Origin of the sequence: Fusobacterium sp. SYSU M8D902, assembly GCF_040199715.1 — a bacterium.
In the GTDB taxonomy this organism is placed as follows: Bacteria; Fusobacteriota; Fusobacteriia; order Fusobacteriales; family Fusobacteriaceae; genus Fusobacterium_A.
Map to the genome: position 1 here is coordinate 1 of NZ_JBEFNA010000014.1, position 53831 is coordinate 53831.

Here is a 53831-nt window from a genome sequence, read left to right on the forward strand (position 1 = left end):
ACGGTCGATGGTTCGAATCCATTTCTAGGCACCATCTGTTTATTACACTCTTTCGGATGAAGGAGTGTTTTTTTATTCTCACTCCCTTCCCTTCAAATTTTGAATCATAATAGCTACAAATATCAAAAGACACCCTATTCCTACTTGTTTTGTCATTTTTTCATTTAAGTAATATATAGCAAATACAGATCCAAAAGCAGATTGTAAAGTTAAAATCAATGCTGTTCTTGTTGAAGATATATATTTTTGAACTATATTCTGTATAGCAAAAGGAATCACTGTACTCACTATAACTAAATAACCCAAAGTCCATTTTATATCTGGCAGAATAGATAGATTATATCCCTCTGTCACCCCAGTTAAAACTATAAAGAGAATAGCAGTTACTATGAATTGAAGAATTGTTAATGCTATAGGATCTGAGTCACCACTATATTTCTCTATAGCTACCATATGAGTTGCAAAAAAGAAAGAGCAACACACAGCTACTAAATCCCAAATATTAAAGTCCACACCTTTTTCAATTGTTAAAAAACCTAGTCCAACAGTAGCTATTATTGCACTGCCTATTGTATATCTATCCAATTTTTTCTTATTTATTATCCAAGATAGAAACGGAACAATAAGTACATATGAAGCAATTATAAAGGAAAACTTTGAAGCTGTTGTAAATCTTATACTAATTATCATAAAATAAAAAGCTAAAAACATAAAAATTCCTATTATTCCCCCTCTTTTAAGATCTACTTTTTTCATATTTTTTACTTTTCCAAAATATAACAAACTCAAAAGTATAGCTGAAAAACTGAATCTAAACATCATTAAAGAGTACGGTTTTACTACTCCCAAAGTATCTTTTATCACTGCAAATGTCGTTCCCCACACCAATGCTACTACCACTAAAATTATTGAAGCTACCATTCCATTTCTTTTATTTTTTCCCATTTTTCTACCCCTAACAATATTTTATTTTAACCTCTCTCTATTATACTCTTCAAACTTAGTTTTATCAATCTTCTTCAAAAAAATAAAAAAGGAAAATCCTAAGCATACATCTTAAAATTTTCCTTTTCCTAAATTATGCTAATGAGTAAAAACAGTCTAAATACTCTTTTATTAGCTCTTTCTTTTCATCTCTAGGAACATAGATTGCAAAGATCTCTTTTTCATCCTCTCCATAGAATTTTATAGAACAACTTTTTCTACCAAACATAATATCTTCCACTAAGAATATCTCTTTTATCTTATCTACACTTAAATGTCCACCTATTGATGAATCATTGTCATGAAAATTTAGAAATCCATGAGCATAGAACCCTTTTGGAAATTTATCCTTTATCTCTAAAACAAAGTTAGGTGTTACTACTAGTAAGAAAACCTTATCCCAACCTCTTAAAATTTCAAATAACTCTTCTCTCTTTTCTACTGGATACTTTCTAACACTTGGTGAGTTTCTATAAATATCAACTAGAGATACATTTAACTCTTGTGCTATCTTTCCTAACGAAATTTTTTCATCCTTTGCTAATAACTCTGCTATTTTCTCTCTCATTATCTTTCTCCTTTTATTTGTGATTATCTATGAGTTTTTTTATCTCCAGTAATCTGTGTTGCCACTCCATTTTTTAGTAGATATGCCTGTCCAAATCCCTTTACATATCTTCCATCAACTACATTTAATTTTACTAAATGGAAGTCCTCCATTTTTCTTACTATTTTAAATGTCTCTCCAACACTTTTTTCAAATAGATCCATTATCTCTTCAAATCTCTCATCTCTCGGTAAGAATTCTGCTGTTACATTGAATCTAGCTCTCTTACGTGCAATTACTGAAAGAGCTTCTTTCTCCTCTTGTAAAAACATAATCTCAAATTTTTGCTCATTCTCTGTTAAATTTGTATAGTGATCTCCTATTTCACTAATATATATATAGTGTTCTCCATCTATCTTTAGATGTGGTGCATATGTAACATCCACCTCTCCATCTTTTGATACTGTTCCTAATATTACAGATTTAAAGCTATTTACAAACTCTTCTGTCTCTTTTATTATCTCTGTTGAATCAAATTTTATTTCTCTCATCATATTTTTCACTTCTCCATTTATTTGTATTACTAAATTATTGACATTGAAATTATATTATACCTTACTAAAAAAGTCAAGTTTTATTTTAAAAAAAGAGAAAACATTACTTTATTTCTAAAAGCAAGGTTTTCTCTTCTAATCTCAATTATTCTCCTATTTTTTTAGGTTTTATCCATTCAGAACTTTTTCCCATATTGTAGTTCTTTATAAATTCCTCTTTAAACTCTGTAAATCTATCCTCTAAAATCGCTTTTCTTGCATCTTTCATCAATTTTAATAGGAAATATAGGTTATGGTATGTTGCAAGTCTCTGCCCTAAAATCTCCTCTGCTTTAAATAGATGTCTTATGTATCCTCTCTTGTAGTTTCTACATACATAACAATCACAATCCTCATCTAAAGGTCTATCATCTTCAGAGTACATAGCATTTTTTATTACCAATCTTCCATATTTTGTAAATACAGTACCATGTCTTCCTATTCTAGTTGGCTGTACACAATCCATCATATCTATTCCTGACTCTACAGCCTCTAACATATCAAGTGGCTCTCCTACTCCCATCAAGTATCTAGGCTTATCCTCTGGACACTTCTCTACAATGTAATCCAATATTCTATACATATCCTCTCTTGGTTCTCCTACAGCTAAACCACCAATAGCATATCCTGAAAAATGTTCGTCCATTTCACTTAATTCATTTAAGCTCTTATCTCTTAAATCCTCATATATTCCCCCTTGAACAATTGCAAATAGCCCTTGCTCATCTGGTCTTCTATGAGCTTCTATACATCTTTTTGCCCATCTTGTAGTTCTTTCAATAGAGGGTATTATATACTCTCTTGAAGATAGTCCTGGTGGGCACTCATCAAATAGCATAACTATATCTGATCCTAAGTTATTTTGAATATTTATTGATTTTTCAGGAGTAAGAAAGTGTTTAGAACCATCTAGATGTGAACTAAATTTTACTCCCTCTTCTGTTATTTTTCTCAAAGCACCTAAACTAAATACTTGGAATCCTCCACTGTCAGTTAATATTGGTTTATTCCAATTCATAAATTTATGTAATCCACCAAATTTAGCTACAAGCTCATCACTTGGTCTCAAATACAAATGATAAGTGTTTCCAAGAATTATCTGTGATCCTATTGCTTCTAGCTCCTCTGGTGTCATAGCTTTTACTGTTGCTTGTGTTCCAACAGGCATAAATACAGGTGTCTCTATTTCACCATGAGGTGTAGTTATCTTCCCTGCTCTAGCCTTTCCTACTTTTTTTTGTAACTCATAAGTTACAGGTAATTTTTTTGTCATATTTTCTCCTATCTACTTCTACATTCTATCAACTGAGATTACATCTTTTATCTTTAAAAGATTACTCAATAAATATTTATACTCACTCTTATTTGATATCTCTATTGTTATTTGGAAATTCATATACTTTTCTCCATTTTTATGGATCTCATTACTATTTATTGTGACTAAATGTATCTTATGATTTGCTATTAGAGTTATTATATTCATTAAAATATTAGTTTTATCATAAACTAATACATTGAATGTAAACTTATACTTATTATCTTTTTGCTCTACTATTCTACTATCCCATTGAACATCTATCTCTCTTGTTGGATCTTGAGCAACCATATTTTGAAAGTTTTTACAATCTCTTCTATGTACAGTTATACCTGTCAATTTTGTAACATAACCACCGATCTCATCTCCAGGAAGTGGGGTACAACATCTAGCAAATCTTATTAAAGTATTATTAACTCCATCTATTACTATTCCATAATCATTTTTACTTGATGACGTTTTCTCTTTTTTCTTCTCCATCAACTCATCAATATCTATATTCTCTATCTGTCTATCTTTTTCTAATTTTTTTCTCAACTTATCAATAATAATATCAATTTTACTTCTTCTCTCACCTACGTGATAATAGAATTCATCTAATGAATATATATTATTTTTTTCCATATGTTTTTTGATTATAGGATCTTCTTCCATCTCTTTTAATGATATACCTAATTTTCCTAACTCTCTCTCTAAATTTTCCCTACCATTTTTTATCGTTTGATCCCTTACCAAATCTTTTAACACTTTTTTTATCTTACTTTTAGCTCCATGGGTAACTACTATATCCAACCAATCCTTACTTGGTCCTTTTGAGTTTTTAGAGGTTATAATCTCTACTCTATCTCCATTTTGTAGTTTATAATCCAACGTTACTATCTTACCATTTACTTTAGCTCCCACACATTTACAACCTATCTGAGTATGAACTGCAAATGCAAAATCTAATGGTGTAGCTCCATGAGGTAGCTCTGTTATATCCCCTTTTGGTGAAAATACGAAAACTGTCTCATTCATTATATCTTTAGTTACACTATCTATAAACTCCTGAGCTGTTTCAGCCTCATTTTGCAACTCTAGGATATTTCTTAACCAACCATACACCTGATCACTCTTAGTAACCTTTGTATGCTCTTTATAGCTCCAGTGAGCTGCTATACCCTCTTCTGCTACTTTATCCATCTCTTCTGTTCTAATCTGTATCTCTATAAATTTTCCTTGTGGTCCAACTATTGTTGTGTGTATAGATTGATAGTTATTAGATTTTGGAACTGCTATATAATCCTTAAAACGTCCTGGAACAGGTCTAAAATGACTGTGTATAACTCCCAAAGTATTATAACACTCACTCTCTGTATCAACTATTATTCTTACTCCCATCAAGTCATATATGTCATCAAACTCTTTATGTTTCTCATACATTTTTTTATATATACTATAAAAATGTTTAAATCTTCCCTTTACACTCCCTTTTATTCCAGTCTCATGTAATAAGGTTACTATTTTCTCAATAAACTCCTGTATATACTCTTCTCTCTCTTTTTTCTTAGAGTCGATTAATGACTTTATATTCATATATTCAGCTGGTTTCAAATATCTCAGAGCTAGGTCCTCTAATTCCCATTTTATCTTTGCTATTCCAAGTCTATGAGCTAGTGGAGCATATATATCCAAAGTTTCTTGAGATATAGATATCTGTTTCTCTGGCTTCATGTACTTCATAGTTCTCATATTGTGTAATCTATCAGCTAATTTTATTATTATAACTCTCAGATTTTGAGCCATAGCCAAAATCATCTTTCTTATATTCTCATCTTGCTTCTTTGTACCATTGGGAAGAGTTTTTAATTTAGTTACTCCATCTACTAAAGTGGCTACTGTATCACCAAAATTATATTTGATATCTGCCAATGTTATTAGAGTATCTTCAACTATATCATGCAATATTCCTGCTACTATTGTATCTGTATCCATCTTCATATCAATTAAAATCTTAGTAACTTCAACAGGGTGCATTATATAATCTTCTCCAGATTTTCTATACTGTCCCTCATGGCTCTCCTCAGCAAAGAAAAAAGCAAGCTTTATCTTTTCTACATCTACTTTTAAATCGTTCTTCTCTATCTCTTTCAGAATCTCTTCCCAATAATTCATAAGCGTCCTCTTTTCATATAAAATTTATAAAAAAATCTAAAATAACCCCAAAATAATTAAGAGTTATTTTAGACCTTTTACCTATTATCTCATCATAATATTAATATTTCATTAATGTTAAAACAGGATAATCTTTTAATTTCTCTCTTCCTTTAAGTTCTTCCAACTCAATTAGAAAAGCAAGTCCTGCAACAACTCCTCCTAACTCCTCTACCAATTTAACAGCAGCTTCCATAGTTCCTCCTGTAGCTAATAAATCATCTACGATCAGTACTCTTTGTCCCTTTTGTATTGCATCTTTATGCATGCATAAAGTATTTGAACCATATTCTAAATCATATGAATACTCAATAACCTCTCTTGGTAATTTCTTAGGTTTTCTTACTGGTACAAATCCAATTCCCATAGCATATGATACTGGACAACCAAATATAAACCCTCTAGCTTCTGGTCCAACTATTAAATCTACTTTTTGCTCCTTAGCAAATTTTACAATCTCATCAGTAGCAAATTTAAATGCTTCTCCATTGTTCATAAGAGGTGTTATATCTCTAAATATTATTCCTTCCTTTGGAAAATTCTCTACTTTTGCAACATATTCTTTTAAATTCATTCGCTTCACTCCAATTCTTTTAATTTAATTTACCCTCTAAATTCTTATAGTTCTCTTGAAATATATCTTTATTTCCAAGTAACTTAAGGGTATCTTTCGATTTTTTCTTATCTCCCATTTTCAAATATATCATAGATAACTGTGTTAAAACTTCGTCATCATTTCCATTTTTTACCAAGTATTCCAGTAGTATCTTCTCACTCTCTTTTGGCATCTTAAAGTTTTCATTCAACACCCTAGAATACCCAAGTATAAACTCTTTATCTTTATTTAAATATGGATAAATATTTTTTAGAAAATAAAATAACTCTCTTTTCTCATCTGCTTTTTTTAGAACATCAATATAGATAAGTGCTACTTCAGTATCATAACTCTCTAAAGAGAGATCTTTTAAGAGATTATAACTTTTTCTATAATCCCCCTCTCTGTATGCTATTAATCCTTTTATTTTTTTATAATAATCATCTCTTGGATTATAGCTAGAACCCATCATATTGATACTTTTAACATATTTTCCATCTTCAAAATATAAAGTTACTAAATTTTTTATCAATCCTTCATCTTTAGGTTGTAATTTAAGGGCTTTTAACCAATACTCTTCAGCTTTCTGATAGTTTCCAAACTTATAATAAGTATATCCCATCTCTTTTAGAAGAATAGCATTATTAGGATTGATCTTATAAGATTTTTGATACTCTTCCATTCCCTTCTGGTACTTTCCCTGTTGAGAGTAATTTACTCCCTTCAATAAAGAGTATTCAGCTTCCTTACTCTTTTTCAAACTACTACAACTGATAAAAGCTACTGATATTAACAATAAAAATAAAATATTAGTCAAGTTTCTCTTCAATTTCTGTGATCTCCTTTTTAGGAGGAAGTATCACCCCTCCTGATATTATTAATTTTACTGCATCATCTATCTTAATATCCAATATTTTTACATCTTTTTGTGGAACTATTATAAACATTCCAGAAGTAGGATTTGGTGATGTAGGTATAAAAATATTATATAGTTTCTCTTCACTTTGAACAGCTTCACTTACTATGTAATTATCCTCTGAAGTTAAAAAACCTATGCTGTATATACCCTTTCTAGGATACTCTATCATTACAACTTTTTCATATGTTTTTTCTCTATCTGACATAGTAATATCAATAATTTGGCTAATTGTTGTATATACCTGTTTTATTAGTGGTATTTTTATAAATACCTCTTTTAAACTCTCTATTATTTTAGCAAAAAACATAATTTTTAATATAAATCCAACTAAACATGTACCTAATATCATAGTGATCAATGATATTAAATACACTAACATTTGGAAATAATAATCCATATTTCTATCTTCTACAACTCTTTGAAGTAGCCCCTTTATAATTATTGTTACAAAAGAGTGCCCCAAAAGATTCATCATTATTCCAACTATCCAGTTAAAAATATATACAGTTAAAATAATTGGTAATAAAGCTATTAACCCTGCATAAAAATATGATTTTATTTTTTTAATCATCAGTTTTTTCTCCTGCATTTACCTCTATTAAAACTTTAGCTACTCTCATCTTCTCAACTTCCAAGACTTTTAGCCTCACACCTGAAATAGTGATCTCATCATTTACAACAGCTACTCTTCCCAATTCTGTTATGATTAAACCACCTAAGCTCTCATAGTCCTCTGATTCAGGTAATTTTATATTCAACTCTTTGTCCAGAGTCTCAATGTCCAACATTCCATCAACTTCATAAGTATTCTCATCTATTTTATGAATAAACTCGTCCTCTTCATGGTCAAATTCATCACGAATCTCTCCAGTGATCTCCTCTATTAAATCCTCTATTGTTACCAATCCCACTATTCCACCATACTCATCTAGAATAAGTGCTATATGGACCTTCATTTTTCTAAAATCTTGTAATATCTCTGTTATTGATTTTGTTTCAGGAACAAAATAACCAGGTCTTACAAAATTCTTGATAGGGACATTTGTCTCACCTTTTTTTACTATACTCAATACATCTTTTACATAGAAAACACCGATTATATTATCAATTGTCTCCTCATAAACTGGTATTCTAGAAAATCCATTCTCAATTATCTCATCCCATACTTCATCTAGAGTTTCATCCCCTTCAAAAGCTAACATTGAAGTTCTAGGGGTCATTACCTCTTTAGCAGTTGTTTCACTAAAACCTACTATGGAATGGATCATCTCCTTTTCCTCTTCCTCTATTATTCCTTCAGCCTCTCCTACATTCACAAGAGATTTTATATCTTCAGCTGTTACCATAATAGCTTGATCTTTTAAATCTATTCCCATCAATCTTGCTAAAAATTTTGAAATAAACATCAAAATCTTTATTACAGGCTTTAAAACTAAAGCCAATAGGTATATGATCCTTATAACTACACCTGCTATTTGAACTGAGTAATTCTTTGCTATAATCTTAGGAGTTATCTCTCCAAAAATTAATAGTATTACTGTCATTCCTACTGTTGCTATAGCAACTGAGGAACTAGATGTCCCTCCCATTATATTTATAGTTACAACAGTAGCTATTGAAGATGCTAGTATATTTACCACGTTATTTCCAACGAGAAGCCCTGTAAGCATCTCATTTGGATTTTTTAACCACTTTTTTAAAAGTTCAACTTTTTTTCCCTCTTTATTGTCTTCAAATTTCTCTAAATTAGTACTCCTGAAAGATGTAAGTGCCGTTTCTGATGCTGAAAAAAATCCAGACAATAGGATCAATACAATTAATAGTACTATATTTTGGTATGTGTCCAACTTTTTTTTACACTCTCCTTATTTACATTAAATTTAATAACTACTCTATTACGAATAATTTATCTCCTTTTTTTACTATCTGCCCATCTTCTACTAAAATTTTAACAACTTTACATTTTTTAGATGCTTTTACTTCATTCATTAATTTCATAGCTTCTATGATACAAAGTGTTTCTCCACTTGCCACTGTATCCCCCTCTTCAATAAAAGCTGGATTACCAGGAGCTGATGATCTATAAAAAGTCCCCACCATTGGTGCTGTGATAAACTCTTTCTCTTGAGTATCTACTACCTCTTCCTCTTCTGCTTCCTCTACCACAGCTGTATTTTGTTGAACTATTGCTGTCTGTACTGGACGAGTTTCAACTTGTACTAGTTTCTCTTTTTTCAAAACTAATTTTACCCCTTCACTCTCTAAAGCAATCTCATTCAAATTGTACTTATCTATATTATCAGCCAACTCTTTTATCGTTTTAACATCTATCTTCATCTTTTCCTCCAAAACTTTCTAGTTACTTCCTATTATTCTTAGATCTTTTACACCATCTACTTCAGATATCTTTTCCAACATACCCTCTATCTTTCTCAGTGTATTTTCAGTAGTCTGTATTGATATTGTTGATTTAGCTATTCCGTCCACTGCTATATTTTGCACAATTGTCAATACATTCATATCTTCATCTGCTATGATATTTAGTATACTTGCTAGTATTCCTGGTTTATCTACTAAAGACATATGTATACTGAATACCTTCTCTTTTCCACTCTCAAAGAAAGGTTTTATATAATCTTTGTACTTATAATAAGTACTTCTACTAATTCCAACCTTCTTTATTGCTTCATACTTTGATATCTTTGTATTTTGCACTAAATCATTTACCTTTATTACACTTTGAATAGAGTTTGGAAGTATTCTTTTATCTACAATATAATACTCTCTCTTTTCGTTTTTCTCCATCTTTTCTCCTTCTTATTTTTTATATGTGGTTAATTTTTTTAAAAACTCTTAAAGTATTTTGGAATAACATAGCAACTGTCATTGGTCCTACTCCTCCAGGTACAGGTGTTATATGTGAACATTTCTCACTAGCACTTACAAAATCTACATCTCCACATAGACCTTCCTCTGTTCTATTTATTCCAACATCAATTACAACAGCTCCATCTTTTAGCATATCACCAGTTAAAAACTTTGCTTTTCCTATTGCTATTATAACAATATCAGCTTGTTTTGTCTTCTCTTGAAGATCTTTAGTTTTACTATTGCAGATAGTTACAGTAGCTCCTCTATTTATTAATAGACTAGCCATTGGTTTTCCTACTATGTTACTTCTTCCTATCATCACTACATCTTTTCCCTCCAAAGAGATTGAGTAGTTATCTAGAATCTCCATTATCCCTGCTGGAGTACAAGAGATTATAGCGTCTTCATCATTTAGCATTAGAAGTCCTAAATTTTCAGGTTTGAATCCATCTACATCCTTTTCTAAAGCAATCTTATCTATAATCTTTTTCTCATCTATATGTTTAGGTAGAGGAAGTTGTACTAAGATACCATTTACCCTCTCATCTTTATTTAGATTTTCTATTACCTCTAACAACTCAACTTCACTGATATCATCAGATAAAAAATGAGCAAAGCTTTCAAATCCTAGCTCTTTACAACCCTTTATCTTTGAGTTTACATATATTTTTGAGGCTGGATTATCTCCTACCAATACTATTGCTAAACCTGGAACTCTATTTGTAGCTTCCTTCAACTTGATTACATCTTCTCTAATTTTGTCCTTTATTTTTGTAGCTAACTCTTTTCCATCTAACTTTATCATTCTTCTACCTTTCTATTTCAAAATATTGCCTATTTTTAGCATTCCGCCATTTATAATATCAGCTCCACTTAATAACTTCTTATTCTCTGGTTTTACCTGTGTTAAAATAACACTTCCATTTCCAACTTTTACTACAAATCCCTTTCCTTTTTTGATGTCTACAACCTCTCCACACACTCCATTTTCATATGTTTCAAAGTTCTCCTTCACCTCATAAATTTTAAAGATTTTCTCTTCACAAGTTGTAAATGCTGTTGGGAAAGGATTCATTCCTCTTACAAAATTGAATATCTCTCTTTCACTTCTAGACCAATCTATTCTACAATCCTCTTTTGAGAAAGGTCTTACAAAAGTTGCCTCTGAATGATTTTGCACTGTTCTTGGTGCTTCCTCTTTCTCTATCAATTTAACTGCCTCAAGTAGTCCTTTAGCTCCAAGATCTTTCAATCTATCATGTAGAGTTAAGAAAGTATCTTCATCTGTTATCTCAGTTTTTACTGTAAGTATAACATCACCTGCATCTAGCTCCTCAGCTATATACATGATACTCACTCCACTCTCTTTCTCTCCATGTATAATTGCTGCATTAATTGGAGCAGCTCCTCTGTATTTAGGTAATAATGAAGAGTGTACATTTATAACTCCATATTTTGGCATATCAATTATCTCTTTTGGTAATATTTTACCATAAGCCACAACTACAATTAAATCTGGATTTAACTCTCTTATCAAATCCTGAGTCTCCTTACTCTTTAATGTTGTTGGTTGAAATACAGGGATATTGTGCTCTAATGCATACTCTTTAACTGGAGTAAACTTGATCTTTTTCCCTCTCATATTTGGCTTATCTACTTTTGTAAATGCTCCTACTATATCATACTCAGAATTTAGTATCTCAAAAGATGGGACTGCAAATTCTGGTGTTCCCATAAATAATATTCTCATCTATTTTTCCTTTCTATCCTTACTTATCTTCTCTACTAATTCAATAAAAGACTCTATATCTTTAAACTCTTTATATACTGAAACAAATCTAACATAGGCTACTTCATCTATTTTTAATAGCTTTTCCATAACCATCTCTCCTAGTTCACTGCTAGTTATCTCATTTTTTAAAGAGTTTTGAATAGATTTCTCTATCTCCAACACAAATGTTTCAATCTCTTCTCTACTTATATTTCTCTTAATCGTAGCTCTTGTCAAGCCTTTTAATAGTTTCTCTCTATCAAATTTCTCTCTTCTTTTATCTTTTTTTACGATATATAGGGGAATCTCCTCTATTTTCTCATAAGTTGTAAATCTTTTTTCACAATTTATGCATTCACGACGTCTTTTTATTGAGAATCCCTCCATAAATGCACGACTATCTATTACTTTAGTATCCTCTGATCCACAAAATGGACATCTCATATCTCATCAACTCTCTTTTTTGTCAATATAATCTATTACCTCACTTGCTGTTTTACAATTAAGAAGTCCCTCTCTAAAACTCTCTTCTCTTATTAGACGTGAAATCCTTGCCAATACTTTTAAATAGATTTGACTATCTTTATTTGGTGATGCAAAAACAAAGAAAATATTTACTTTTTCATTATCCATTGATTTAAAATCAATCTTATCTCTACTCATTCCAAAGGCGATTGTCAATTTCTCTGCTACCTCAGTTTTAGCATGGGGAATAGCTACTCCCTTTCCTATTCCTGTACTTCCTAATTTTTCTCTCTCCACAAGAGCTTTGTATACAGTATTCCCTTTTGTTAATATGTTTGGTGAATTTTCAATTAATTTTGAAAGTTCTAATAATACTTCATCTTTAGTTTTAGCTTTTAGATTCAGAGAAATCAAATTTTCTGACATATAATCAGTTATTTTTATTATATTAGTCATTCTCTATCCCTCCATAATATAATTTTTTAATTTAATATCTATTCCTAAATGAAAATTTAAGTATCTTTCAAAAAGAAAAACAACCTTTTTAATATCTTCTAAAGTTTCTATCTCTTCATCTATATCTTTTGCTCTGTTATTTATAAATTTTTCTACCAAGCTCTTTTCACTCTTAGAAACTTTATATATATACTTCTCATTTTCAGTTATAAACTTTGATCTTTCAAAAGAAAAATTATAACCCTCTCCACTACTTATATTGAGTCCCTCATCTCTGATTATATAATGGAGAAAATATCCTATTAAAATATAATTTTTCTTCTCATTTTCATTATTATTTAAAAACTCCAAACTTCTCAAAAATATTTTATATAATGACTTTTTTCTATTATTTTCAACTAAGATAGCATTGAGCAAAGCAACAAAATATAAGGATATCTCAAGTCTATTTAAATCACTTTTGATATTACTGTAGGATTCTATTCCGTTGAAAGATGAAACTGTATAGTTTTCTCCCTTTTTATAAAAGGTAAAATTGGAAAGAGAGAGAAGATCTATTGAATTCAACTCTCTTTTCTTACTTTTTCTAATTCCTTTCAGTAGAAAAACTATTTTCCCAAAATTTTCTGTAAAAACTGTCACATATCTATCAGCTTCACCAAAATCTCTTTTATTTATTACTAGCCCTCTATCTGTTATGAATTTTATCATATGTCAGTTAGCTCCTTAATATCCACTTCAGGATTGATAACGTAACTTTTTACTTTAAGGTTTACCATATTTATATCCTTATCATAAACTCTGTAAACTGTTGGCAACAGATAGTTTTTAAACTCTTTTAACTTGTCAATTTCCACTCTAGTACCATTTTTCAGTGGTATCTCTTTTATCTTTTTAGCATAGTATTTCTCTCTAAACTCTCTGTCACTCTTTTCCTTTTCAAAGATAAAATTGATTACTTCCAATACTTCACTATCATTTTCCGTTAATTTTTCCTCAACTCTTTGATCAAAAAGTGGAAGATACACTATTTTTTGATCCTTATTATAAATATATACCTCACCTCTATTTAGTTCTGGAGCTATTACATCTTTTCTTATAAAATCTGGAAATATATATGTTAATTTATAATCACTGCTCTTTGATTCACCATTTAAATTTACAACTTCATTAACCTCTGCTATTAAACTTTTTATCTCACTTATATCTTTTCCATAAGTTATGAAATTAAAAGCTATACATAGGATTATTACTAACTTTTTCATTTTTTATTCCCCTTTGCTTCTACTGGAATCAAAATCAAAACTTCAGCTAAATTTATAACATCTACTTCACTTTCAAGTTTTATGCTCTTTAAGATCTCTGTTCCACTCTCTATGACCTCACTAATCTTTCCTAAATATATCCCCTTAGGATAGATCTCGCTGATACCAGAAGTATATACCTTCTCTCCAATCTCTATATTCTCTTGAAATGTATTAGCTTCAAAGTATAGAGTTCCATCTCCCTCATTGCTTCCTCTCACTATTCCTAGAGCACCTGATTCAGTGAGAGAGCTAACTGTATAGTTTTCTCCTGTTATCATATCAACAATTGAATAATCATCATAGACTTTACCTATCTTTCCTATCAAATTCTCTCCAGCTAAAACTATGTAATTTTTCTTAATTCCATCTTTTTTTCCTAAGTTTATATAGAATCTTTCATATAGGTTACTTGGATTTCTAAAGTTTACCTTTGCTACTTTTATATTTAACTTCTTCTCCTCTTTCATCTTAAGAATCTCTCTCAATCTCTCATTCTCTTGATCAAGTTCCTTGTTGTAAGCTACCACTATATCATACTTTACCTGTTCATTTTTTAAGTTCCTATTCTCCTCTAATATAGATTTATAACTTACTACTGCCTCTGAAGTTTCTTTAAAAAAGTTTCCAATCTGATATACTCTTCTCTGAATAGGAAAAACAATGTGACTTACAATATCCACACCAAAATTAACAGCTTTACTAAAGAGAACAAATATCAAAATAAGAATAAATAAGATAATTCCCATTCTTTTTTTTATTGACCATTTTTTATCTCTTTTTTTTCTTAACATTTTATGCCATTTCCTTTAATATCTCTACTACTAAATTAGCAGTTTTTACCATATCCTCTATCTCAATATACTCCTCTTTTGTATGAACTTTTGTCATTCCAATTCCTATAGTTAGAGCCTTGTATCCTTTTTCATTGTAGATATTTGAGTCACTTCCTCCACCAGTAGGCTTAGTTACACACTCAACCTCTACTTGAGCACAAGCTTTTTTAAATATATTCAATATCTCCTCTGAATCCTCTAATTTATATCCTGAGTATCCCTTTGTCACTCCGTTCTCAAACTCAGCTCCAAACTCCTTACATATCTCTCTAAATACTCTATCTGTTTCAGCTAATAAGTTATCTAATTTCTCTCCTGAAAAACTTCTAGCCTCATACTGTAATATTACCTCTGGCATAACTATATTAACAGCTTCTCCGCCTCTTACAACACCTATATTTGAAGTTGTTTCAGAGTCTATTCTACCTAATTTTATCTTTGTTATAGCATGAGCTGCTACTGTTAAAGCATTTATTCCATTTTCTGGTGCTATTCCTGCATGAGCTGGTTTCCCAATTATCTTCATTTTTCCTTTTGCAGAGAATGGTGTCTGTATAATTCCAATACCAGGTTTTCCACTAGAATCTAAGACAAATGTATAATCTGGACTATATTTTTCTATATCAAAATTCTTAGCTCCTAATAATCCTATCTCCTCAGCTATTGAAAATACCACTACTATCTCAGGATGATCAAGATTATTCTCCTTTATAGTTTTGATAGCCTCTATTATATTAGATATTCCCGCTTTGTCATCTCCACCTAATATTGTTGTTCCATCACTCTTAATAATTCCATTTTCAATTATTGGATTTACCTTATCACAAGGTAATACTGTATCCATATGTGCACTCAACAGTATTCTCTTTTTACCTGGATTTCTTAAAACTCCAATAATATTTCCAGCATTTCCTCCCTCTTTTTCTCCAGCACCATCTTCAATTACTTCCATTCCTAAATCTTGTAACTGTTTTTTTACATAGTCAGCCATCTCTCTCTCTTTTAATGAAGGAGAAGATATTCTTGCCATCTCTATAAAATTATTAATCATTCTTTCTCTATTTATCACAACGAAGCCTCCTAACTAAAATTTACACTCTTCTATTAATTATAATATATTTATAGTGGTTTTGTAAAGTACTACTGGTATAAAAAAATAGACAATCTCATTATTTTTATCTTTAAAAGTTAGACAGTAAAAAAAAGAGTAATTAAACGATAATTCATTTAATTACTCCCAAAATATCTAATTTACTAGATTACCAAGTTTACTAAACAAAGTATACCTATAAATATTAGTGGTAGATTTAATTTCTTAAAATCACCAGTTACTAAGTGAATAAGAATATAACTTAAAAATCCTAAACTTAATCCTATACTGATACTATAAGTTAATGGCATCATAACTATTATAATAAAGCAAGGGAATAGAGTTTTTAGATCTTTAAAATCTAAATCTACTATCTGTTTAAACATATACACTCCAACTATGATAAGTGCTGAAGCTGTTGCATATCCAGGTACTACAGCTACTACTGGAGAGAAAAATAGAGCAAGTAGGAATAAAATTCCTGTCACAAGAGAAGCAAGTCCTGTTTTAGCTCCTACTGCCACTCCTGCTGCTGACTCTACGAATGTTGTTACTGTACTTGTTCCTAATACAGATCCAATTATTGTTGAAAATACATCTGTATATAACATTCTTCCAAATCCCTTAATTTTTCCATCTTTATCTACAATTCCAGCCTGTCTAGAACAAGAAATTAAAGTTCCTAAAGTATCGAATAAGTCAACAAACATAAATGAGAATATTGGTCCAATTAAAGATAGTTTAAAAGCACCTACTATATCTAATTTTCCAGCTATTGGAGCTATACTTGGTGGAAGAGATACAATGCTCTCTGGTACTGCAATATCACCAGTGATAAATCCTAATACTGTAGATGTAACTATTCCTATTAACATTCCACCTTTTACCTGTTTTATCTCAAGAACAACAGCCACAAGCAATCCCACAATTCCTATTACAGTAGTTGTTTTCATTGTTCCCAATCCAACTATAGTAGCTGGGTTAGCTGCTACTAAACCAAGGTTTATAAGTCCAATAAATGTTATAAATAGACCTATTCCTCCACCTACTGCTATTTTTAATGGAACAGGTATTGCATATGCAATCTTCTCTCTAATTCCACCTAAAGATAAAGCAAAGAAAAACACTCCTGACATAAATACTATTCCAAGAGCTGTCTGCCAAGGTACTCCCTTACCTAAAACCAATGTAAATGTAAAGAAAGCATTAAGTCCCATTCCTGGAGCTAAAGCAAATGGAGCGTTTGCCCATACACCTGATATTATAGTTGCCAATGCAGATGTCAAACAAGTTACTGTTATTAAAGCTCCCTTGTCCATTCCAGTCATACCTAATATAGAAGGGTTTACAAAGATTATGTAAGACATTGCTAAGAATGTTGTTAGCCCTCCTATTACCTCTTGCTTAACTGTACTTCCTCTCTCAGAGATTTTGTACAATCTTTCCAAAGTTTCTGTGTTTTGCATTTCTTCCTCCTATATATTATTTTATTTAGATAACCTAGCTCTATACTCCTTAGGTAAAGGTAGTTTTATCTCTATATCATACTTATCTATCTTTAGATAGTGTGAGAATAGATACATCTTTTTCTCTTTTCCCTTTCCATACCTTGTGTCACCTAGTATATAGTGTCCCATAGCTGATAGTTGAACTCTCAATTGATGAGTTCTTCCACTTCCTAATCTTCCCTCTAAAAGAGTACAGTTATCTCCATAATCCAATACTTTAAAGTAACTTATACTCTCCTTAGCTCCATCCTCTTTTTTATCCAGTTCAATAACTCTATCATCTATCTTTTTCAAATAACTCTTTATAATAAAATCTCTCTTTTTTACTATCCCATCTACCAAAATATAGTATTTTTTATCTACTCTTCTCTCCCTTATCTCTTCGGCTAACTCTCTTGTTACAACCAAGCTCTTAGCACCGATTACAAGTCCTGAAGTAGCTTTATCTATTCTATTTACAAAATTAAAATTTGGATTTTTTAAATACTCTTTTATTATCTCAGATACCCCATAGTCATGCCCACTTCCTTTATGCATAACTACATTGCTATCCTTATTGTAAATAAGTACTCTCTCATCCTCATACACAATAGACTCTTTTATCTTATCAATATCTGAGTTTTTTAGATTTATACTTTTTAATTTACTCTCTTTTTCTTCAACCTTGACCTCAAAAAATAATTTTACCACATCATTTTCCTGTAGTCTATAATTTTCTTTAGACTTTTTTCCATTAACCTTTATCTTCCCTACTCTTATAGCTTTGAAAATCTCAGTTAATGCCATATTAGGTAGTTTTTTTCTCAAAAATTTATCCAATCTTACATCTGAATACTCTTTGTCAATTATATATTCCATATCTCTCCTAATCTCTATTTATCCTAATACTTTGAACTATTCCAAGCATTATAAAACTTATAAGAAGTGATGTTCCACCATAACTCATCAACAGTAGAGGTTTTCCTGTTACTGGCATTATTCCCATTGTCATTCCTACATTTATAACAAAGTGAAAGAAGAAAATACTTCCAATTCCGTAACACACCAATTTACCAAAGCTATCCTTGGTAGTATCCGCTATATATAGAATTTGCATAATTAAGATTACATACAAAACAAATAGGACTACTCCTCCTAAAAAACCTCTCTCCTCTAAAAATACAGAAACTATGAAGTCTGTATGAGCCTCTGGTAAAAATCTCAACTTACTTTGAGTACTATTTAAAAAACCTTTTCCATATAATTCTCCAGACCCTATTGCAATCATTGATTGTGTTACATTCCAACCACTTCCTAACAGATCACTCTCTGGATTTAAAAATGTCAAAACCCTCTGCCTTTGATAATCTTTTAATAGAAAGAAATATGAGAACGGAACAAAAATTCCTCCACTCACTGCTAAAAAAATAATAGTTTTCCACTCTAAATTATACATAAACATTATAACTCCACAAGTCATAACTATTATAAGTGTCGTTCCTAAATCAGGTTGTTTCAATATCAATAACAGTATGGGAGCAATGTGTAATCCCGCTATTATGATACCTCTAAATCCGATAAATTTCTCTCTGAAATTAGTAGTTAAAAAAGCCGATAAGGTTATCACAATTAAAACCTTACCTACCTCTCCAGGCTGAATACTTATAGGTCCTAAGCTTATCCAACGTTGTGCTCCCAACCTACTAACTCCAAATATAAGTACAGAAGCTAGTAAGATTATATTCAATACATATAAAAGCTTATAGTATTTAAAGTATTTTCTATAATCAATAAAGGAAACTACAAAATAAGCAACAACACCTATTACTCCCCAGATAGTCTCTTTGATATAAAAACTCTCACCTTTAGAAATAGTAGCACTATATATAGTTGAAACACTTATTGCTACTATAATCAATGCATTTACTAAAAGATAATTATTCATTTTTTTTAATTTTTTTAAAAAAAGTTTTATCTCTCTACTGCTTTTCATCGACTACCTCTTACTTTCCTGTATGCCCAAATCCTCCAGCACCTCTTTCTGTTTCATCAAGTACATCTACTATTTCAAACTCCATCTGTGCCACTTTATTTAAAACTAACTGTCCTATTCTCTCTTGAGGTTGAATTACATACTCATCTTTACTTAAATTGATCAATATAACTCCAATATCTCCTCTATAGTCACTATCAATTGTTCCTATTGCATTTGCCATACTTATACCATGTTTTAAAGCTAGTCCACTTCTTGGTCTAACTTGGACTTCATATCCCTCTGGTATAGCCATTTTTATTCCTGTTGGAATCAATACTCTCTCCAACGATCCCAATGTAATTGGCTCTTTTATATTTGCTCTTACATCCATTCCAGCTGATCCCGAAGTCTCATACTTAGGTAGTTGTACTCCCTCTTCAATCAATACCTTAACTGCTACTTTTTCCATTCTTTTCTCCTATACATTTCCTAAAATTGTCCAAGAGTAATATCTCTCATCAAATATTATCTCTGCTGTCTTTTTAATATCTTCCAAGGTTATCTTTTCAATAGACTCTATTATCTTATCTATCTCTATTACTTCACCATAAAGAAGATATGAGTTTGCCATTCTATTCATTTTACCCTTACTTCCCTCAAGGCTAAAAGTCAACATACTCAAAAACTGATTCTTAGATTTTTGTAACTCATATGGAGTTATTCCATTCTCTCTTATATCTTCAAATTCAGCTCTTATTATATCTATTACATATCTATAACTCTCATTAGTTGTCCCTGCATACACAGTGAAAACTCCGCCCTCTAAAAAGGCACTTGAATAAGTATAAACAGAGTAAGCTAATCCTCTCTCCTCTCTTATTTTTTGGAAAAGTCTAGAACTCATATTTCCACCCAATACACTTGAAATTATTGCTGCTGGGTATTTTGCCTCATCTACCAAACTAACTCCTTTGGTATTAAAGCATAGATGAACTTGGTTAGTATCTCTAACTATTTTATTTTCACCCTTGTTTATTGTAAAGTTATTATCCAATTCTCTTTCAGTTTCTAAATTCTCAATTTTTCCAAATCCTGATTCAAGTTGTTTGAATATCTCTTCACAGTCCATCTTTCCTGCAACTGATATTACTAAGTTTGAGGCTCTATACTGCTCTTTAAAATATTTTAAAAATTTCTCTCTATCTATTCCTTTCAAACTCTCTATTGTTCCTAATACACTATTTGATTGTACACCTGTTAAGGCAAATTTTATGTTCTCATCATGTATTATCTCTTCTGGAATATCCTCATACATTCTTATCTCTTCTATAATTACATTTCTCTCTTTTTCAAGATTTTCCTCTGTAAAAGTAGAGTTTAAAAACATATCTGAAAGTATTTCAATCCCTTTATTTATCTTATTTGAAAGCATCTGAATATAGTAGCAAGTCATATCTCTACTTGTATAGGCATTTATCATTCCACCCTCATTATCTATCTCTTCAGATATCTCTTTTGCACTTCTATTTGTTGTCCCCTTAAACATCATATGTTCAATATAATGAGAAACTCCACTCTCATCTAAATACTCATCTCTTGATCCAGTTTTTACAAATACCCCTAAGCTTATAGTGTTTATGCTCTCGATATTCTCCATCAAAACTGGAATACCATTACTTAACTTTTTTACTTGTATACTCATAACACACTCCATACTTTTAATATTCAGCTTTATTCAGTAGATATATACCTACTCCTAAAAATATTATATTGGGGATCCATCCACCAATAAAAGGATTTAAAAATCCATTTGCACTGAGAGCTTCAAAAGAGGCTTGTACCACATAGTATCCATAACCCAATAGTACACAGACACCCAAGCTAACTGCAGAAGTTCCACGAACATATCTTCCTCCTAACGCAAGTCCCAAGAATGAGATTACAAAACTTGCAAAAGGAAATGAGTATCTGTTCCCTAACTCTACTAATAACTCTCTTGTGTCTCCTCCTATACTCTTCATCTCTCTTATTGTCTTTTTTAACTCTTTTATACTTAAAGTTCTTGGTTCTACACTTAAAGTTATAAAATGTTCAGGATTATCATTGTATTTATCATCTCTAAAATACTTAACAACTTTTGATTTTTTCCCTTCATCTCCATAGTAAATAGTAGCATCTTTCAATGTCCATACACTCTTACTAAAATTATATCTTCCCTCATGTGCAGTTACTATTCTTTCAATCTTATTAAACTCTTTATTCAGATCCACTATCTCAATATTTTCAGCAAAACCTGTCACTCTATTAACTTTTTGCATAAGATAGATATAGTTTGAATTCTCCCCTCTCAAAAAAGCATTCCTCTTCTCAACTGGAGCTACTCTCTCCTCTACCTCTCCTCTTCTCAAATCTCTATTTATTTTTAAAGAAGTTGGATATAGAGTATCATTCACATAGAATACTACTCCCGATATAATTGCAGATATAACTATTGGAAACAATATTATTCTCTTAAATTTTATTCCAGAAGTCTTCAAAGAGATAATCTCCAAATTTGAGGCCATTGTACTTATAGTCATCATACTACCCAGCAAAACTGCCAGAGGAGCTACATCTATAAATATTCTTGGGAGCAGAGTCACTATATAATAACCTGCATCACTTACACTAAATCTTCCATCACTTAAATATTTTACCACTCTAAATAGTTGGCTAACTATGAATATTCCCATAAATGCCATCAAACTCAAGAAAAAGGCTTTAATAAAATTTTTACTAATGTATCTGTCCAATATCTTCATTATATCACCTCTGCCTTTTTCTTATACATTAAGAATGTCACCAAAAATAGGATAAGATTAGGAGTCCACACTCCTACAAAAGCTGGAATTATTCCCTTACCTGCCATTACCATTCCTATATTTAAACAAGTGATATATGAGAAAATAACTATCAGACTCAAAGCAAAATTTGCACCTTTTCCACTTCTATGGTGACCAATAGCTAAAAACACTCCCAATAATGATAGCATTATTGTTGAAAATGGTACTGCTAATTTCTTATTTATCTCAACACTGTATGGAATTTTTTCCTCTGGATTTTTCCCACGCATCTCTTTTAACAGTGAAAACACTCCCATAGCCTCAATATTATCTACCTTTATCTCCATCTCGCTAAAATATGCTGCTAATGGAACTTTTTTCTCATCAAATTTACCTCTTAATGTCTCCTTACCCTTGTCATTAAAATTGTAAAAAGTTGAATTTTTTAATACCATTGCTGAGTCCTTCCAATAAGCTTGTTCTCCCACTATAATAGTTGGAAAAGCTTTATCCTCAGCCTTTTGAAATATCAAAACTCCCTTAGCTTGTTTATCTTTTCCCTCTATTCTATCTATATATAGATTATACTCATCTACCTCATCTATAAAGGTTCTCTCTTTAAGTTGAAAAACTGGGTTTTCATAGGCTATTTTTGTAGTAAGATATTGTAATTTTGCCACAGATCTAGGAATAATACTCTCCTGTAAGAAGAATATGAAGATAGTTACACCTACAGAGGCAATAAATATCGGTTTTACAATCTTTTTCAAAGATAAACCAATAGCACTCATAGCTGTTGCCTCACTTGTTCTTGTAAATTTTGAAAAAGTAAGCATTATCCCCAAAAACATTCCCATAGGTATAGTTTGAGCTAATATTGGTGGTAAATAAAAAGATAATATTCTCAAGACATCTAAAATAGAGATTCCTTTTACTATTATGTTCTCCATCATTGCAACAATTATATCTATCAAAAATATAAAAGTAAATAGAGATATTCCAAAAATTACAGGTATTTTAATCTCATTTAAAATGTACCTATCTATTATTTTCATACTTTTCTCCTATAATATTTTATTTATGTATCTATCTATTAGTTTATCATTTTTTAAATTATCAAGTTTCTTTTTAAATACTTTTGGAATATGATTCTCTATAAGGGGTGACATCTTTAAAAATACCTCAACTGATTTACTATTTTTTCCGTAAGATTTTATTTCAGGAAAAAGATCAGTTGAAAAATTAAAAATAAATATTATAACAAATCCTAGTATAACACCTTTTACAGCTCCTATTATACCACCTAAGATTCTAATTATAAATCCTCTAGAAATTCCCTCCATAATCTTTCTTAAAATATGGATAAATATTCCTACTACTATGTATACAGCCCAAAACATAACTATGTATATTAAGAAATAGTTTCTTTCATTGGCTGGTAACTTTAAAAAATCTATCAATATTGGAGTTAAATACTTTGCTAGTACAAAATTTATAATCAAGCCAAAAGCTGATAAAAATTCAACAAACAAACCATTTTTTAATCCATCTAATATTGCTAAAACTAAAACTACTAATATTACAATATCTAAATACATAGCGACTCTCCTTAGTTGTTAATTATTCTTACCCATAAAGCCTTTAAATATAAAGTTTCAGGTACATGTAATATCCACGGATGATCTTCAGGTTGATAATTTATCCCTATCACTTGTAAAAGTTTTCCATTTTTTGAAGCAGCCATTCTTGTTACCTCTAAAAGATCCTGCAAAGATATGTGGTAAGCACAAGTTATTACTCCCAATATACCTCCATCTTCCAATAGTTTGAAACTATCGTCACATAGATCAAAGAAGAAATCTCTACCTCTATGAATATCCGCTTTTCTTTTTATAAGTGAAGGTGGATCTAAAGTTATTACATCATACTTCTCTCCTCTACCTACAAGAGTTTTTAATAAAAGAAAAGCATCTCCCTCCATAGTTGTAAAATTCCCTTGAAATTCATTTAAATTATAGTTCTCTTTACACAACTCCAAAGCATGTGGTTCCTTATCTATTGCCACTACTTTTTTACAATTCTCTTTTAAAGCAGCCATTGAAAATCCACCACTACTTGAGAAAACATCTAAAAATCTAGTCTCTTTATTTAAATATTTTCTAATGAATTTTCTAGAATCTCTCTGGTCTAAGAAAAATCCTGTTTTTTGTCCATCAATTATATCTATTCCATACTTAAGACCATTATCTTCCATAACAACTCTTTCTGGAATCTCTCCAAATATAATTCCTGTTTTTTGCTCTACTCCCTCATGTGTTCTATTTTCTACATCACTTCTCTCATAGATCCCTTTTGGTTTCATCACTTTTTTTATTGCGTTTATTATCTCTTGTCTAAATTTTTCAACACCAGAGTTTCTAAATTGAACTGCCACGTATTTATCAAATTTATCTATTATCAGACCTGGTATTCCATCTCCTTCAGAGAAAAAAGCTCTTACACAGTTTGTCTCCCCATACAGATGCTCCCTCTTTTTATAAGCAGTTCTTATCTTATTTAGTATAAAATCTTTATCTATCTTTTCATCTTTTGTTGTCAATACTCTCACATATGCAGATGTTGAATCTGTTACATAACCTCTTCCTACAAAAGTCATATCTTCAGTGCATACATCAACTATATCTCCGTTTTCTATCTTTCCAATACTACTTTTTACCTCATCTTTAAACACATTTGGATAAAAATTCTGTATCTTCTTCTCTTTTCCCTTTTCTAAAATTATCTTCGCCATTATCTCTCCTTATCTAGTTATTAAATATGGTTTACCATTCTCTTTATACACTCTATATACTCTTCTTCCTATTCCAGTCAATATATCCCAAGAGCATTTGTGTTCCACATTTATCTCTTCGATTATATCATCTCTTACTACTATTACCTCTGTCCCCAATTTCACTTTATCTTTTATACTTTCAGGTATTTTCACCATACTCATATCCATACATATCTCTCCAATTAATGGACACTTTTCTCCCTCTATAATAACATAGCTCTTATTTGAGAACTCTTTTTTTATTCCATCTGCATATCCCATTCCAATAGTTGCAAATGTCTCTCCCTTATTCAATGTGTATTTTCTACCATAAGATATAAATGAATCCTCTTCAACTGTTCTCAATGATAGAATCTTAGTTTTGACAGTAAATACTCTCTTCAAGTCTAAAACTCTATAATTAGCTATCATTCCATACATACTTATTCCATCTCTTACAAGGTTTCCAGCATATTGCTCATTGAATCTCAATATTCCACCACTATTCAAAATATGTAGATATTTAACTCTATCTTCATATCTCTTAAACACACCAAATTTCTCAATTTGAGCTCTTGTATAGCTATCGGCGTCCCCATTAAATCCATCAGCATCAGAAAGATGTGAATAGATACCCATTATATTTAAGTTATTTTTTAAACAGTACTCAACAACTTCAATCCCTTCATCTACTAAAAAACCTAATCTTCCCATTCCTGTATCAATTTTTATATGGATACCAACATTTAGATTATGTTTTTTTATAAACTCTATCTGTTCCCAGTTTCCAACAGTTATCTGGATATCATTTTCAGTAGCAACTAAAATCTCATCTTCCAAAACCACTCCTAAAATTAAGATCTCATCCTTTATTCCAGCTTCTCTCAATTCTAGAGCCTCTTCCAAACAAGCTACTGCAAATATTTTAACTCCATTTTTAGATAGATATTTTACAACTTCCTTTGCTCCAAATCCATAACTATTAGCTTTGACTACTGCCATTATCTCTTTAGGGTAGACCCTCTCCCTTATCTTGTTTATATTAAAAAGTAAATTGTCCATCTCTATTTCTAACCATGCTCTCATTTGTTCCCTCTCTTCTGCAATACTCTCACTAATAATAAACAGAGTTTTCCAATGGTATAAAACCATTGGAAAACTTTAAAATTACCTTGTACCATTTTATTATAACTCAAATTTTAAAATTAAACTAATATTTTTTCCTCTGTCTCTTTTTTATCTTCAGCTTGAAGTTTTTTCTCTATTCCACCATTTCCTCTATCTTTTCTATTTTTATCTAATAGATATACTATTGGAGTAGCTATAAACACTGAACTGTATGTTCCAGCTAAAATTCCAATCAATAGAGTAACTATAAATGTTCTTAGAGAATCCCCTCCAAATACTAATATTGCAATAATCGCAAATAAAGTTGTAACTGAAGTATTTATAGATCTTACCATTACCTGATTTATACTTTTATCTAGTATCTCTTCAAAAGTAAGTTTTTTCTTAGTTTTACGTTTTATATTCTCTCTTATTCTATCAAATACTACTATAGTATCGTTGATTGAATACCCTAAAATAGTTAGAACTGCTGCTATAAATGGTGTATCTACCTCATAACCTAGTAGAGATATCACTCCAATAGCTATGATTAAATCGTGAATCAAAGCAACTATTGCTCCCAATGAGAATACGAACTCAAATCTAACTGTAATATAAGCTACTATCAATACTGATCCTATTAATAGTGAGTATATTGCTGAACTTTTTAGTTCCTTCCCTATACTAGCTCCAACTTTTTCCACTTTATCAATATTGTACTTTCCAATTGTACCTAAACTTTCTAATAAAGTCTCTTTCTGATCTTCAGATAGTTCCTGTGTTCTTATTATTACTGTATTCCCTTCTGAAACCTGTACTTTTCTACTATTTCCTGCTAATTGTGGAACACTTTTAGCCACCTTATCTAAAACACTATTTACCTCATTTAATGAAACTGTTTTATCATATTTTATCTGAGTTAAACTTCCTCCAGAGAAATCTATTCCATAGTTTAATCCCTTTGTAAAAATAACTCCTAGGGAAAGTACTACAAGTACTACAGATAGTCCTAGAAATTTCTTAGTATTTTTTACAATTCCTATTTGCATATGTCTCTCCCCTCCACTCCAAATAATTCAGGCTTTTTCAAATTAAATACATTTACAAAAGTCAATAAAAGAATTTTTGTTATTGTTATTGCAGTAAACATAGATGCAAGTGTACCTATTGTCAATGTTACAGCAAATCCTTTTACTGGTCCTGTTCCAAATGTAAATAAAATCGTTGTAATTATAAGTGTTGTTAGGTTTGAGTCAAATATTGCTACAAATCCCTTGCTAAATCCTGTATTTATACCATTTATTACAGTATTTCCTAATCTTAACTCCTCTTTTATTCTTTCAAAGATAATTACATTGGCGTCAACTGCCATTCCCGCTGAAAGAATAAGTCCTGCTATACCAGGTAGTGTCAATGTAGCATCTATGAAATTTAATGCTCCAAAAGTTGTTAAACCAAAAATTACTAGTGCTATATCTGCTACAATTCCAGGTAATCTATAGAATACTATCATAAATATTCCAATCAATCCCATTGCAAACATTGCAGCTTTTTTACTCTGTGCTATAGATTCATCTCCTAGAGAAGCTCCTACTGTTCTTGTCTCTACTATCTCTGCTTTTACTGGAAGTGCTCCTGCATTCAATAGTGTTGCTGTAGCTTTTGCCTCTTCTACTGTATAGTTTCCTGTAATTACTCCACTTCCACTTGGAATTTCAGAGTTAATCATAGGTGCTGTTTGTATTGTTCCATCAAGTGTTATTGCCAATTGTTTTCCAATATTATTTCTTGTTATCTCAGCAAATTTTATAGCCCCATCTTGATTCATCTCAAATTGTATCTGTGGTCTTCCTAAGTTATCATAAGAAACATCAGCTTTTTTTAATGCTCCACCAGTTAGTAGAGTCTCTCCTAACGTTCCATCTGGATTCATTATTCTAAACTCCAATAGAGCTGTTTTTCCTATCATTTTTATAGCATCTTCTGTATTGCTAATTCCTGGTAACTCAACTATTACCTTTGTATCTCCAGCTTTTTGAACCACTGATTCAGCTACTCCCAAACCATTGATTCTTCTGTCCAATACCTCTATCAGTCTATCCATTGCCTCTGAGTCTATAGTGACTCCCTCTTCTGGTACTGCCTCTAAGACAACGTATACTCCACCTTTTAAGTCTAGTCCTAATTTTGTTGGCTTAGCAAAGCTTAACCAGATAGCTCCACAGACTACCATTATTACAAGAAGTAATCTCATCATTAATTTTGAACTCATCTTCTCCTCCAAATTCTATTTTTTTCTATCTAGGAAACTTTGAAGTATGATTGCTGCTGCTACTTTATCAACTACTTTTCTTTTTTCTAAGGCTCCTTTTTTATTAGTCTCATTTAAAAGTCTGTCTGCTGAAACAGTAGTTAGCCTCTCATCAACTTCAAATATCTCCAATCCATCAATATTCTTATTGAGTTTTTCTATGAATTCCCTTACTTTTTCAGCTTGTCTCTTCTCTGTACCGTCCAAGCTTTTTGGTATACCTACTACAAGTGATTTTGTATTCTCCTGTACTAGTATCTCCTCTATCCTTTTTACTGCCTTTACTTTTCTTCTGTCAATAACTTCAAGGGGAGTGGCTAATATCCCCATTATATCAGATTTAGCCACACCTATTCTCACATCACCAACATCTAAGGCAACATATTTTTTATACATTTTTACCCCTTATAATAAAGTTTTTAGAGTTTCTCTTACTTTTGCCACTGCCTCATCTATTTTACTAGCATCTTTTCCCCCAGCTTGAGCAAAATCAGGTCTTCCTCCACCATTTCCACCAGCTATTTGAGCTGCTTCTTTAACTAGGTTTCCAGCTTTAGCTTTTCCAATTAAATCTTTAGTTACTCCTACAGCAAAAACTGCTTTATCTTCACCAGAAGCTAGTACAACTACACAACTTCCTAATTTCTCTTTTAATGAGTCTACCATCTGTCTTAACTCTTCAGCTGTTTTATCTTTAAAAGTTTTAATTACAACTTTTACTCCATTGATCTCTTCAGCAGCATCATTTAATGATCCAGCTTCAAAGTTAGTTATTTTTGCTTTTAATGTTTCAATCTCTTTTGTATTTTCTCTTAAAGTTTCAGCCATTTTTTCAACTCTCTCAGCTACGTTTGCTTCGTCAGCCTTTACAGTTTTAGCTATCTCTTTTAATGTTTTCTCTAATTTTTTAACTAGTTCATAAGCTCCAAGTCCTGTAACTGCCTCTATTCTTCTTACTCCTGCAGCTATTCCACTCTCAGATTCTATTTTGAATAATCCTATCTTAGCTATGTTGTCTATATGAGTTCCACCACAAAGTTCTATTGAAAAGTCCTCTACTTTTACTACTCTTACAACATCTCCATACTTGTCACCAAATAGAGCCATTGCTCCCTCTTTTTTAGCTTCATCCATACTCATATCTTTAATAGTTACTGCTAAAGATTCGGCTATTTTTTCATTTACAAGGTTTTCAACTTTCTCTAACTCTTCAGCTGTCATTGCTTCATAATGGTTAAAGTCAAATCTTAATCTTTCACTATTTACAAATGATCCAGCTTGTTGTACGTGAGTTCCTAATACCTCTCTTAATGCTTTGTGTAATAGGTGAGTTGCAGTATGGTTTTTAGCAGTTGATACTCTGCTTAATTTATCTACTTCTAATAGATACTCCTCTCCCTCTTTTGCTTCACCTTTTACTATCTCAACAGTATGTGTAAATATTCCTTTTTGTTTTTGAACATCTACAACTTTTCCTTCAAATCCATTTCCTGAGATTGTTCCATTGTCTGAAGCTTGTCCTCCTGACTCTCCATAGAAAGGTGTTACATCAAAGATCATTTGAGTTTTTCCATCTTTTGAAACTCTTATGCTTAATAATTTAGCTGTTTCTCTCAATGTTTCATATCCTACGAATTTAGTTGCTCCATACTTGTCATAGAACTCCTCTATAAAGCTATCTTGTCCTTTTTCCATAATAACTTCTCTAGCTGATCTTGCTTTTTCTTTTTGCTCTTCCATCTTAGCTTCAAACTCTTCTCTTGAAACTTCTACAGCATTCTCTTCACAGATCTCTTCAGTTAATTCATAAGGGAATCCATAAGTATCATATAGTTTGAAAGTTATATCTCCAGAAAGTTTTTTTCCACCCTCTGCTTTAAGTTTCTCTATCTCTTGGCTTACTAATTGTATTCCTTGATCAAGAGTACGAGAGAATTTCTCCTCTTCGATTTTTACAACTTTTTTAATATGCTCTAAATTCTCTTTTAAATCTGGATAAGCTTCTGACATCATCTCTACAACTTTATCTACCATTTTATATAGGAATAACTCTGATTGTCCTAATAATCTTCCGTGTCTTACAGCTCTTCTTAGTATTCTTCTCAATACATAACCTCTTCCTTCATTTGAAGGTATTACTCCATCATTTATTAAGAAAGTAACAGCTCTTGAGTGGTCAGTTATAACTTTTAATGAGAAGTTAGTCTCTTTATCCTCTCCATATTTTCTACCTGTTAATCTTCCAGCCTCTTCAACTAATGGGAATAATAGATCTGTTTCAAAGTTATTTGATTTTCCTTGAACCATAGCAGTTACTCTCTCTAATCCTGCACCTGTATCTATATTTTTCTTAGGTAGTGGCTCAAGACTTCCATCTTCCATTCTATTCCATTCAGTGAATACTAAGTTCCAAATCTCTATGAAACGGTTATCTGTTCCTTCATCACCAAGTTTAGAGTTCTCATCTCCACCATAAGCTGGTCCTAAATCTACGTGTATCTCTGAACAAGGTCCACAAGATCCTGTTGGTCCTGCTGCCCACCAGTTTTCATCTTCTCCTAATCTAACTATTCTCTCTTTAGGGAAGTTACATTTCTCTATCCATATTTTTTCTGCCTCATCATCAGTTGTAAATACAGATACCCATAATTTATCTTTATCTAGTCCTAATACTTCTGTTACAAACTCCCAAGACCATACTATAGCTTCCTCTTTGAAGTAATCTCCAAATGAGAAGTTTCCTAGCATCTCAAAAAATGTATGGTGTCTTGCTGTTCTTCCAACGTTTTCTAGGTCATTTGTTCTTATTGATTTTTGGTAAGTTGTTACTCTTGGATACGGAGCTTCCTTTTGTCCTAAAAAGTATGGTTTGAAAGGCACCATTCCAGCCACTGTTAATAAAAGTGTTGGATCATCTGGTATTAAAGATGCACTCTCAAAATGTTTGTGTTGTTTTTTCTTAAAGAATTCAATAAACTCTTTTCTAATTTGATTTCCTGTTAACATAGTTCCTCCGTTTTTTTATTCTATTTTTATTTATTTTTAATCTAATTTAAATTTTTCACCTAAGTAGATCTTTCTCGCTGTTTCATTATTTGCTATCTCTTGAGGTGTTCCACTTATAATAACTTTTCCTTGTGCCATAATATAGGCCTTCTCAGTTATTCTCAATGTCTCTCTTACACTGTGGTCAGTTATTAATATCCCCAACCCTCTCTCTTTTAAATATCTTATTATCTGTTGAATATCCTCAACTGCAATAGGATCAACTCCTGCAAATGGTTCATCAAGTAGAATAAAGTTAGGATTATTCGCTATTGTTCTAGCTATCTCTACCCTTCTTCTCTCTCCACCAGATAGTGAAAATCCCAAAGATTTTCTTACATGAGTTAATTTAAACTCCTCCATAAGCTTATCAATCATCTCAAGTTGTTCCTTCTTGCTGACAGATTTCATCTCCAATACTGCTGCAATATTCTCCTCTACAGTTAGATTTCTAAATATTGAAGGCTCTTGTGCTAGGTACCCAACTCCCATATTAGCTCTCTTATACATAGGATAATCTGTTACATCTATATTATCACAAAAAACCTTACCACTATCAGGTTTTACTATCCCAGTTATCATATAGAAAGTTGTTGTTTTTCCAGCTCCATTAGGACCCAATAGTCCCACTATTTCACCTTTTTTTACTTCTAAACTTACATTATCTACAACTTTTCTCTTCTTGTAACTTTTACATAGATTTTGAGCTGATAAATTTATCATACTTCTCTCCTTATTTTTTATAGTCTACATATACATTTCCAGAGGCTTTAATCTTCTTAGTATTCATATTATATATTCCTCTATCTGCTTGAACTATTGACTCATTATTCTCTATCTCTACATTTCCAATAAGTTCCAATGTTCCTTCGACTTTCTTTATTATTCCTCTATCTGCAGTAATATTAGTCAATCCATACTCAGAATTATTATTATCTATGTGAACATTTCCAATTAGAGTGGCTATATTTTTATCTGTATCTACCTCTGCAACTGAAGATGTAATCACTGTCTTTCCATTTTGCTCATCTGTTAAGATCAACTTTGTATTCTCTTTAGAAAATACCAGCTTTCTTCCTGTATCTATCTCAATATAATCAGATTCCAATCTCTTATCCTCTTGTACAAATACAGCATTATCTCTTATCTCACTTCTCAATATCTCATATTTACCATCATTTTTGAAGTATACTCTTGCAAAATCACCCTTAAATGTTGTAATCACACCCTTATCTACTATATGACCATTTACATTTCCAGTGAAATCTATTATCATCTCATTTAAATTTCCATCTATCTTATCAGAGATAAATCTATCTCCATTTACAGTTGTAATATCAGATTTATTACCTTTTAAAATACCTGTTTTTTTATTAAAAGTACCATTATCTCCTCTAAAAGTAAAGTCTTTATAATCTATTGTATACTTAACTAAAGATCTTACAATCTCCTCTTTTGGGTAAACCTCTACCCTTTCTCCTTTAAAAGTAGAATCTATATCTTTCATTACAACATTTCCTTCAAATAGGGCTTTCTCTTCCTTTGAAAAATATGTCATTTTCTTACTTGTAAGTGTACTAGCATCACTCTTTCCATTAAAATTATCCCCTATAAATTTAGAGGTTTTAGTACTATATACACCTTTACTCATATCTCCAAAAGTTTTTCCATCTTTAGTTCTAAACTTTATTTTTTGTGGGATATAAACATTCTCATCTTTTATATTATATTTAGCTTTTTCAGAGTCAATTATTACATCTTCACTCTCAATATGTAAGTTTCCATCAATCTCTAAATACTCTTTATCTTTAAAAGTAAAGTTATCTCCACTGATCTTTATTCCCTCTTTTGGATTTTCAATGTTTATATTACTTCCCAACTTTCCAAATCCAGTTTTAGTATTATAATTCAGATCTCTACCCTTAGCTATATAATCATTTCCTTGAAGAGTTACATCTCCTTCACTTAAAAACTCCCCTGTTTCTTGATTGTATTTAGCATCATTTCCAACAAAAGTTATATCATTTTCTAGAGACTTAATTTTATATCTCCCTTTTATTGTAGCATTTTTATCTATCCCTGTATAGTCAATACTATCTCCACTCAATAGATATTTCTTATCTTCCATAAGAGCATTGCCAATTACTGAGCTATCACGAGTTTCAGTATTATAGGCGATCTTATCTCCTTGTAGTTTTTGGTTCTTACTCTTATCCAATAAATAACCTTTTACAATTTTTATATCTTTTGTCATATCATTAAAATATAACTCTGATCCAGCACTCTCATACTTAGGTCCAGAAAAACTGTATTTTCCATCAGTTGTTAACTCTTTACTCTCTGTGTTATAATTAAATACTTTTGTTATTAACTCCCCATCATTAGATGTATATCTCACATCTTTTTTTCCTGAAAGAGTCATCACCTTAGTATTGTCATCATATACTAACTTATCACCACTGATTTTTTCTCCCTTAGTTGAATATCCATTGATATTTCCATTGAGAGTCAAAATCTTACTCTTTACATTATAAGTTCCATTATCTCCTTCGAAAGAGTACACTCCATTGCTTCCTTTTATCTTCCCTACAATATTTAGTATATCACTCTCTCCTGCTTTATCTAATTTTTCAGCATAAACCTTAAATCCATCTACCTCTATCACTAGATTTTTAGAGATTTTTAAAGCTTCTGTATCCTCCTTTAGATAAAGAGAGTCTGCAGAAAGTTTTACATCTTTATAAGTCACTGTATATGGTTCCCAAGCTTCTAATATCTTATCTTCTAAAGTATATCTCAAAGTTTTAAAATTACCATCTACCAGTCCTATGTTTTCTCCTCTTCCCTCTAATCTTATATTATCAGAAAGTATAACTATTTTGGAAAGATCATCATAGTCTCCCTTATCTCCTATGATTGCTACATCTTTATTCTCTAATGTCACATCTTTAGTCAAATTGATATAGCTCATTTTAGAGTTAGTTATAAAGTTTTGTCCTGATATTTTTATACCTTTTTGTTCATTGATTGCTGTAACTCCTGTATTTGATGTTACCTCATCTTTCAACTTATTGTAATCTATATTTTCAGCTTTAAAACTCCAACCATTAGTTGCAACTCCAAGTATATTACTCTTTAAAGCTAGGTTTCTAACCTTGTCTATAAATGCGTTATCTCCACTGATAAGCATATCATTAACTTTGGCTTTCGCCTTTTCAAATCCAGTTTCATTTGCTTTTATATAATCTTTTTGTTTCTCAGCTTCCACTTCGTAGTCATCATTTTTATAAGTTACATTGGTTGTCTCTATAACCTGTTCGTTCTCTCCCAAGTTTTTCTCTTCTCCAAAGTAATTAAAATAACCTAAAATGACTACAGTAACAATACCTACTATATACCCTATCTTTTTCTTTTCCATAATTTAACTCCCATTCAATATTTTTTTCAACTCATTAAGTTTTAATAACGCTTCTAATGGTGTTAACTTTTCAGGTTCTATCTCATCTAAAACCCTCATTACTATTTTTTGCTCTTTAGTTAGCTCTTTTCCTTTTAACTCCTCTTTTTTATCAACAACCTCTTTCTTTTCTGAAGTTATTCCAAAAAGAAGTAACTGCTCTCCACCCAGCTTTTTCTCTACAATCTCTTTTCTCTCTTCCAATCTTTTCAAAATACTTTTAGATCTATCCAAGATCGTCTTAGGTAGTCCAGCTAATCTTGCCACTTCAATTCCATAAGACTTATCTGCTCCACCTTTTACTATCTCTCTTAAAAAAATTATATCCTTTTCATCTTCCTTAACCTCTATTCTGAAATTTTCAGCTTTTTCAAGCTTATCTTCCAACTGTGTTAATTCGTGATAGTGAGTTGCAAATATTGTTTTAGCTCCTATTTTATCGTGAATATACTCTGTTATTGCAGTGGCTATTGAAATCCCGTCAAAAGTTGAGGTTCCTCTCCCTATCTCATCTAAAATGATAAAAGATCTCTTTGTAGCACTATTCACTATATTTGCTACCTCACTCATCTCCAACATAAAGGTAGATTGACCTGAAAGTAGATCATCACTTGCTCCAACTCTTGTGAATATCTTATCCACCAAACCTATTTTTGCATAGTTAGCTGGAACATATGAGCCTATATGAGCCATTATTATTATCAGGGCCACCTGCTTCATATAAGTAGATTTTCCCGACATATTTGGTCCTGTCAAAATTATTATCTCTTTTTTATCGTCAAATACTATATTATTTTTTACAAATTCTCCAGCTGGAATCAATTTTTCTACTATTGGATGTCTTCCAGCTATAATCTCTATATCCTCTCCATCATTAATCTCAGGCTGAATATATGAGTTTTTTACAGCTATATATGCAAAATCTGTTATTACATCTAAATATGAGATCTTGTAAGCTAGATCCTGTAATATCTCACGATATTTTTTTATCTCGCTAGTCAACTCTTTAAAAAGGTAGTATTCCAAGCTCTCTATTCTCTCTTTAGCATTTAAAACTTTTTCCTCATACTCTTTTAAATCTGGAACAATGTATCTTTCAGCATTAGCTAAAGTCTGCTTTCTGATATAGTCCTCTGGAACCAGTGACGAATTGGCTTTTGTTACTTCGATAAAATATCCAAATACCTTATTATACTTTATCTTAAGTCCCTTTATTCCAGTTCTCTCTCTCTCCCTATTCTCTATTTCGAGAATATAGTCTTTTCCATCTCTTGAGATGCCATGTAACTCATCTAGATCACTGTTATAACCTGATCTTATCACTCCTCCCTCTCTTATTGAAAAAGGTGGTTCATCTACAATGGCTTTCTCTATCAAATTATATATCTCTATTAAGCTTTTTACCTCAATATTGAAGATCGGATTTCCCTTTAAAGTTTTAAATATCTCCAAAGAATTTTTAATAGAAGTTTTTAAAGCTATCAAGTCTCTTCCATTCTCAGTCTCTAAAATAAGCTTTCCAATTATTCTTTCGATATCATATATATCTTTTAAACTCTCTCTTACCTCTTCTCTAACTAATACACTCTCTATAAAAAAGGCTGTATCTCTCTGTCTCTCTCTTATCTTTTCAATATCCAATAACGGATTTTTTAAAAATTTCTTTAAAAGTCTACTTCCCATAGAGGTCATACACTGATCCATTACCCAAAGCAGAGTTCCAGCACTATTTTTTTCTCTCTGATTATCTATTATATCCAAGTTTCTTTGAGTTGTAATGTTTAGTTCCATCACATTTTGACTATTCACATATACAACCTCTGTAACTGGAAGTTCTTTACCTTTTTGTAAGTCTGATACATATTCCAATACCATAGTTGCTACAGATATAGCCCCTTTTCTATTTTTCAATCCATAACTTTCCAAAGAGATCACTTTAAAATACTCCTTTAGATACTCTTCAGGCTTTTTACGTTCCACAGTTTTTGTAAACTTTATCTCATTTAAAGAGTTTTGTTTTTTAAACTCATCTATATAAATATCATATGATCTCTCATCTAATACTATCTCTTTTGGAGCTATCTTATTGATCTCTCCCAACAGTTTAAAAAATATATCTTCTCCTACTATCTCAGTAGTTTTAAACTCCCCAGTAGTTATATCAAGATAAGCTAAAGCTCCACACTCTTCAGTAATTTTTATCCCCATAAGATAGTTATTACTCTTCTCATCTAAAAAATCTGTATCTATTATTGTTCCAGGAGTTATTACTCTAGTTACCTCTCTTTTTACAATTCCTTTTGCTGACTTTGGATCTTCAACTTGATCACATATTGCTACCTTGTAGCCTTTATTTACCAACTTAGCTATATATGAAGCCACTGAATGGTATGGTATCCCAGCTAATGGAACATCATATCCCTTCTCTCTATTTCTACTTGTAAGAGTGAGTCCTAATTCTTTTGAAGCTGTAACAGCATCATCAAAAAACATCTCATAAAAATCTCCTAATCTAAAAAACAATATACTGTCTGTGTATTGAGATTTTATCTCTTTATACTGACTCATAAGTGGCGTTTCTGCCATTATTCTTCAACTCCCTCTTCTTCTAATCCTCTTTTGATTACGTATAGTAATTCCAATATCTCTTCATACTTATCTGTATGATTTATCTTATCTCTAATAGCATTTGAATTTCTAATTCCTTTTAGATACCAACATAGGTGCTTTCTTAACTCAAATATAAATGGTCTCTCTGGATGCTCTATCTGAGTTCTTCTAGTATGTTCAATTGCCATATCTATTCTATCCATTGATGTCACAGGATTCAATATTTTTCCATGCTCTAGGTACTCTCTAATATCTCTTATTAACCAAGGATTTCCAAATATACCTCTAGCTAACATAACTCCATCTACACCTGAATAATCTATTCTCTCCTTAGCATCTTCAGCAGTAAAAATATCTCCATTTCCTATTACAGGAATAGATACGCTCTCCTTTACTGATTTGATTATGCTCCAATCTGCTTTTCCTGTATACATCTGTTCTCTAGTTCTTCCATGTACAGTGATATGTTTACATCCTACCTTTTCTGCTATTTTTGCTATTTGAACAGGATTTTTAAACTCTTTGTATCCCGCTCTTATCTTAATTGATAACCCCGTATCATCATTTAAAGCACTTCTTAACTCTGATAACATAGCTCTTATATGTTCTGGTTTCTCCATTAAAGCTGATCCATAACCATTGTTTGTTATCTTTTTCATTGGACATCCTGAATTGATATCTATGTGCTTAACACCTAATTTTTCTACAAATTTTGCACTCTCTACCATCTTAGGAATATCCTTCCCAAAGAGTTGAACTGAATCTCCCTCTCTAAGTCTCAATATAACTTTTAAAGTTTTTTCAGAGGCACACTCCATTGCATTGATACTTACCATCTCTGTAAATAACATATCTGGGTTAAACTCTTTTAATATTCCTCTATATGTATAATCTGTAACTCCTGCTATGGGAGCTATATATATTTTTTTCATAAATTTAATTCCTCCAGCTCTCAATAAAAAGATATCTCAATCTAAAAATTTTACCATATTTATAGCTTTTTTTCAATATAACAAGATAAAAAAGAGAGATTACTCTCTCTTTCATTATTTTTCTATTTTATGATATACCCTTTTCCCGTCAAACACTAGGGCTATATTGGTTATATTAGCTATCCCTTCTCTTTTCAAAAGAGTATCATATCTATTTATCTTAATCTGATTTAAAGCTTCATCTAACTCTTTTTCTACTGTTCTATCCTTTAATCTCTTTAACTCTAAAATATACGCTGGTTTATTTTTTTCTATTGGTTTCAATATTATGTCTGGTCTTCCATCTCCACTTTCAAAATTAGGAATTGAAAAATAGGTCCCTTCTAATCCATGTAAAAATCCTGCTAAAAGAGTTTGATAAGGATTTTCATATCTTTTGTCTGTGTCATAAGTACTCATTGCATTTAACACAAGATTTTCAAGACAACTTATTATCTCATCTAAATTTTTAGTTAAAAGTGCCACTTTTAATCTACTAATAGTCCCAAGTCCATTAAAGATAATATCTACAAAGAGGTTTTTAAAAAATGTCATAATCTCATTGTTAGGTATTCTCACAAAATATGTATTTATATCTATCTTTTCTTTCACTGTTAAATATCCTGAAAACAGTAATAATTCCCATAAATCATCTGAAGACAGATTACTCCCTAAAGCTATACTTTGGCTTATATATACTACTGTTTCTTTTCTATTAAATAGATTATTTAATGTATCAAACACCATTTTTTCAGAGTTCTTAAGTAACTCTTTTATTAAAGTATTTCCAGAAGTGTTTATCCAATAAGCTTCTAATTTTTTAGTTTTTAAAAATTTTAATATACTTAAAGGATTATATACTTCAGAATCTCCAAATTTATATCCATTATACCAAGACTTTACCTCATCAAGCTTATAGCTAACTCCATAATCTTGGAGAGATTTTTCTACTTCATCTTCAAGTAATCCAAAATATTGAGAATACTCATCATTAAGAATAGTATAGTTTTCTATATTGTTCAAGTCAGAGAAAATTCCTGCCTGAGCAACTCTGACTATTCCAGTTAAAACTCCCATATGCAAATATTGATTAGTTTTTAAGACATCTCCATAAAATCCCTTAATAAAATCTTTTACCTCATCATAATATCCTTTTTCATATGCTGTTATAATAGGATAGTCATATTCGTCTATCAATAAAATAACTTGTTGATTATATTTTCTATATAGAAGCTCTGTTATAAATTTCAATGCTCTTTTTAACTCACTAAAATTTGCTTTTCTAAATTGTAAATTTTCAAACAGTTGTATCTCTTCTGGAAAACACATATTTTTTAAACCTTGATACTCCTTAATAATATTAATAATAAGAAGTTCTATCTCTTCTATAAACTCTTTAAAATTGTTTCCTCTTATATCTTTCATTGAAAAAAATATTACAGGATATTTTCCTTGTTCACTTATCATAGGAGAGTTTTCTATGTACAAATCATTAAATAGTTTTCTATTCTCTTCTCTATTTTTTATATCAAAGAAATATCTAAGAGTGGACATATTAAGAGTTTTCCCAAATCTTCTTGGTCTACAAAACAGTTTTATCTTAGCTCCATCAAAAAGAATATCCTCTATGAATTTAGTCTTATCTATATAGTAATAGTCAAAAGTTATTATTTCTTTAAAATCTTCAACTCCAAGTCCTAATTTTTTTTGTTTTAACATAAAACCCTCCTCTCTATTCCCAATTATATTATACCATGAATTTCTTATTAACAAAATTATAACTTTTTGTTAATAGAAAATAGACTGCTACAATTAGTAACAGCCTATCTTTTATTATTTTAATTTTTTCAACATCCAGTCCTTACCTTCTACTAATCTTGTAACTAACATAGCTGCAACTGTATCTCCTGTAGCATTTATCATTGTAGCAGGTGGATCTACAAGGTATCCAATAGTTGCAATTATTGGAAATGCTCCTGGTGGGAACCCATACATTGTAACTATCAACATCTCTCCGATCAATCCTCCACCTGGTACTCCAGACATTACAACTCCACCTAAAATAGATAGAATCAGAGCACTTATATACACACCTACCCCTTCAAATGGAACATTATATATTCCAAAAAGAAACGATATCTTAAGTATTGAACTAAATACTGTTCCATCCATATGAGTAGTAGCACCTATTGGTAAAACTATCTCTCTAATATCCTTAGGAACTCCTATTCTTTCAGCAGCTTCTAAGTTTACTGGAAGAGTTGCTATACTACTCTGTGTAGCTATTGATGTTATTGCTGGTGAAATCAGATTTTTCATAGATTTCATCCCCAATTTTCCCCCAGCTATATATCCATATATTGGGAACATTATGAAGAAATAAGCTATACACAATGGATAGTAAACTATCATAGCCCTAGTATATGATCCAATCAACTCTTTTCCATACTCTCCAACTAAAGCGGCAAAGTAAGCTCCTAGCCCTATGGGTGCATAGTACATAAGTAGACTTATCATCTTCAAAAATACATCTGCTAAGGCTTCTAATCCCTTAGCTAATGGTCTTCCCTTTTCTCCTATCATATTTATACACAATCCAAAAACAATTGAAAATATTATCAATGGCAACATATTCTTTCTTGAAATCAGTTCTGGAAAATCTGTTACTGTTATAGCTTTTACTATTTGATCACCTGTTTGAAATGGCTTTAGTGCCTCAGCTGAAGGTAAACTCAAATGTACTCCCTGTGCTGGTGGAAAGATATTTACAACTATTAATATTATAACTGCAGCTACAGCACCTGTTGAAACAAATACCAATAAAAGATTTTTCAATATACTCTTCAATCTTTTCATATCATTCATACTTGATATTGAACTACTTATTGTCACAAAAACCAAAGGTACAACTATCATAAACATACCATTTACAAATAGATCTCCCAAAGGTTTTAACACCTTAGCTTTTTCACCAAAATTTACACCTATTATACTCCCTAAAATAATTGCCCCTATCAATATTACAGAAAATCTATATGATTCCCATACCCCTTTTTTATCCATTTCACACTCTCCTCTATTTTTTTCACTACTATTTTACTAAAAAAATTCTAATTTGAGAATCATTCAATTTTTTTTATTCATTGTTCATAGTTTTTATAAATATCTCTTAAAATATCTAAGATTTATTACTTTTTTATATTCATCTTTAAAGAATAATCCTATCTTTTATTTTAAAAACTCTCCATTACAGATTGTTTCAGCCTCTCCTCTCATTAAGATGTTGTAATCCTCATCTAATTCTATGAATATCACTCCACCCTCTGCCAACATCTTAACCTTTTTGCTCTTTATCTTGCCCAGCTTATATGCAATAGCAGCTGATGCACAACTTCCTGTTCCACAACCAAGTGTTCTAGAAGCTCCTCTCTCCCAAGTTTTTATCTCAATTGTCCCCTCATCTATTACTTTTATAAAATTTACATTTGTCTTTCTTGGAAAAATATCTGTACTATACTCTATAGCTCTTCCCAATCTATCCACATCATAATTTTTATAATCATCAACAACTATAACTGTATGAGGAACTCCCATTAAAACAGATGAGATTCTTATCTCTTGTCCTTCAACAATAATTTTCTCCTCTAAAATACTATCTTTTGTAATAGTACAAGGGATTGCTTCACTTCTAAAATCAACCCTTCCCATATTCACAGATATGTATTTAAGCTCATCTTCTTTAAATGTCAAAACAATATTTTTTATTCCAGCATCTGTTTCTACTGAAAATCTCTCTTTTGTTATAATCTCATTATCATATATAAATTTTGAAAAACATCTTATTCCATTCCCACACATCTCTCCTCTTGAACCATCTGAATTATAGTAATTCATCTTTATATCTGCTATTTCACTCTCTTCACAAGTCATCAATCCGTCTGCCCCTACTCCAAAATGTCTGTCACACATCTTTTTAGCTAACATCTCCAGATCTAATCCTTTATTCTCCATTCCATTTATCAATATAAAATCATTTCCTGCTGCTTGTAATTTTGAAAATTTCATCTAGTTTCTCCCTTTTATTACAGATTTTTCTCTATTCTAACTCACTGTTAAATTTTTTTCTATTCTTCAATCTATTTATTTTTTTATTCACGCAAACATAATAAGAACACTGATTTTTATTATCTTTCAATCATTATACAGTTCATCTTATTTGAATTACAGTTGAATAAAGAGATCATTTTTTACCATATCTTCATAACTCTCTCTTCTAATTGCCAATGAACTTTTTCCATCTTTTACAAAAACAACAGCTGGTCTTCTCATTTTATTATAATTACTTGCCATAGAATATCCATAAGCTCCAGTTGTTGATACCAATAAAAGATCTCCCACTTCACCTTTTTCCAATACACCATTTTTTATGATTAAATCTCCAGATTCACAACACTTACCAGCTACTGTTACCACCTCTTTTTCAACCATATTTAATTTATTTGCCACCACTCCATCATATTTTGCTTGATACAGAGCTGGTCTTATATTGTCAGTCATTCCTCCATCTATAAACATATATTTTATCCCACCATAAGTTTTTTTATAGCCACCAATTTTATATAGAGTACTTCCTGCATTTCCAACTATACTTCTTCCAGGTTCTATACTCACCCTCTTCACACTCAAACTATGCTCTTCTAATTTTTCCTCCAACTCTTTAATCATAGTTTTCATAAAAGCATTTATATCTATAGCCACATCACCATCAGTATAATATACTCCAAATCCTCCCCCTAAATTTATCTCTGGTATCTCTATATTTAGATTTTGAGATATTTTTTTAGTCTCTATAACCATAGTATTTATAGCTTCTAAAAAAGCCTTAGTATCAAAAATTTGTGACCCTATATGACAATGAAATCCTATAAAATCCAAATTCCTATCTATAACTATTTTCTTTATTATATTTGTTAAATTCTCATCAAAGATTGATTCTCCAAATTTTGAAGTATGCTTAGAAGTCCTTATATACTCATGAGTATGAGCATCTATTCCTATATTTAATCTCAACATAACTTTTATCTTTTTATCTCTCTTTTTACAAAGCTTAGATAGTTTCTCTATCTCCAACTCATTATCTATTATTATACTTCCAACTCCATAATCTAAGCACATCTCCAACTCTTCCAATGTCTTGTTGTTACCATGCATATGAACTCTTTCCATAGCTAATCCACTAGCTTTTATTGTATAAAGTTCACCACCAGATACAGCATCTATATCTAAATCATATTTTTCCACTAGCTGACACATAGCCTTAGCTAAAAAAGCTTTAGAGGCATATACTACCTGTGTATCAAATTTACTACTTTTAAAACTCTCCTTATAACTCTTCATATTTTCTTCTATCAGTTGCTGATCCATTATATATAGAGGTGTTCCATACTCTTTTTCTAATTTATCAACTCTTATTCCTCCAATTGATAAAACTCCAGATTCATTTTTCATTGTACCCAAAAATTTCATTTCTCCCCTCCCATAAAATTTTAAGTTTATCCTTTTATAATATTTTATACTCTACATATAACAAAAAATCAACAAAAGTTAAAAAAAGAGCCATTGCATAAAAAAATTGCAACTGCTCCTTTAAATTACTATTTTCTTGTAACTGTATACCTCATCATAAATTTCTTTAAAAATGGATAAGTCAGTACTGCAGTTATAAAATCTGCAAAAGGTAGTGCCAACCAGATCCCATTAATTCCTAAAACTCTTGGTAATATCATCAAAGCTATAAATACAAAAAGAAAGCTTCTTGACATACAAATTATATTTGAGATAGAAGGACTTTCAACTGCTTGTAGATAAGCTATATTTACAAAGTTGAAACCTAAAAATGAAAGTGCTATTGAATACAGAATAAATCCCTTTGCTGATTCAATTATAAGTGGTACATCACTTGTGAAAACACTTACAACATTTTTAGAGTATATAAATATCAAAGCTAATGAAACTACTGATGTTATAAAACATACCTTATGAGCAAAAACAAACATCTTTCTCACTCTCTTAAACTTCTTAACTCCAAAGTTATAACTCACTATTGGTTGTATCCCCTGTGATAATCCAGTAAATAACATTCTAAAAAACATAAAACTATAAGATATAATTCCATAGGCTGCTGTTCCAAAAACACCAGCTTTCTCCATAAAGGCTATATTCAACAGAACTGTAATCACCGCCACAGCAAACTCCAATATAAATGAAGGAAAGCCTATTGATAGCAATCTTTTTATCAATCTAAAATCTAATATTTTCCAATTCATCTTAAATCTAAAAGTTGAACCTATGAAGTGTCTACATAGATAGAGTGCTGATATTATCTGACTTATCGCAGTAGCTACTGCTCCTCCAACAATACCTAAATGAAACTGAAAAATAAATATATAATCTAGTACAATATTCAGAGCAGCTCCAATAAACATAGAGATCATAGCTCTTCTCGGGGCATTATCATTTCTTACCACTGCATTAAGTGACATTGACAACATCAAGAAAAACGTTGAAATGGTACAAGGATACATATATCCCTTTATCATTGGCATCAACTGATCATTAGCTCCCAATGTTTTCATCAGTGGTTCAGTAAATACAAATATTGCAATTGCAACTATTGCATACACTATGATATTCAACAAAATAATATGGGAAAAACATTTATTCTGATACTCAATATCATTCTTTTTAAATGCTATAAGAGTTGCTCCCCCTATTCCAAACATCAAACTCAATGCTACAGTAAAATTTATTACAGGATAACCTATATTTACTGCTGCTACCCCATCACTTCCTACTCCTCTTGTGATAAATATACCATCAGCTATATTGTATAGAGATACAACTAGCATACTTAAAGTTGACGGTATTGCAAAAGTAAAAAATAATTTAGATATACTCTCTTTTCCAAGATTCAAATTTTTGCTCACTTTTCACCTTCCCAAAATTAATTAACTTATACTGATAACAAAACTATGAAAATACCAACTTAATCATTGAAATAATATATTATTTCAATATTATTTTTATATCTTAAATCGTCTTATAATAACATTTTTTTCTATTCAAGTCAATGATATTCCTAAGTATTTTTCACTTAATTTTTAATAAAAAATAAGACCTCTATCCCCTACTCTCAAACCCTTATTTTATAAGGCGTCAAGCTAGGTACAGAGATCTTTTTTATTATCACTATTTTATATCTATCACAGGAAATCTATTAGGTAATTTTATCCCCGCTTTTTTTAAAATTCTCTATTAATTCATATACCTTAGTTTCCTAATTTATGTAACTCTTTTTCTAAAATATCAAGAAGTCTATCAAACTCTAAAGCCACCGCTGAAAAACTCTCCTCTTTTTCTAAATCCACACCAGCTTTTTTCAACTGTGTCATTGGATGATCATTTCCTCCTGATTTAAGAAGTGTTAAGTAATCCTCTTTAGCTTTTTCTCTTGTGCTCTCATCATACTTTTTATTAGTTATTCTATCATATAGATTTGCTGATGATGCAAAACTTGTAGCATACTGATATACATAATAAGGAGAGTTAAAGAAATGAGGGATTCTTGCCCAGATTATTTTTTGTAACTCATCAATTGTCACTGTATCTCCAAAGTACTCTTTAAATAGGTTTTCCATTATTCCACTTAAAACATCTGGAGTAATAGCCTTTCCCTCTTCCACTAATCTATGTGCCTGTGCCTCATAGTTAGCAAATAAAGTTTGAATATAGAAAGTTCCAACTATATTTCCTAATGCTTGCTCTATTAAAGCGATCTTCTCTATTGGATCTTCTGATTTTTCTATCATATAATCCAATAACAATCTTTCGTTGAAAGTAGAAGCAACCTCTGCTACAAATATTGTATAGTTGTGAAGTGCATAAGGTTGATTTTCATTTGAAAGCATAGTATGAAGTGTGTGCCCCAATTCATGAGCTAATGTAAATACATCATCTAAAGTAGATTGATAGTTTAATAGCATATATGGATGGACATCATAAACACCTATTGAGTAAGCTCCACTTCTCTTATTTTCAGTTTCAAAAACATCTATCCAACCTTCACTTATGGCTTTATTCATCTTTTCAGAATAATCTTCTCCCAATGGAGCTACTGAGCTGTATACCATCTCTTTTGCCAAATCGTAGTCAAACTTTTTGTCATAATCAACAATGTTTATACTGTTGTCATAATAGTGATACTCTTTTAATTTTAAAGCTCTCTTTCTTAAGTTTACATATCTTTGTAAAGGTGCATTGTTCTTTATAGCTGACTTTAGTAAAGTATTAAATACATCTACTGGAACATTTTTAGGCTCTAATGCTTTTTCTAAAGATGAACCATAGTTTCTTCCCTTAGATGAAGCTACATCTCTTTGAAGTAAGGCTCTATAAATAGCTCCATATGTATTTTTATTGTTTTCAAAAGCACTATATAGTGCTTCAAAAGCTTTTTTTCTATCCTCTTGATTTCTATTTGTTCCTAAAACTTTTGAGTATACACCATTTGTCACTGGTCCTTCATAACCATCTGAAAGTTTAACCTCATTCCATTTCATATCTGAGATAGAAAGCTCTGCATATATATCATGAGGAGCTCCCATATATTGTCCATAATATGACAACAATCTCTCCTTACTCTCATCTAATACATGCCCTTGTAATCTATAGATCTCCATAAGTCCAAATTTACGATCTTTTAATTCTATATTTTCAGCTATCCACTTCTCCATTGTTTCTTTAGGAATTTCCAATATCTCTGGAGTAATCCAAGCTGCATTTACAGCATATCCTGTATATAGAGCTTGAATCTCTTGTAATTTTACTGAAGATGTTTCATCTTTAGAGTTTAGATCTTTTAACATATAAGCATAAACATATAGTTTATCCAGTACTCTCTCTATCTTCTCCTCAAGTTCAGCCAACTCAATAAAATCCTTACAACTATTTTTTATCTTTCCTTTATAATTTGGAATTTTATCCATCAATGATCTTAAAGTCTCTAACTCCTGATCCCAATCATTCCAATCAGAGTAAAAATCTGTCATATTCCATTTATATCTATCTGCTATCTCATCTCTTTTTACCATAGTGTCCTCCTTATGTATCTCTTAATCTAGTGTCTTTAATTTTATCTCTCTATCTCTTGGAAGAACTTTATTTAATAATACTCCTGAAAATGCAGCTAATGCCAATCCAGATACTGATACAGTCTCCCATATTACAATATTATCTACAGCTATTCCAAGTACAAATATTATTGAAGCAATTATTAGATTTCTTGAGTTAGAAAAATCTAATCTTGCCTCTACCACTGTTCTCACTCCAACTGATGCTATCATTCCAAAAAGAATTACTGATACACCACCCATTACTGGTAGTGGGATTGTTTGAAGTAGTATTCCAAATTTACCTATAAATCCTAGAGCAATAGCATAACAAGCTGCTATTCTAAGAATTGCTGGATCATATACCTTAGTTACTGCCAATACTCCAGTATTCTCACCATAAGTTGTATTAGCTGGTCCTCCTAGACATCCAGCTACTATTGTTGCAAGTCCATCACCTAAAAGTGTTCTATGTATTCCTGGATTTTTAAAGAAATCCTTTCCTACAACAGCACCATTAGTAGTTATATCCCCTATATGTTCAATAAACACAACTAAAGCTATTGGAGCTATTGCTATTATTCCAGTTAATGACATAACTGGCATTGTGAATAGATCTTTTGTAGCCTCTGGTGAAAGTCCTATCCATTTTGCTTGAGAAACCACTCCAAAATCAACCATTCCTAAAAAAGTTGCAACTATATAACCTACTATTACAGCTATTAGAATAGGAATTAATCTCAAGAATGATTTTTTCATCATAGTTATTGATACCATAGTTAAAATTACACAAACAGCTACTATTAAGCTTTTTGTATCAAACTTTCCATTTGTATAACCAGCCATTGACAATGCAGTTGGACTCATTCTAAGCCCTATTAACATTATTATTGGTCCTGTTACAATCGGTGGGAAAAATGATTTTATTCTCTCTACTCCAAATGTTTTTACTAAATATGACATCAATACATATATAAGTCCCGCTGCAATTACTCCACCTTTTATAGAACCTATACCCTCATTTTTTAAAACTAAAGTTAACGCTCCTATAAAGGCAAAAGATGACCCTAAAAAAACAGGTACTATTCCCTTTGTACAAAGGTGAAATATTAACGTTCCCGCTCCTGCTGAAATCAGTGCTATCGACGGATTTAACCCTGTTAAAAAAGGAACTAATACAGTTGCTCCAAACATTGCAAGTACGTGCTGTATTCCAAGTATAAACCTTGTATTCCCTACTATTTTTTCATTTTTTTCTTCTAATTGCATTTTAATAAATCTCCTCCAACTCTCTCTCTATTTTTTTAATTTCGCTAAAAACTTCTCTTCATTTATAATGAATCTACTATGCTCTCCCTCTCCTACAAGAGTCTCTCCATGTAATACTTGCACTGAAAAATCCAATCTTTTTCCATCAATCTTCTCTAAAGTAGCAGTACAAACTACCTCATCACCTACAAGATTAGCCTTCATATGCTTTATATTTACAGAGATACCAACTGTTGTCTCTCCTTCACCTAACTCTTTTTGTGCAAGATTAAATGCTGTATTCTCCATAAAAGCTATCAACATTGGTGTTGAAAAAACTTCTAAAGCTCCAGAAGCCACTTTAGCTGCTGTCTCGCTTTCGTTTACTACCTTTTGTTGTGTTAGAGTCATTCCTTCTTTCAACATAATTTTCCTCCTATATTAAAATTTATTTAAAACTATTTAACTAATATACCTAATAACTTTCCCTTTTCAAATGAGATCTCACATCTATCTTCCTCTATGATATTACTCATACATATGCTATCCCCTCTATGAAGAGTATACTTGTCTAGTGGATATTTAACTCCTTTTAGTGTCAAGCCCTCCACCTTTTCAGAGAAAGGAACAAAAGATATAGTTTTTCCCTTTTGAAATAGAATAACCTTATCCTTTTCTATCTCAAAAATCTCCTCTTGCTCTGTTATAAAACTCAAATTTTTAAATTTAAATATCAAGTTTAAATTTGTTAGCTCATGGTCTTTTCGGCCACCCAATCCACCTATAATAACTATTTTATCATACTCTTTCTCTGTTACATATTGTAACACAAGTTCTCCATCAGTAAAATCTTTTTCCTTTGGAAATCTTTTTATTCCAACTCCTACCTCTTCATATTTTTGCAGTATCTCTTCTGATACAGAGTCCAAATCCCCCCAAATTTCTCTGGGAAAAACACCTAACTTCTCTAGAAGGTTAGCTCCTCCATCGGCACAATAAATATCTCCCTCTTCTCCTTCTAAAAGTGTTAAATAAAACTCTTTACTTCCCAAAAGCTCTCCATTAAAAAATACGTATGCTCTTCTCATCTTCTCCCTCTAGTCATCATCAAATTCAGTATTTACAACTATAAAAATTGGTAAATGATCTGAGATTTTTTCCTTCATAAGTTTATATTTTTTCTTTGTAAAATCCAATGCTCCACTCTTTCCATCAAACTCCTGAGTATAAATTTTTGATAAAAACATATTATCATAGGAGTTTGCTAGTTTTTCTTTACCTATTGTAGTCTTTATTTTTGGAGAAACTGTATAAATTATTTCATCATTATGCTTAACTATGTTCTCAAAAGCTTCATCTTGAGCACTTAGATTAAAATCTCCAGCTATGATAATATCGTTCTCGCTCTCATCTAAATTTTGAAAATAGTCATAAACTTTATCCATTTTAAAGGCTTCCGCTCTTCTCTGTGACTCCTTTTTTCCAAAAATTGTATGAACCATAATCATAGTAAAATCAAAATTATCTATTTTGAAGTCTGCTCCATATGGTGGTCTTTCAAACTCATCTTTCTCATCTGGATAAAATCCTCTCTCCTGTAAAAAATTTACCCTCTCTTTTTTCCATACATATGCATAATACTCTTTATAACTATGCCTTCCAACTGAATAAGGAGATATGTGGTATTCCCATTTTTCACCACTCTCTTTTTCCAACTCTTTTACTAATTTTTCTAATCCCTCAACACTCATAACTTCAACAAGTCCAACTATATCAAAGTTTTTGAGTACATTGCTCAACAGCTTGTAATCTTTTTGACTTTTTCCTAATCTCAAAGTATTAAAAGAAGCTATATATGCCTCTTGAGCAAAAAGAGAAAAGGATAATAACAAATATAAAATAACTCTTTTTATCCCCACTATTTTTACCTCCTCTCTAGTTTTATTCAATATTATATCATTTTTTAGAAAAATTACTAAGTAAGAATTTGACTTTTTTTATTTTTTCAACTATAATTTTTCTAATATAGAATTAAATTATTTAAGGGAGGTATCATATGATTGCAGCTTTTTTTGATATTGATGGAACTATTTTTAGAAACTCTCTTTTAACTGAACATTTTAAAAAATTGATTAAATATGATTTGTTAGATTTTAGAGAATATGATAGAAGAGTTAAAGAGGCGTTTAAACTTTGGGATGAGAGGGTTGGAAACTACGATAGTTATCTTGAAGATCTTACAGGTACATATGTTGATGCTATAAAAGGTCTTCCAATAAAATATAACGATTTTGTAGCTGATAAAGTGGTAGAATTGAAAGGAAACAAGGTATATACCTATACTAGAGAGATGATCAAGTGGCACAAATCACAGGGACACCTTGTAATCTTCATCTCTGGTAGTCCTGATTTTTTAGTGTCTAGAATGGCTAAAAAATGGAATGCAGATGATTTTTGTGGTTCTACTTATCACACTTGTGAAAATGGAACTTTTACTGGAGAGATCTCTCCAATGTGGGATTCAAAAAATAAATTAAAGTCTATCCATATGTTTTGTGAAAAATATAATATCGACTTAGATAAAAGTTTTGCCTATGGAGATACCCATGGAGATATAACTATGTTGGAACTAGTTGGTCATCCTAAGGCTATCAATCCTAGTTTAGAGTTATTAACTAATATCAAAAACACACCTAGTTTAAAGGATAAAACAGAGATCATAATTGAAAGAAAAGATGTCATATACTCTGTTAATTCTGATGTTAAAGTTTTAAATAACAACTTATAATAGAAAAATAGTGATCTTAGCTCTTGAACTTTGATCACTATTTTTTAATGTTTTAAATTAGATATTTTCCTATTTGGAATATTAAAGTTGAAGCTACATATGGAACAACTAGCATAATTCCAACTACTTTCCATAAATATTTCCAACCAAACTCCTGCTTAATAGCTCCTAATGTTGTTACACAAGGAACAACTAAAAGAATAAATGCCATAAATGAGTAAGCTCTTACTGGTGCTAATTTATCATCAGGCCAAAGATTAAATGTAGCTTTTATTATTCCTCTTCCCTCTTCTTCTATCTCCTCTGGTGTTGGCATCTTAAATCTTGCCATATCTAAACTCACTATTCCTACTACTGATTTTTTTACTGCTACTCCCAACTTTTTTACTTGGAAAACTAAATCTTGAACAATTGTTGTCTCCTCTACCTCTTCAGTGACAACTTCCTCATCACTCTCCAATGGTAATGCTTGTGATAAAAATCCTACTACTACCTCTTTAGCTACCATACTTGGAATGATTGCTGCTACTGTTTCCCATCTATCTCCAAATCCTGTAGGCTTCATCACTGGAGCAAAAGTATGTCCAAATTTAGCTATATATGATGTGTTTGAATCTCCATTATTTGGGAAATATGTCAAAGTCCATAAAATCATCATAATTCCTAAAATTATACTTCCAGCTCTCTTTATATATGCTGAAACTCTTGTCCAAGTAGATGTTAATACAGTTTTTAAACTAGGTACTCTGTATGGTGGTAACTCTATTAATAGTGCTTTATTTTCTGATTTAAATCCTTTTACATTCTTTAGGAATAATCCAACTAAAACTGCTACAAAAATTCCTAAGAAATATAGAGAAGCTACTATTATTCCAGCCTTCTGTCCAAAAAATGCTGCTGTAAATAAACCATAAACTGGTAATCTAGCTGAACATGACATGAAAGGTGTCATTGCTGCAGTAAGCTTCTTTGAGCTCTCATCTTCCATTGTTCTCGTAGCATAAATAGCTGGTACTGTACAACCAAATCCTATTATCATTGGTACAAAAGATTTTCCATTCAATCCCATCTTTCTCATCAATTTGTCCATTAAGAAAGCAACCCTTGACATATATCCGCTCTCTTCTAAAATTGATAAAAAGAAGTATAGGAAAGCCATCATTGGAGTAAATACTAAAATTCCTCCTACTCCCCCCAAGATTCCATCTATAATCAATGAATGTAGCCAATCAGGTGTTCCCTCTACTAGTATTTCTAAGTATTTTCCAATAAAATTAGAACAAAATCTTCCTACCCACTTAACAAATGGAGCACTTCCACTGAATACGAAATCCATTCCACCAAACATAATTAAGAAAAATAGTGGTAATCCCAAAATTTTATTTAATATTATTTTATCCACTTTATCAGTAAAATCTAGTCTTGATTTTATTGATGTTGTAAATGTTTTTGCTAAAACTCCATTAACTGCTCCATATCTTTGCTCAGCTAATATAGTCTCACTATCATTGTCATACTTATCTTCTAATTTTAATATTCTCTCTTCGAATTTTCCAGTTACATCTATATTGAATTTTGTTTTTAGCTTTTCCATTAAATGACTATCTCTCTCTATTAGCTTTATAGCTATATACTCAGCTGAATATACTTTTAAAGCTTCTGAGTAGCTCTTATCTTCTTTTATCTCTTTTACAATCTCTTTTACTAGAGCAGTTGTTCCATCATCAAATGGTAGTGAAAACTCTATATCTTTCTTCTTCTTAGCTATTTCTAGAGCTTTGTCCATCAAATCTGTTATTCCTGTTTTCTTTAGAGCTGAAACAGGTACAGCCTTTACTTCCATAAAGTTTTCAAATTGATCTAGATCCAATTTGTATTTTAACTTATCAAACTCATCATATAGGTTTAACGCCATAACTGTTGGCTTATCTAACTCTTTTATTAAATAAGTTAAATATAGGTTTCTCTCTAAGTTTGTTGAATCTACAACGTTGATTACTACATCTGGATTCTCGTCTAGGATAAAGTCTCTTGTTATCTTCTCCTCTAGTGAGTATGGACTTAAACTATATACTCCTGGTAAGTCAACTAG

At 31.1% G+C, this 53831-nt stretch carries 49 protein-coding genes; 1 reads left to right on the forward strand and 48 read right to left on the reverse strand.

What is annotated here, in order from left to right:
• Positions 1-78: 78 nt before the first annotated feature.
• The 47 genes from ABNK64_RS06510 to ABNK64_RS06740 all read right to left on the reverse strand — a co-directional run bounded on the left by ABNK64_RS06510 (position 79) and on the right by ABNK64_RS06740 (position 50870).
• A complete protein-coding gene (locus ABNK64_RS06510) occupies positions 79-945 on the reverse strand; it encodes a DMT family transporter (RefSeq protein ID WP_349763868.1) in 867 nt (288 codons plus the stop codon).
• Positions 946-1078: 133 nt separating this feature from the next.
• Complete coding sequence (hutX, locus tag ABNK64_RS06515) at positions 1079-1552, reverse strand: heme utilization cystosolic carrier protein HutX (RefSeq protein WP_291256809.1); 474 nt, start codon at positions 1550-1552, stop codon at positions 1079-1081.
• A 23-nt stretch (positions 1553-1575) separates the two neighbouring features.
• A complete protein-coding gene (locus ABNK64_RS06520; protein ID WP_291256808.1) occupies positions 1576-2085 on the reverse strand; it encodes a pyridoxamine 5'-phosphate oxidase family protein in 510 nt (169 codons plus the stop codon).
• A 145-nt stretch (positions 2086-2230) separates the two neighbouring features.
• Complete coding sequence (gene tgt / locus ABNK64_RS06525) at positions 2231-3397, reverse strand: tRNA guanosine(34) transglycosylase Tgt (RefSeq protein ID WP_291256807.1); 1167 nt, start codon at positions 3395-3397, stop codon at positions 2231-2233.
• 18 nt (positions 3398-3415) lie between these two features.
• A complete protein-coding gene (locus tag ABNK64_RS06530) occupies positions 3416-5593 on the reverse strand; it encodes a RelA/SpoT family protein (protein ID WP_349763869.1) in 2178 nt (725 codons plus the stop codon).
• Between the two features lie 100 nt (positions 5594-5693).
• Positions 5694-6206 (reverse strand): adenine phosphoribosyltransferase, encoded by a 513-nt coding sequence (locus ABNK64_RS06535; protein ID WP_291256805.1) that lies wholly within the window; start codon positions 6204-6206, stop codon positions 5694-5696.
• Positions 6207-6225: 19 nt separating this feature from the next.
• Positions 6226-7056, reverse strand: coding sequence for a tetratricopeptide repeat protein (locus tag ABNK64_RS06540; protein ID WP_349763870.1), 831 nt, complete (start codon positions 7054-7056; stop codon positions 6226-6228).
• Entirely contained in the window at positions 7037-7717 is a 681-nt protein-coding gene (locus ABNK64_RS06545) for a DUF502 domain-containing protein (protein WP_291256803.1), read from the reverse strand. The genes ABNK64_RS06540 and ABNK64_RS06545 overlap by 20 nt, the downstream gene beginning before the upstream one ends.
• Entirely contained in the window at positions 7710-8993 is a 1284-nt protein-coding gene (locus ABNK64_RS06550; RefSeq protein ID WP_300340253.1) for a hemolysin family protein, read from the reverse strand. The genes ABNK64_RS06545 and ABNK64_RS06550 overlap by 8 nt, the downstream gene beginning before the upstream one ends.
• A 40-nt stretch (positions 8994-9033) precedes the next feature.
• On the reverse strand, positions 9034-9483 hold the full coding sequence (gene accB, locus ABNK64_RS06555) for an acetyl-CoA carboxylase biotin carboxyl carrier protein (RefSeq protein ID WP_291256801.1): 450 nt from the start codon (positions 9481-9483) through the stop codon (positions 9034-9036).
• Between the two features lie 18 nt (positions 9484-9501).
• Positions 9502-9951, reverse strand: coding sequence for an ACT domain-containing protein (locus ABNK64_RS06560; RefSeq protein WP_291256800.1), 450 nt, complete (start codon positions 9949-9951; stop codon positions 9502-9504).
• A 19-nt stretch (positions 9952-9970) separates the two neighbouring features.
• Positions 9971-10819 (reverse strand): bifunctional methylenetetrahydrofolate dehydrogenase/methenyltetrahydrofolate cyclohydrolase FolD, encoded by an 849-nt coding sequence (gene folD / locus ABNK64_RS06565; protein WP_349763889.1) that lies wholly within the window; start codon positions 10817-10819, stop codon positions 9971-9973.
• Positions 10820-10834: 15 nt separating this feature from the next.
• Entirely contained in the window at positions 10835-11767 is a 933-nt protein-coding gene (gene fmt, locus ABNK64_RS06570) for a methionyl-tRNA formyltransferase (protein WP_291256799.1), read from the reverse strand.
• Entirely contained in the window at positions 11768-12232 is a 465-nt protein-coding gene (nrdR, locus tag ABNK64_RS06575; protein WP_300340259.1) for a transcriptional regulator NrdR, read from the reverse strand.
• Between the two features lie 6 nt (positions 12233-12238).
• Positions 12239-12709, reverse strand: a complete 471-nt coding sequence (locus tag ABNK64_RS06580) for a PTS sugar transporter subunit IIA (RefSeq protein ID WP_291256797.1) — start codon at positions 12707-12709, stop codon at positions 12239-12241.
• Positions 12710-12712: 3 nt separating this feature from the next.
• Entirely contained in the window at positions 12713-13420 is a 708-nt protein-coding gene (gene recO / locus ABNK64_RS06585) for a DNA repair protein RecO (RefSeq protein WP_349763871.1), read from the reverse strand.
• Positions 13417-13974: a hypothetical protein gene (locus tag ABNK64_RS06590; protein WP_349763872.1), complete on the reverse strand. Its 558-nt coding sequence runs from the start codon at positions 13972-13974 to the stop codon at positions 13417-13419. Before ABNK64_RS06590 ends, recO begins: the two co-directional genes overlap by 4 nt.
• Complete coding sequence (gene mreC / locus ABNK64_RS06595; protein ID WP_349763873.1) at positions 13971-14807, reverse strand: rod shape-determining protein MreC; 837 nt, start codon at positions 14805-14807, stop codon at positions 13971-13973. Before mreC ends, ABNK64_RS06590 begins: the two co-directional genes overlap by 4 nt.
• A 1-nt stretch (position 14808) precedes the next feature.
• Positions 14809-15918, reverse strand: coding sequence for a M20/M25/M40 family metallo-hydrolase (locus tag ABNK64_RS06600; RefSeq protein ID WP_349763874.1), 1110 nt, complete (start codon positions 15916-15918; stop codon positions 14809-14811).
• Between the two features lie 185 nt (positions 15919-16103).
• Positions 16104-17405: an NCS2 family permease gene (locus ABNK64_RS06605; RefSeq protein ID WP_349763875.1), complete on the reverse strand. Its 1302-nt coding sequence runs from the start codon at positions 17403-17405 to the stop codon at positions 16104-16106.
• 21 nt (positions 17406-17426) lie between these two features.
• Complete coding sequence (locus tag ABNK64_RS06610) at positions 17427-18305, reverse strand: RluA family pseudouridine synthase (protein WP_349763876.1); 879 nt, start codon at positions 18303-18305, stop codon at positions 17427-17429.
• Positions 18306-18312: 7 nt separating this feature from the next.
• Positions 18313-19419, reverse strand: coding sequence for a rod shape-determining protein RodA (gene rodA, locus ABNK64_RS06615; RefSeq protein WP_291256790.1), 1107 nt, complete (start codon positions 19417-19419; stop codon positions 18313-18315).
• Between the two features lie 10 nt (positions 19420-19429).
• Positions 19430-19870, reverse strand: coding sequence for a dUTP diphosphatase (gene dut, locus ABNK64_RS06620; protein WP_291256789.1), 441 nt, complete (start codon positions 19868-19870; stop codon positions 19430-19432).
• A gap of 9 nt (positions 19871-19879) precedes the next feature.
• Positions 19880-21103 (reverse strand): M16 family metallopeptidase, encoded by a 1224-nt coding sequence (locus ABNK64_RS06625; protein ID WP_349763877.1) that lies wholly within the window; start codon positions 21101-21103, stop codon positions 19880-19882.
• 16 nt (positions 21104-21119) lie between these two features.
• Entirely contained in the window at positions 21120-22202 is a 1083-nt protein-coding gene (locus ABNK64_RS06630; protein WP_291256787.1) for an LptF/LptG family permease, read from the reverse strand.
• On the reverse strand, positions 22202-23278 hold the full coding sequence (locus ABNK64_RS06635; protein ID WP_300390438.1) for an LptF/LptG family permease: 1077 nt from the start codon (positions 23276-23278) through the stop codon (positions 22202-22204). The genes ABNK64_RS06630 and ABNK64_RS06635 overlap by 1 nt, the downstream gene beginning before the upstream one ends.
• Before the next feature lie 9 nt (positions 23279-23287).
• Entirely contained in the window at positions 23288-23821 is a 534-nt protein-coding gene (locus ABNK64_RS06640; RefSeq protein WP_349763878.1) for a CvpA family protein, read from the reverse strand.
• Between the two features lie 11 nt (positions 23822-23832).
• The gene (locus ABNK64_RS06645) at positions 23833-25014 is read right to left on the reverse strand and encodes a class I SAM-dependent rRNA methyltransferase (protein WP_291259397.1); all 1182 of its coding nucleotides are present in this window, start codon (positions 25012-25014) and stop codon (positions 23833-23835) included.
• A gap of 9 nt (positions 25015-25023) precedes the next feature.
• A complete protein-coding gene (alr, locus tag ABNK64_RS06650) occupies positions 25024-26121 on the reverse strand; it encodes an alanine racemase (protein WP_349763879.1) in 1098 nt (365 codons plus the stop codon).
• Between the two features lie 119 nt (positions 26122-26240).
• Entirely contained in the window at positions 26241-27191 is a 951-nt protein-coding gene (gene secF, locus ABNK64_RS06655) for a protein translocase subunit SecF (protein ID WP_300390441.1), read from the reverse strand.
• On the reverse strand, positions 27182-28414 hold the full coding sequence (secD, locus tag ABNK64_RS06660) for a protein translocase subunit SecD (protein WP_291256781.1): 1233 nt from the start codon (positions 28412-28414) through the stop codon (positions 27182-27184). The genes secF and secD overlap by 10 nt, the downstream gene beginning before the upstream one ends.
• 15 nt (positions 28415-28429) lie before the next feature.
• A complete protein-coding gene (gene ruvX, locus ABNK64_RS06665) occupies positions 28430-28849 on the reverse strand; it encodes a Holliday junction resolvase RuvX (RefSeq protein ID WP_291256780.1) in 420 nt (139 codons plus the stop codon).
• A gap of 9 nt (positions 28850-28858) precedes the next feature.
• Complete coding sequence (gene alaS, locus ABNK64_RS06670) at positions 28859-31459, reverse strand: alanine--tRNA ligase (RefSeq protein ID WP_300340290.1); 2601 nt, start codon at positions 31457-31459, stop codon at positions 28859-28861.
• A 36-nt stretch (positions 31460-31495) separates the two neighbouring features.
• Positions 31496-32221: an LPS export ABC transporter ATP-binding protein gene (lptB, locus tag ABNK64_RS06675; RefSeq protein WP_291256778.1), complete on the reverse strand. Its 726-nt coding sequence runs from the start codon at positions 32219-32221 to the stop codon at positions 31496-31498.
• A gap of 10 nt (positions 32222-32231) precedes the next feature.
• Positions 32232-34916 (reverse strand): LptA/OstA family protein, encoded by a 2685-nt coding sequence (locus tag ABNK64_RS06680; RefSeq protein WP_349763880.1) that lies wholly within the window; start codon positions 34914-34916, stop codon positions 32232-32234.
• A gap of 3 nt (positions 34917-34919) precedes the next feature.
• A complete protein-coding gene (gene mutS, locus ABNK64_RS06685) occupies positions 34920-37544 on the reverse strand; it encodes a DNA mismatch repair protein MutS (RefSeq protein ID WP_349763890.1) in 2625 nt (874 codons plus the stop codon).
• Positions 37541-38497 (reverse strand): tRNA dihydrouridine synthase DusB, encoded by a 957-nt coding sequence (dusB, locus tag ABNK64_RS06690; RefSeq protein ID WP_300340296.1) that lies wholly within the window; start codon positions 38495-38497, stop codon positions 37541-37543. Before dusB ends, mutS begins: the two co-directional genes overlap by 4 nt.
• A 114-nt stretch (positions 38498-38611) precedes the next feature.
• A complete protein-coding gene (locus ABNK64_RS06695; protein WP_349763881.1) occupies positions 38612-40255 on the reverse strand; it encodes an AAA family ATPase in 1644 nt (547 codons plus the stop codon).
• 114 nt (positions 40256-40369) lie between these two features.
• Positions 40370-41599 carry a dicarboxylate/amino acid:cation symporter gene (locus ABNK64_RS06700; RefSeq protein ID WP_349763882.1) on the reverse strand — a complete coding sequence of 410 codons (1230 nt, stop codon included), beginning with the start codon at positions 41597-41599 and terminating at the stop codon, positions 40370-40372.
• A 165-nt stretch (positions 41600-41764) separates the two neighbouring features.
• A complete protein-coding gene (dapF, locus tag ABNK64_RS06705; protein ID WP_349763883.1) occupies positions 41765-42601 on the reverse strand; it encodes a diaminopimelate epimerase in 837 nt (278 codons plus the stop codon).
• Positions 42602-42757: 156 nt separating this feature from the next.
• A complete protein-coding gene (gene lysA, locus ABNK64_RS06710; protein WP_349763884.1) occupies positions 42758-44062 on the reverse strand; it encodes a diaminopimelate decarboxylase in 1305 nt (434 codons plus the stop codon).
• Between the two features lie 128 nt (positions 44063-44190).
• Entirely contained in the window at positions 44191-45522 is a 1332-nt protein-coding gene (locus ABNK64_RS06715; RefSeq protein ID WP_291256771.1) for an MATE family efflux transporter, read from the reverse strand.
• A 342-nt stretch (positions 45523-45864) separates the two neighbouring features.
• Positions 45865-47685 (reverse strand): oligoendopeptidase F, encoded by a 1821-nt coding sequence (gene pepF, locus ABNK64_RS06720; protein ID WP_300341651.1) that lies wholly within the window; start codon positions 47683-47685, stop codon positions 45865-45867.
• Between the two features lie 21 nt (positions 47686-47706).
• The gene (locus ABNK64_RS06725; RefSeq protein ID WP_300341652.1) at positions 47707-48972 is read right to left on the reverse strand and encodes a uracil-xanthine permease family protein; all 1266 of its coding nucleotides are present in this window, start codon (positions 48970-48972) and stop codon (positions 47707-47709) included.
• Between the two features lie 27 nt (positions 48973-48999).
• Positions 49000-49377: a thioesterase family protein gene (locus tag ABNK64_RS06730; protein WP_349763885.1), complete on the reverse strand. Its 378-nt coding sequence runs from the start codon at positions 49375-49377 to the stop codon at positions 49000-49002.
• Between the two features lie 32 nt (positions 49378-49409).
• On the reverse strand, positions 49410-50039 hold the full coding sequence (locus ABNK64_RS06735) for a thiamine diphosphokinase (protein WP_349763886.1): 630 nt from the start codon (positions 50037-50039) through the stop codon (positions 49410-49412).
• A gap of 9 nt (positions 50040-50048) precedes the next feature.
• On the reverse strand, positions 50049-50870 hold the full coding sequence (locus ABNK64_RS06740) for an endonuclease/exonuclease/phosphatase family protein (protein WP_456878710.1): 822 nt from the start codon (positions 50868-50870) through the stop codon (positions 50049-50051).
• Between the two features lie 137 nt (positions 50871-51007).
• Here ABNK64_RS06740 and ABNK64_RS06745 point away from each other — a divergent pair, with 137 nt between their 5' ends.
• Entirely contained in the window at positions 51008-51739 is a 732-nt protein-coding gene (locus ABNK64_RS06745; RefSeq protein ID WP_349763887.1) for an HAD family hydrolase, read from the forward strand.
• Between the two features lie 52 nt (positions 51740-51791).
• Here the strand turns inward: ABNK64_RS06745 and feoB are convergent.
• A partial coding sequence (gene feoB, locus ABNK64_RS06750) for a ferrous iron transport protein B (protein ID WP_349763888.1) occupies positions 51792-53831 on the reverse strand: 2040 nt, incomplete at its 5' end.

Coding starts and splice junctions, on each gene's coding strand:
- ABNK64_RS06510 (WP_349763868.1), bottom strand. CDS start 945: ATGGGAAAAAATAAAAGAAATGGAATGGTAGCTTCAATAATTTTAGTG.
- hutX (WP_291256809.1), bottom strand. CDS start 1,552: ATGAGAGAGAAAATAGCAGAGTTATTAGCAAAGGATGAAAAAATTTCG.
- ABNK64_RS06520 (WP_291256808.1), bottom strand. CDS start 2,085: ATGATGAGAGAAATAAAATTTGATTCAACAGAGATAATAAAAGAGACA.
- tgt (WP_291256807.1), bottom strand. CDS start 3,397: ATGACAAAAAAATTACCTGTAACTTATGAGTTACAAAAAAAAGTAGGA.
- ABNK64_RS06530 (WP_349763869.1), bottom strand. CDS start 5,593: ATGAATTATTGGGAAGAGATTCTGAAAGAGATAGAGAAGAACGATTTA.
- ABNK64_RS06535 (WP_291256805.1), bottom strand. CDS start 6,206: ATGAATTTAAAAGAATATGTTGCAAAAGTAGAGAATTTTCCAAAGGAA.
- ABNK64_RS06545 (WP_291256803.1), bottom strand. CDS start 7,717: ATGATTAAAAAAATAAAATCATATTTTTATGCAGGGTTAATAGCTTTA.
- accB (WP_291256801.1), bottom strand. CDS start 9,483: ATGAAGATAGATGTTAAAACGATAAAAGAGTTGGCTGATAATATAGAT.
- ABNK64_RS06560 (WP_291256800.1), bottom strand. CDS start 9,951: ATGGAGAAAAACGAAAAGAGAGAGTATTATATTGTAGATAAAAGAATA.
- fmt (WP_291256799.1), bottom strand. CDS start 11,767: ATGAGAATATTATTTATGGGAACACCAGAATTTGCAGTCCCATCTTTT.
- nrdR (WP_300340259.1), bottom strand. CDS start 12,232: ATGAGATGTCCATTTTGTGGATCAGAGGATACTAAAGTAATAGATAGT.
- ABNK64_RS06580 (WP_291256797.1), bottom strand. CDS start 12,709: ATGACTAATATAATAAAAATAACTGATTATATGTCAGAAAATTTGATT.
- recO (WP_349763871.1), bottom strand. CDS start 13,420: ATGATAAAATTCATAACAGATAGAGGGCTAGTAATAAATAAAAGAGAT.
- ABNK64_RS06590 (WP_349763872.1), bottom strand. CDS start 13,974: ATGAAAAAGTTAGTAATAATCCTATGTATAGCTTTTAATTTCATAACT.
- mreC (WP_349763873.1), bottom strand. CDS start 14,807: ATGTTAAGAAAAAAAAGAGATAAAAAATGGTCAATAAAAAAAAGAATG.
- ABNK64_RS06605 (WP_349763875.1), bottom strand. CDS start 17,405: ATGCAAAACACAGAAACTTTGGAAAGATTGTACAAAATCTCTGAGAGA.
- ABNK64_RS06610 (WP_349763876.1), bottom strand. CDS start 18,305: ATGGAATATATAATTGACAAAGAGTATTCAGATGTAAGATTGGATAAA.
- rodA (WP_291256790.1), bottom strand. CDS start 19,419: ATGAAAAGCAGTAGAGAGATAAAACTTTTTTTAAAAAAATTAAAAAAA.
- dut (WP_291256789.1), bottom strand. CDS start 19,870: ATGGAAAAAGTAGCAGTTAAGGTATTGATTGAAGAGGGAGTACAACTA.
- ABNK64_RS06625 (WP_349763877.1), bottom strand. CDS start 21,103: ATGAGTATACAAGTAAAAAAGTTAAGTAATGGTATTCCAGTTTTGATG.
- ABNK64_RS06630 (WP_291256787.1), bottom strand. CDS start 22,202: ATGAAGATATTGGACAGATACATTAGTAAAAATTTTATTAAAGCCTTT.
- ABNK64_RS06635 (WP_300390438.1), bottom strand. CDS start 23,278: ATGAAAATAATAGATAGGTACATTTTAAATGAGATTAAAATACCTGTA.
- ABNK64_RS06640 (WP_349763878.1), bottom strand. CDS start 23,821: ATGTATTTAGATATTGTAATATTAGTAGTTTTAGTTTTAGCAATATTA.
- ABNK64_RS06645 (WP_291259397.1), bottom strand. CDS start 25,014: ATGGCGAAGATAATTTTAGAAAAGGGAAAAGAGAAGAAGATACAGAAT.
- alr (WP_349763879.1), bottom strand. CDS start 26,121: ATGAGAGCATGGTTAGAAATAGAGATGGACAATTTACTTTTTAATATA.
- secF (WP_300390441.1), bottom strand. CDS start 27,191: ATGCAAATAGGAATTGTAAAAAATACTAAGAAATTTCTAGGACTATCT.
- secD (WP_291256781.1), bottom strand. CDS start 28,414: ATGAGTTCAAAATTAATGATGAGATTACTTCTTGTAATAATGGTAGTC.
- ruvX (WP_291256780.1), bottom strand. CDS start 28,849: ATGTATAAAAAATATGTTGCCTTAGATGTTGGTGATGTGAGAATAGGT.
- alaS (WP_300340290.1), bottom strand. CDS start 31,459: ATGTTAACAGGAAATCAAATTAGAAAAGAGTTTATTGAATTCTTTAAG.
- lptB (WP_291256778.1), bottom strand. CDS start 32,221: ATGATAAATTTATCAGCTCAAAATCTATGTAAAAGTTACAAGAAGAGA.
- ABNK64_RS06680 (WP_349763880.1), bottom strand. CDS start 34,916: ATGGAAAAGAAAAAGATAGGGTATATAGTAGGTATTGTTACTGTAGTC.
- dusB (WP_300340296.1), bottom strand. CDS start 38,497: ATGAAAAAAATATATATAGCTCCCATAGCAGGAGTTACAGATTATACA.
- ABNK64_RS06695 (WP_349763881.1), bottom strand. CDS start 40,255: ATGTTAAAACAAAAAAAATTAGGACTTGGAGTTGAAGATTTTAAAGAA.
- ABNK64_RS06700 (WP_349763882.1), bottom strand. CDS start 41,599: ATGGATAAAAAAGGGGTATGGGAATCATATAGATTTTCTGTAATATTG.
- dapF (WP_349763883.1), bottom strand. CDS start 42,601: ATGAAATTTTCAAAATTACAAGCAGCAGGAAATGATTTTATATTGATA.
- lysA (WP_349763884.1), bottom strand. CDS start 44,062: ATGAAATTTTTGGGTACAATGAAAAATGAATCTGGAGTTTTATCAATT.
- pepF (WP_300341651.1), bottom strand. CDS start 47,685: ATGGTAAAAAGAGATGAGATAGCAGATAGATATAAATGGAATATGACA.
- ABNK64_RS06725 (WP_300341652.1), bottom strand. CDS start 48,972: ATGCAATTAGAAGAAAAAAATGAAAAAATAGTAGGGAATACAAGGTTT.
- ABNK64_RS06730 (WP_349763885.1), bottom strand. CDS start 49,377: ATGTTGAAAGAAGGAATGACTCTAACACAACAAAAGGTAGTAAACGAA.
- ABNK64_RS06735 (WP_349763886.1), bottom strand. CDS start 50,039: ATGAGAAGAGCATACGTATTTTTTAATGGAGAGCTTTTGGGAAGTAAA.
- ABNK64_RS06745 (WP_349763887.1), top strand. CDS start 51,008: ATGATTGCAGCTTTTTTTGATATTGATGGAACTATTTTTAGAAACTCT.